Raw genomic sequence first — 57,671 nt, 5'->3', positions numbered from 1 at the left:
AAATAATCATTAAACAAATAACTATCCCAATCTTGATAAAAAGGAGAAATGATATTTTCTAACTTTTTTATAGTCCATTTTTCATTAAAGTATGTTTCTGAATAAACAAAGCCTATTTTATTTTTTATCTTAATAGGATTCGTTAACATACTGTCACCTAAAATTGAAATGCTTCCACTATCGTATTGTAATAAATCCATAATTAATCGTATGACTGTCGTTTTCCCTGCACCATTAGCACCAATAAATCCTGTAACAAATCCTTGAGGCACATTGAATGATACGTCCTTCAATTTAAAGTTCCGTCTAGAATAATTAACATGGTTCAATTCTATAGCATTCATTATTCTTCCTCCTCATAAATTAAGGAAAGAATTTCTTGTAGTTCTTCTAAAGACATGCCAATTGTCTTTGCTTCTTTCGTCATTGATTTTGCTAAATTTTCAATCACAAAGAACTGCTTTTCCTTTAGAATTGAGTTATCCTGTTCTTTCACAAACGTTCCCTTGCCTCTAATCGTAGTAACAAAACCATCTTTTTCCAAATCTTCATATGCGCGTTTGGTTGTAATTAAACTAACTTGTAAGTCTTTTGCTAATTCACGCATAGATGGTAAATGTTCACCAGAAGAAACGTATCCTTTCAAAATGTTCTCTTTAATTTGTTGTTTGATTTGTTCATAAATGGGATATTCACTGGTGTTCTTCAAAATAATTTTCATTGATGTCCCCCTTTTCTTCTGTATATAATCAATATACACACTATATACAAATTTGTAAAGTATATATATGATTCTCCTTTATACATATGGTTGGACGATAACAAATTATATATAAACAATATATACAGATTAAAAAAACAGCATGTAAACTACACACTGTTTCCAACAATTCATTTCTAAATTGATTACTTTTTATGATTATTTTTACGTCGATCATTATTTCTACTTATAAATGCGCATATTATGAACATAATAGCAGCAAGCAGTAATTTTATTCCTGAAGATTCATTTCCTGTAGCTTGCAAATAATAACCTATAATGAATAATATGATTGCTAACACTACAAATATTTTAGTCATATGCTTCATTGAATTCACCTCATTATTTTAAATTATATCAAACTATCAGTTTTTACTAAAATTCATTCAAACGTTATATTGATTGCGATATATATATCGCGATGTTACTATATAATTGTATCCACAAATTATACTACACAACCCCAAGTCCGGTACCAGCAGGCTTAGGGTATTTTGTGTATGGTCATCTATTTATCTTTCCAATTAATTTCTAACCAAACTCGAAAGATAACAAGTAGGCCACCTGTTAATAAAGTAATAATTCCATCTTGCCACCACGTCATTATACTACACCTCCCAAATGCAAAGTGTCATAAATGTCGATGACCTATACTTATCTTAACATAAAACAGAACACATGTTCGTATATTTTGCTGAATAATTAATATTAATTAAATCTTTAATAACAATACTTTATCTTTGGACAATTTCAAGATACTATAAGGATAATGACTTTAATTTAAAAAAGAGAGGTTATCCAATATGAACCCATTAGCCCAAAATTTAAACGAACAACTAAAACAGTCAAATCCTGAAATCTTTTCTATGCTTTCAGATTTAGGGCAAAATATGTTTTATCCAAAAGGTATTCTTTCTCAATCTGCTGAAGCAAAGAGCACAAAGTATAATGCAACAATTGGTATGGCAACCAATGACAACGGTAAAATGTATGCCAATGCTCTAAATCAAATGTTTAATGAACTGTCACCAGATGAAATCTTCCCATATGCACCACCTCAAGGTATTGAAGAATTGCGTGATTTATGGCAAGAAAAAATGTTAAAAGATAATCCTGATTTAACTAAAGAAGTCATGACAAGACCCATTGTTACCAATGCACTTACGCATGGACTTTCACTTGTAGCCGACCTATTCATCAATTCAGGTGATACTATTTTATTACCAGAGCATAACTGGGGAAACTATAAATTAGTATTTAACACACGACACAATGCAAACATCGACACATATCCAATCTTTGATGAAAATGGTCACTATACTACGAAATCATTAGTTAAATCTTTAGAAGCTTATAATAAAGATAAAGTCATAATGATTCTTAATTATCCGAATAACCCTACTGGTTACACACCTAATAATGAAGAGGTACAAACCATTGTCAATGCAATTAAATCATTAGCAGAAAAAGGAACACAGGTGGTAGCTGTGATTGACGATGCGTACTATGGATTGTTTTACGAAGATGTCTATACTCAATCTTTATTCACTGCATTAACAAATATTCAATCTAAAAATGTACTTCCAGTGAGATTAGATGGTGCAACTAAAGAATTCTTTGCATGGGGATTCCGTGTAGGATTTATTACATTTGGTGTAGAAGACGCATCTACTAAAGATGTATTAGAAGCCAAAACTAAAGGATTAATACGTAGCAATATTTCAAGTGGCCCACTACCATCTCAAAGTGCTGTTAAACATGTACTTAAAAATAATGTTCAATTTAATAAAGAAATTGAACAAAATATAACGACATTACGAGAACGATATGAAATAACAAAAACAGTCGTATATGCGGATCAATATCAATCTCATTGGCAAGCATATGATTTTAATTCTGGTTACTTTATGGCAATTAAAGTTAAAGATGTAAATCCTGAAACATTACGTCAGCATTTAATTGAGAAATATTCAATTGGTGTCATCGCATTAAATGAAACTGATATTAGAATCGCATTTAGTTGTGTAGAAAAAGATGATATTCCACATGTATTTGATTCAATCGCAAAAGCAATTGATGATTTGAGATAATATAACAAAAAGGTTAGACCAACTCAATTTGTGGTCTAACCTTTTTTCATCTTATTCAATAAATATATCTAAATAAAAATCAATAAAATAAATCCTACAATTGCTAATGAAAATGGTCCATAAGCTTTTAAGTTATCTTTAATTTTTAATCCTATAAAACCATCTATTAATTGGATTAAAGCCATTAAAAATGTCATAGCAAATAAAAATAGATGATTTATAAAGAATAGTGTTGCGACGCACAATAATGCAATTGAAAAACTTCTAGCAAACGCATAAAGTGCATTCACTTGTTTAGTTTTAATGCATGCATCGATTGCATAAAATAAACTTACTAACGAACTAATACTTGTAAAGATTGCGATAACAAAATACATAATAACTCCTCAAATTCTCTATTTTATAGTCAACATGTTATTAATATAATTTATTATATACTCTTTTAAGCTATAAGTCTTTTCTTTTCAATTTTAATTTACAAAGTATGAATCCCAATAGCAGTAAAACAATACTAGTGTTTCCTTTTTCATTCGTTTGTTTCTTTCCTGTATTTGGTAATTCTATTTTGTCTTTTTGTATCTCTTTCTTAATTACATAATGTGTTTTTACATTTTCAATTTCACTTTCATTAAGTAATTTTTCTTGTTTATTATTATACAAATCATACACTGTTCCTTTAAATTTCGGAATTATAAAATGAATACTTTCACTTTCATCACTATTACCAAATGTACTACTTACTAGCAATTCTTTATAATTTTGGACTATTTGATAATCAATGGTAACTATACCAGTTTCACTATCTATTTGAATCCCACTTATTTTGTGATTAAGGTTCCATTGATAATCAGCTTTTGTCGCAATAATTTCAATATTACTATTATGGGATGAACTTATAAATTGTATTCTCATTTTATCTGTTTTCCCATTTGGTTTAATAGAAATTGAACCTTTCTCTTTATCCCATATAATTATAGGTGGCATAGGTTTACTTTGTTTCACAGGAACATTAGCAACAATTTTTTCACTCGGATCACTGTTACCGAGGGTTTCACTTGCTACGACTTCACTGCCATTTTGAACACCTTGATAGCCTACTGTCACTGCCCCACTTGTATTATCTATACTAATACCTGTTGGTGTTTCATTTAATGTCCATTGCGTTCCGACTTTAGTTGCGACAACTTCTTTTACATCGCCATTCGGTGCGACATAGTGCACTGTCATCTTATCTGAATCACCTTGCGGTATAACTGTTACACTCGCATTTGTTGCAGAAACAAATTTTGTTCCTTGTGGTAACGTTACTCGATAAATGGTTTCATTTGAACTTGTGTGTCCTTTATTTTCAAGGATTACTGAAATTGTACCACGTGCATAATTAGAAGTTGATGAATCACTTGTAAAGTCGTAATTGATTTCAGTTACTCTAGATACAACATAAGCACCACTATTTACATTAACTCTACTAACAGCACCACCGTACATGTAATTTGGATTATCTCCAAAACCATAAGCACTATTTGTTTGGTTAGAGGTTAATGTGTACGAATTTGAAATTGGAATAAAGGATAACCTTACTCTATCAACATCACTTGGAACATTGACCATGAGATTCAGTTTTCCAGTTGGATATTTACCCATACCATTTATCTGTTTATCAAATAATACTCGATTACCGTCTGGTGTTGTTATTTTGGCTTTTACACCTGGCCAAGCATTAATTGTTGCTAAAGCTGAAGATATAAAATCTACGACTAATTCTGAATTAGGTGCAACATCAATATCTTGATAAATACCGGCTACTCTAGGGTCAGGCACACGTCTGTCAAATCTATCTGTTGTTCTGGCTAATACGACGCCATAAGGTGCTGAACTATCACTCATAAATGTTGGATAATTTCTTACTTTAGTAGTCATTACTATAGGAAATTCTTTATCTGGATCTGTAGATACACTCGTCCATCCAATGACATCTTTAACAACCGTTAGACTTGTTTTTTGATTTGGTAAATTTCCTCCAGAAACTTGATCAAAGTGTCCGTTAATCACACCGGTATTAGTTTCATTGTATTTTAAAGGGTCATTATTATTTTGATTTGGTACTGCCCTAAATGATGCACCTTCTGATTGTCGCACTACTTGAGAATGTTGATTATTACTTGATGGTTCTGTGTTTGTTGCAGGTATACCTTTATTACCATTTTGTTCTTTTGTAATTTGAACTTCATTGTTATTCTTTTTTCTTTTTAATTTAGCAGCACTGTTAATGAAATTTCTGTAATATCCATCAATTTCTGCTTGAGTAGATTCTTTTTGTAAAAATTTTTCAGCATTAGTAATATCATAGTTAAATTCTTTTATTGATTCATCTGTCTTATCATTTAAATTTATTTTTTTATATTGTTGAATTAATTGTTTTAATTGCTCATTATTTCCACTATTTGATTGTTCAGAAGTCACCTGCTTATTATCCATTACTGGCGTTGCTTCGTTGTTCGTATTATTTGGAGTTGTTTCGTTGTTTGTATTATTTGTAGTTGCGTTTAATATTTCAGTATTTTGGTTAAGTTTTTTCTCATCTTGCTTATCTTCAATCACTGTACTATTTGTATAGCTGTTATCTATTTCAGTAGGTTGATTGAATTCTGCTGCATTTGCCATGTTAGTATGTCCAAATATTAAATACAATGAAGCTACAGTAATACTAGTCACGCCATACCCTTTTAACTTTCTAATGGAAAAATAGTTTATTTTTTTATTTTCTTGGTTGTCTTTTCTAGGGTGTTTCAATTATGACTTCCTCCTTATTATTTAATTGTCAAAATGAATAATGCGTTAATTCAAATCAACATGTCGTTCCTGAATTAAAACATTTCTTTATAAAAATCATAATAAATAATATAACATTTGTGGATTGGTACCTCAACTATTTTATTCTATAAAATATTTTGCTATTTTAATTGAATAAGTTGTCATTATTTATGATAAATAGCTTAAAAACGCATCAATTTCAATAAATAAAAAACTTTCTAGCGAAATGGATCACTAGAAAGTTTTAATTATCTTTATGTCTAATTTATGAAGTTTTTATCAATTGTCCAATGCGATGGCGTGAACTTACATCATACCAGGCATTCTGTATATGCACAAACTACTATAAATACGTTAACAAAAGACTGTTAAATCAATGTTTTATAATTTCACATATGCCATTATTTTTAGTTTTTTCATTCTGTTATGACCAAATTATGACCACTGATCACAAACTACTATTGTACTTATAATATCAGTTTTAACATATAAAATTTTATTCACTCTTTTTTGTTCTGAAATTATAATAACAGTCTCTGCAAAATAATGAACGACCGAACTTTATGTAAATAAATATAAAAAATACAGGTATTAAAATTGCCATTACAAATGGCGCTATTAATTCAAAAGGTGACCTTGCAAAATCTCCCGACATAAACATTCCAAAGATTGACATAGCAGCGAACAATAAAGATATCAACGCTAGTTTAGATAAACATCCACTAGATCTTTGAACCACCCTACCGGAATTGCATCTTGGACAACGACGCCAACCACTCACTATGTATCACTCCTATTTCTAATCTCAAACTATATATAATAATTAGTGTTATTGTATCATTGTTTATATTAAGTTAGTATAGAAATTTAAAAAATGTTAAAATTGCAAAAACAACATAAATTTGTGCAATTTATTCATTTTCACATTTCTGTATGTTAATCATTATATAAATTCAACAACATATTTTTTTGAAATTAATATTATGGTATAATCATTACTAATTTGGAATTAAATCTATTAGTTTCATACATACGAATATACTCATTAAAAAGACAGGTGAATTAAATTGTCGGATCATGAAATGAAAATATTTCTTCCTATAGAAGAATTCAATAATCAATTTAAGCGAGATTTATATTTAGAGAATTGGAAAGAAATTACAATCATTACTGGGGATAAAGAAGTTGAATACATTTTAACCCCCGACTACATTAAAAAGTTAAATTTCATAGATACAATTAATAAATTATTTGTCACTATGACTTTAATAGTAGGTGTTATAGTCTTCTTTGCAATAGCTTTTTTAACTTATTTCGATATTGACAAAGTGTTGAATAAAAATTTCACTCTTAATGAAACTACTACAAGACTACTAATAGTTGCAATATTGACTTTCACATCAACTTTCTTTAATAATTTAGTTGTTTCCACTCAAGAATATACTTATACGAAATTTGTCTTCGGTATATTAGATGAGAAAGTTGAAGCTTTTATAAAAAATAGAAATGCAATATTAAAATCCATTTGTAACTTTATATCTATTATTATTATCGTTTTTTATGGTTCTACTTTAGTACTGCAGGGAATCTATACCACTATACCATTAGTAATTATTTTTATTTTTTCTTTCATATTCATTTTTTATCATTCACATTTATTAAAAAAATATAATATAAGTCAACATGTACCAATAAAACTCGAAGACGGAGTATACATAATCCAGTATAAAACCAAAAACTCAAAAATTTATATAAAAATATAGACACAATACTTTACGAAATTTTTACTTATCATTTTTTGATACAGCATGGCACTTTTTATAAAAAATCTGTTGCTTATTTTCAATTGCTAGTATACTTCAACAATGATTACTATTGAAGTTGTAAAATCCTATTCTTCATCCCTATATATTTATGTTTAACGGTCACTCTGACATTCACTCTGTGCTGCATCGGGAAATGAATTTACGTATCGTTGTTCGTTTATTGCAGTATTTATAATTAGAATTTATCTATAATAGATTAGAGCTTAAGAATATGATAATAAAAAAATTCACAATAAAGCATTAAAATACAACAGTTAGGCAAAATATTAATTAAAATATCTAAGTATGGTAATGTCATAATTAAAAGTATTTTGTGAGGTGCAAAATGTTAAATTCTATATTATCCATATCTGCTAGTGTTTTAACTATTATTAGTTTCTTTATTCCCATAATCAAAAAATTAAAGTCTAAACCTAACACTAAAAATGCTCAAGGCAATAACGGGTCTAATAATAATGTAAATAATCAAAACATATATTCTGAAAGTCATAATTACCAAAATATACATACCGAAAACTACAACCATAAAAATGTACAGGAAATAATAAAAAAAGAAAGTACCACTGAAGACGATTCGTATAGGATAATTTTATTTGGTTTAGGAATTTTATTAGCATTGACTATCTTTATAAAATTCAATTTTATAGTTATAGGAGTGTCCTGCACACTTGTATTTTTTATTGGTATACTAACTATTTATAGATTAAAAAAATACCAATTACCTATTAGAAGTTACTTTTATTATTCAGTAAAATATTCTTCATTCACATTAATATTACTTAGTGCTTTATTCATAAATCCTAAAATTATTTCAAATTTAGAAAATAAATTCGATACTTTATACTTCAGTAGTTTTTCAACTTTTTTTGAGTCTTTAATAGAAATGATAAAAACTACATTAATTTACTTTCATCACCTTAATTTCCCTAGTGTCCTTTCATTTGTTTTAATATTAAGATTTTTTGCGATAGTATTTATTTATGTGATACTTTTTAATGATTTAAGAAAAAATGTCATTTTAAACACTATAAATTCATTATTTAAAAATAAAACAAGTCATATACTTACTTATATAACTCTCTTAGTGCTTATTCTAGTTTTAATTTTCTTTATTCATTTTTATTACTTCCAAAATTTTGTAACGGAAATTCTAAATCCTATTAAAAACTGGTTACAAAACTAAATATATCTTACATTAGTAAAATGAAACCACTACGTTTATAAAAATTAGTGGTTTTATTTCATCTCCACAATATCTTTCAAATCTTGCTTAGTTATCCCCTTATCTTCATATAAATATAGTGTCTGTGTGTAAGGGTCTACTTTGTGGATGTAACCTTCTATAAATTTAATGTAACCATTCTTAAAATGTCTCACTTTAATATATGGTTCATTGACCATTTTAAAAACTTTTTTTCAAATAACATATTATATTCTGCTTAAATCAACATATACAGTTACAAAAATCTTGTTTCTCACTGCAACACAGGATGTTTCTCAGCGTCTTATGATACAAAAAAACGCCACTCAATAAGTGACGTTTAAAATCAAATATTTAACTTGTCCGTGTGCTAACTATTTAATTTGCCCTTATCATCAAAATTATGCCCTTTTTTTGCCCTCTGAATTTAAAGCTATTTATATCCATAATTAACGGTAAACAATATTATTTAACAATCACAATTTTCACAAACATAGTTTATTCCTTAATCTAGTTTATCAATAAAATTATAAAACTGATTAATATCTGTTAATTGTTTATTACAATGAATGCTATCTCGACATATATAGTCACCTTTTTTTACATATTGACCATCCGAATTGGTTTTTGACTTTTTCATGAATAATGAAACATTAGATTCTTTATTACAAATTGTGCAGAACCCCTTTACAACCTGATTAGAAATTTCTCCATAAAGTCCTTTTAATTGTTTTTTTTCATCGTAATATATTATATATTTCCGATTTGATGCAAGTTCATTCCATCCTACAAATGAACTTACCTTCAAATCATATTCTTCAAATTGAGGTATTTTTATTTTTTTAACTTTCTTAAATACTTTCTGAAGTTTTTGCGGACTAGGTAGTTCAAAAGGTACTACATATTCTAAAAATTTATTAAGTATTGCTTCAATTTCTTTGTTTGATAATCTGATGTTCATTAATACTTTTAAAGATTCTTCAATATCGTCATCTATATGACCAAAAATCTCATTAATATCATTATAGGTTTCCGATTGAATAACTTTGACGGTTTCTTTATCATTTACCGTTTTATATACATTTTTCAATCTTAAAATAACCGATCTGATATAATTATATTGGTGAGGATAAATCATTGTTTTCATTGTTTTCAACCTTTCACAAGTATATTTATTTTACTTATTAATAAATAAGATACTTTGTGATAATGTTGATTAAATTTAGCTACAAAGCATCTTATATTCAAGATCCAATAGCTTTAAATATGTTATATCTTTTAACATAACATCATCACCTCCCGAACTGTTAAATTCATTTATATCACTTCAATATTAATTAATTACTCATAATGTTACTCTTAGTAAAAAAAATAACATGGGTAAATCCAGAGTTAATCGTTTCACTCATCGAAACACAGAACGTTTCTCAACGTCTTATATTGTTAATAATTTCATACTCTTGTCCTTTATTTCAAAACTGTACCCTTTTTTGCCCTTTAAATTATCATTAAACAAATCATTTCATTTTTGCAAAAAGTATTGTAAGAAAAAGTTTCATTATGATATATTTTTTATAGTTTTTATATAGAATTAAACTTGCTAAACAGGAGTGTTTTTTTATGAAACTCTCAGCAAAAAAGCAAAAGCAGTTCCATCATTTTTGTAACTACTTTAAAAGTTTAGAAATTAAAACATTTTTGCAAAATGCTATCGGCGCTTTATTTTTAAGTCCTTTTACATTAATAACTTATGCATTTATTTTAGCATACAAGGTTACATTTATGAATAAATCATTAATTGAAGCTTTGTCAAGCGCTGTTTCTTTAATTCTTATATTTTGGGTAGTTGCATTGTATTTAATGATGTTTTATGTAGTTTACTTTAAAGGTAAAAATTCATTATTAAAATTTGTTAAAATAACTACTCTAATAATTATTATTTCTTATCATATATACATATTTATTAGAAAAGGTATAGAAAATCTTACTCATTTTGATAACTATATTATTATTATTACTTCAGTTCTTATTTCTTACTGGCTGATACAAACTTTGAGAAATATAATTACTTCTATTTACAATTGGATATTTAACGATGAAAGTCACCAACGAGATGAACTAATTAAATTTAAGCTTTCTTTCATAAAAAGCTTACTCTTAGGCTTTTTTTCTTTTATTGCCACTATATTAGGTATAGCATTAACGATTAAAAACTTATTCTTTACTTAAGACGAGTTAATTTTTATAGAGCACAATTAATAAAGGATGTTGTATCATACGACATCCTTTATTATATAACTTACCGTAGTTACAAAAGCTCCTTCCTCACTGCGACACAGGAAGTTTCTCAGCGTAAAAAAACACCACATGAGAGTGTGTGGAACGTAAAAGTTATTTTACTGGTACCGATGACTTTATTAAATCTACAGTAATGGGACTATTTTGTCCTAATTTATATGCTTTATCCCATGCTGTGTTTTTTTTGTGAGTTTTTTCAACCATGTCCCAAGCTGACACTCCATCATACTCATCAATAACATCTTTTATTAAACTACTAATATATTCAGAATCCTCTTCTCTGAATATTTTATATGTTATTGGAGTAGTAGCATTACTTATCACACTATATACAGACTGATCATCTTTTTCAGTAAGTACGTCACTTTGCCCCCTGTATACTGAATAAACTTCTTTAACTACAGGCCCATAATCAAAGGCTAAAAATCTCTCTTTAAATAACTCTATTTTTCTGTTTAAAAAATATCTTTCATATACTATATAAAGTAATTTTTGAAGTTTAAGTGGAGTAGTAGGTTTCAACATTAAAATATATCTCGCTATATCCATAGCATTTAATCCGTGAGGAGATTTAGCAACGTTTTTAAAGTCAAAATATTTTTCGAAAATGGTTACATTTTCAAAAAAACTATCTTTTTCCTTTATACTTTGAATTGTATCTTTTGATGTAGTAATCAAATGTGTATAAAAACCAATACCTAATTCTGTTAAATCTTCTTCATAAAGTTCTATTTTTTCAAGATCTTTTTTTTCAGTTATAGTCATATGGAATGCTAATCTTCCTTCATGGTCATATTCTTCCAAAATTATTAAATAATGTTTGTACATTTATCTCACCACCCTACTTTTTTTCTAATTCACTTTCATATTCTTCCCAATTTAAATAATCTTGCTTATATATTTTATGCGATTTTTTATTATTCTTATGATCTTTGTTTAGCCATATTTGAAGTTCACACGGAAAACAAAAATTATCAATCTTAAAATATAAGTGAATTGCTTTATAGTCATTTTTACTAGCGTCTACTATCTTTATTTTACCATTAAAATTCTCATAAACATACTCATTTAATATATTATATACATTATTTAAATCAATATCGCTTTGTAAAGTGAATCTATACCCTAACAAATCATTTAAACATTTAATAATAGGATACTTTCCTTTACCATTTTTTGCTTGATATTTTAAAAGTTTGTTATAAATAGACCTTTCATTTTTAATACGTTTATCTATTTCTAATTCTAACTCTTCATCAATCAATAAGATTCTATTTTCTTTCTTTACTATTTCTTTAAAAACCACTACATTATCTAACAACTCACTATCAATATACGTATTTTTATCATCCAAAAAATCACAAATACATTTCTTTTTAAAATTAATTTTATTATTTCTTAGTTCAACAAAGGTATCAGCGTAATTAGTCATTCTTTCATAGATTACAGAAATTATTTTTTTAAGAAAATTCAACTCATCATCATAAGACATATTTTACTCCTAATCAAATATAGTTCTGTTAAGTATAACTCTATATTTTCTTAGAAACAATCAAAATTACAACAATATATTATAATTTAAAAAATTAATCTTCTTTACTTCCCAAATCTCCTTATATCATCAATATGAAACTCTGTATTCGGGTATTGCTCTTACAACCCTTTTAAATCTCTTTTCTTTCATCATCTTCACCGATATTATCAATAAACACTGGTGTTGCTACATTCACTTATCTAACATTTACAAGTTACAATACATGGGTGAATATTTTGTTCATATCCTAGATCAAGTTACTTTGGGCGTCGTGTTACCCTACTCTCTTTATCGAATACTCGTGTAGCTAACGTCACAAATTGTTACATCAGCTCATGCGCTAAAACACTTCGAAATTGTATTTCTAACTACGCAAATATATAAATTAAACAAGCCATATTCAGCTTTTCAGAAATTAGAAAACGGATATTGTCGTTTTCTAATGCACTGACTTAGTGCGTCAGCATTTGTATTATTAATTAATACTCTCACATTTGAGCATATTGAATGTGTATAGCTGTTCAGTTCTATTACTGAACCCACATTTGGGCTGTGTATAAACTAATATTCTCACATTTGAGGGTATTAAGCTAAGTAGCTAATATGTCCACTTACGGACACATTTAACGAAGCCACATTTGGTTCGGTTATATACAAAAGGATACCCCAAATTAGGGGTATCCTTTTTGTCATATTAAACCACTTCCCTATTTTAAGGCACTGGGTACAAGCGTACTTTTAAGTCCGTTTGTTATTGAATGAGATGCAAAGTTTTGACAGGTTATAAATAAAAAAACTGCACCCAATGAATGCGTCACGTTTTTTAAGTTGTTTCTTTAACTCTCGTAATTCTCGAACTGTCATTTCGTCTGGCGTTTTAACTTCTCCTTTTGAAGTAGTATGTTCTTTGGTACGTTCAGGTTTTGGCAAACTAGCGATTTCATGTAGAACTGATATACCAATATTTCGTAACGTTGCGAAATTTGAATTATCAAATTCATCAAAAACCTTTATATATTTAGCTGAATAATCTTTAGATATGTTCACTTTTTCAAGCCACTTTCCAAACTCTCCATGTGCGATACATTTAAATGATAACTTTCTTCAATTTGCATCTCTATAGATCTAATTTTACGATTTATGATTAGTGGATTGTACTTTAGCAACAACCCATACTCTGAAATTTTTTCTTCTATATAATACAATATTGATTTATTTTGTTTTAATATCATGGTCAGCCTCCCTGATTTTAAAATAAAGGGAAGACGTTGACAATAAAGTCAACGCCTTTAAATACTATTTTTTGCTTGGTGCTAAATTTGGGTAATTAATCATCTTTTTACCTAATGTTTTTTTCTGCAATAAACCAGTTGCTTTTTGCCACATAAAATCGCTATAGAATCTTTTTGCATCATAGTACTTGAATTCGCCTTCTATAATTGGTTTAGCAACATCATTTAACGATTGTTGATTGATTATTTCACCGATATAATTATTGTTGCTTTCAATTTTAGCTTTAAGCTCATTGATTTGTTGGTTGATACTTTCATTTTCTTTCTCAACTGATTTAATAACCTTATTAGCATTATCTGTCTCACTATGTGTTACTTTTTGTAATTGATCTAGTGATTTAATATTACTCGGTAAATTGACTACAATTTGACCATTAACATTTGGATTAGTAGCTTTTTCTCGTCTTAAATTATCTATCTCATTTAAAATTAATTCATATTCTTGTGTACTCAAGTTGCCTTCTTCTAATTTGTTGTATAATACATTAATACTATCTTGATATGAGCCATTATTAGCAATATGTTTACTTTGCTTCAACATATCTTTTATTACTTCTAAATGCGTTGGAAAAATTTCATCAACCGTTGGTTTTGAGTTTGTTTTACTTCCCATAATATCTCTCCTTATTCTTTTTAAGTAAATTTTTAATTTTATTTACTGCACTATGTTCTTTTTGATAATCCATTAGTTCGTTTACCCAATTCTCAACTACACTTAATTCTCTAAGTACACTAGTAAGTTGTCGATTCTTCGCTTTATCAATGAAACTCTGTTGTTTCACACCATCAATTTCTTCACGAATTTCTTTTATCTTACTTTTTATATGGTTCCATTCAAACATATTGATATTACTCACTACACGACCTCCTTTGTTTTATTTAGATTTATCTTGTTAACTAAATTGATAAAGTCAGCGCAAGATATGTTGCTTTTATGCAGGGATAGGGGTTATACGTGGAACAAATTGAAAAGTTACGGAATCGAGCCCACCCGCCGTTCTCCCACTTGGGAAATAATCGGGAAATGTTTTGACCCGGGGCGTGATAATCCCCGCAATATTTACTTTTGTTTCATATCCAGATAATGTTTATAACTAATTCCTTTAAAGACTTTTTCAGATGTCTCACAATATAATAAATAACGTGCTATCAGTTTACTGTATCCCATAACGCAACATCTCCTAATGTAATAGTGTATTCATCGTCTCACTTAGCTTCAGTGTCACAGGCAACCAACGAGCATCTGAATAATCAAATGGATTTGTCATAACAGGCAGATCTAGATACATACCATGTCTTACATAAGTCGTTACATCTGTGCGTTCTAGCTCAAGTTGTTTAGATGATAGTAAGCTACCTACTATATTAATGACTTCCATACTCCATCCATGCCACAACACAATGTTCTCATTGTCTACATGTACAAATGTAAAATCACCTTGATAACCAATATGCAATGACTCAAACAATTCTTCTAAATCAACAAAGGTTACATGGGTTTGGTATTTAATATAGTTGATAATATATACTTTCAATTCATCTTTAGACATGTCATACTCCCTTACGCTTTGACCTTGTTCATATTGTTCTTCACATGTTTAATAGGAGATACATAACTTACTTCCCTCTCGATGTGCTGCATACGATTACCTATACGATACTGATACCAATATGCATTATTACTAATCATCACATTCAATTCATTGATAAGGAACTCTATTGTCTTTATGTCTGCTCGTAAGAAGATTGTCATATGTCCTACGCTTGTATAGTGGAGCTTAAGGTTGTATCCTCTTAACCATAAGAACAGTAGCTCCATATTCAGTTTAGATTGAAGATATGCCTGACCTTTACTTGATAAACACCAGTCACATGTGATGAAGTCTATTTCTAAATACTGATACTTTCCATGAGTTTTATAGATATGGCAGATAGGTTTATTGTTAGTCTTTAACTGATTGATATCCAGATGATTCAGTCTTTGTTTATTTAGTGCGAATGTTTGAGATAACCTTTTGTGTATCATAATCATCACCCTTTATTCTTTTTAATATATCCTAAATAGTTTTTAATTCGTGCCATTACCAACTCAAATCCACCATGCGCAATCACTTTATAACTGGTGCGCCTATTACTATTCGGCACATAACTTTCACGCCATGCAACCCATCTATTATCAATGTATTCAACATAAACTGCTGATACTCTACTGATTGTGCAAAAATACACTTCTTCTGGTATGCCAACAATTAATCCTATCTTTTCAGCTTGTTCATCTAAATCATAATCATATTTAACGGCTTGCACTTCTAACAGTCGCCTCCCATTCCTTTTCACTTATTACATCGCCGTTTTTATTATCTCCAATCAATATACGTAACGGCTCAATATCTATGTTACATTGATTTGCATAGCTTACTGCTTTATATAAATCATCGTTTCTGTATTCACTTTGACCGTCTATAATACGTTGATATGCACGTTTACCGTCTCCACCTTTGCCACCTCTTACATGATCAAAATTATAATTAGGTAACACTCTTTCTATTGAGTATGATTCTAACGTTTGTTGTGTATAATTACCGTGTTTTGAAAATATACGTTTTTCAAAATCACCTTGATACATTTTAGGTTTTATTCCGTTATGTTTATATTTGCCTTTAAATGTTTGACTACCTGCTAAAACAAAATAACTATTGTCATGTGCCTTAATATCTACACCAGGCAAATATCCTATTTTTTGACCATATGCAACACCTTCTCGCTTATTAAAAATAATGTGCCTGCCACCACTGGGCGTGGTCTGTACTAATGTATTACGTGCATTCGATACAATTTCCTCATAATATGGTGTATGTTCAATACTTTCAAATCCATTCTCACCGTCAACATGGTTAATATCAATGTCGATACACCATATACCTCGAGTCAATACACCTAGTACATTAGCCCTATGATATTGATAAGAATGATATTCAATAAACTCGTCAGTTACATCTTTATCTGCAAATGACACTGTTGGCTTTTTATGTTGATTTAGTGGTATCACTTCAATATTCTTTTTCAATAATTGTTTCGCTACATGATAACCTGTCATTGAATATCACTCCTTTATATTAATCATACACACCATCATCACCGTTATTTTGTGTATAGGAATAAAACAAAATTATTCAAAATTTTTGTATGGTAAATTGTTGGTGATAATGGTGAGTTGTTTATATATCAGCTTTTTTTAGGTGTGTATTACGGTGTGGGAAAGGTGTGTCACACCATTATTCGATTAATGAATGAGCCATATTAAATAATTCTTGATTTCCAATTTTAAAACCTTTGTAATTTTTACCTTCTATCCAAATATCTTGTCGTGTAAGTACACCTATCTTCTTCATATCTTGACGAGCTTTTTTATATTTCATATTTTTATAATCCTCTTCTATTAGTCTTTGCAATGTCTCATTACCAGCAAGAATAAATCCTTGTTTAGATAATGCCTTCAACAAGACAACTTGTGTCTCAGTCAATTCTTCTTCACTAAAATAATGTTTCAATGTTACATCTTTAAATCTAAAATCTCGCCCAATTTCTTTAAGATATTCTAAACTTGTGATTAAAAACGAGACTGACGCTATTTCAGAATCTTCGTCATTTGGTTGGACAAAATTCCAGTAAGGCTCAAAAATCTTGTATCTTTCATCGTCAGTTTCTCCTATCGGTCTATCTTTAAAAGCTATTTTTATTGTTCTAGTAGTATTAGCTGTAATTTCACCAGTATCCACACTTTCATTTGTATCTAGTATTAATACAGACTTATTTTTAAATGTGAATGCATTACGACCAATGCCACGTCCTGAAATTGTTTCACCAGTTGCTATTTTTCTTAGTATTCTCATCATAGGTTTGGTTATTTCACCTGTTTCATTAGCATGTGCTATATCTGCACCATAGAAATTCATCCATTCGTTAGCTGCTTCAAAACCACCTGAGACAAGTCCATCAAAGTTCACTTTATTAACGTGTAACAGTTTATTAAATGTAGTTATAAATAAACCTTTACCTGAACGCCCGAAATCTTTAAATAAGAACCATTTTTCGGCTTGAATAAGTTTCATTTTGCGATACATTGTATAAGCATGTACCAGTTTTAAATTATGTTTACTTTTCTCGTTATCAGTAACCAAATCATAAAAATCATTTGGCGTTTTGAAATCTAAATCGTTGTAGTTTACGTCATACTTAATAGCGTATAACTCATTATCTTGTGGCTTTTCTTTTGTGAGTTTTAATTTCTTACAGTTATATATGAAATCATTACCAGCAATACTATATGGGTAAATTTTATATTCATGTTCTAATTCAAGATAATCACGGTATAATTCAAGCATGATTTCAAGAAAATCATCTATTTGGTTTTTAGGTTCAATCGGATAACTTAACTTAAAATTAGTATCGTCAATCACTTCATATTGATTATTTTTGACAATAAGGAATTGGTCTAATTGTTTAGAATAGATGACATTATCAGAAATTAAATCTGCAATAAAACGAGCATAATTATTAAAAGGATCTGGTTTAAAATGTGCTTCTTTTTCGTCTTGATCGTTAGTTTTAACGAAAATTCTTCCATATACCAGTCCAATTTCTTTAGGTTTTATGGTATAATCTAAAGTAAGATTATTAATATAATCACCTGCAACATCGTCTTTCTTGCGATGATACGCATTACCTTTGTTATCAAAAATTTGTTTATCACTAGAGATAGAAGCGAAATTTATTCGCTTACTTATCTCCTTAATTCTTGATAAATTGTTAGTGATTATATAATCTAAATTTGAATGAAACTCAAAATGCTTTTTGTATAAATTAACTTCGTCCATGTTATCAACCTTTCATTTGTGTTATTATTTATTTTGTATTTATTAAATTAAATACTTCTTTGTTATGCGTTATCTTTACTTTGGTCGGTGGAAGATGACGCTTTTTCTATGTCTTCTAACACTGTATCTAGTTCTTTTAGATAAATATTTAATAAATCAATGTGTTGAGTAATGTAACAACGATGTTCGTGATAACTCGCGCCGTGTGTCAATATTTCATCTTTAGTTAACAAATGACCACTATCATGCGTAAAATACTTATCATCAAACCAACAAAATGTTGTAACTGCATCATTGATTTTTCTTTTAATAATATCTATATCTTCAATCAAACTTTTAGTTTCCCAATTCATTATTTGACTCCTTTTCTAAACTGAATGACATTATTATCTTTTAACGTTGGCACTGGGACGCCGTAATAAGTGCATACATTTTCAAATCTTTTATATTTCTGTTCCCAATTATTAAATTCTTCTTCAAATTGACCGTACACACTTTCAAATTCAAATTCGAGATCGTCTAATACAATTTGCTCAATAGCCTCAGCACCTTTAATATCTCTTTCTTCTCTATATTCTTTAGCCTTTTCAGTTAAATAACCTGTCAACTCTGAAAGTCTTTCTGTTTCACCTCTTAATTGAGATACTTTCATACCTGCAATTGCTACATCGTCATATGCTTTTAAAATTTCTGTTATCATTTCATTCATTCTCCCATTCAAAATTATTTTCAATTTGTTGTATAACCCACTCAATTATTGCTTGTAGATGTTGTTCACGATCAACTGTTTCAGTCCATTCATTATGACCTTCTTTAAAATGATGTTCATACTCTGTGGCTTTGTCATTAGCAACTGAACCTAATGTGCTATAAATATCTTCAATTACTTTTAACTGTTCTTCATTCATCTTTACTCAACCTCCAATAAATTCAATCCGTATGCGACGCCGACAATAAAAATCGCAAATGCAAGATAAATACCAATCGCATATACAAATAACAATGTGATAAGTGATACTAAAGTTACGTAGAATATTTGATTTTTCATTGCGTTTCCTCCAACAAACGTTTGATATCTACACGCTTTAAATCATTGTTCTGAATATCCATTTGAGCAGTGATTTGCTCCATAAATGCATCGACATCAGATTTCTTAAATCGGTATGTGCTTCCTACTCTGAAATAGCGCATGCCGTTTTTAATAAGTAATTCATCTATTGTCGGCTTGCTTAAATTCAGATACTCAGATAATTCTTTGAACGTCATAAAATACTTATCACGCGCTAATTCGTCCACACGTTCATTAATTGCTTGTTCTAATAACTCACGTGCTTCATCTTCATCAATGCCGATATTAAACATTAGTTATGCCTCCTTATGCCATTTGTTGCTTGTCATTGTATTTGTCGTAAATGTGCTTTTTCACAGATAAAGGAAGATTATATTTATCAACAAATACCATAAATTCTACTGTGTCACTTAATACTTGCTGTCTTAACTCCAGCATTTCCTGTGTCATATCTCCCTTTTGAACCATCTTAGGAAAGCCATATACGTTTGATACTGCTTTATTACTAATTGATTGAGCTTTGCAATAATCTTTTTTAGAAATAGCTTTAATACCATTTTTCAAGTTATCCATAGCTTCTTTTTGTTTTTCTTTGTCTAACATTCGGAATGCTTCATATCCTTTTAGCCCTGTTGATTGGCGTAACTCAATTAACACGTCACAAATCCAGTCTTGAAAGTCTAGTGCCTCCGTTTTGTTAGACCTCATTACAAGTCTATAGATGCCTTTTTCATTGATAACTGTGTAATCTTGGAATTTTCTTGATTTCTTTTTATCTGATGTGGTACGCCCTTTAAGAGTACCTCTTGTATGCTCGGGTAAATATCTTGTAGCAGTGTACGCATCTCTAAAACCTAATACCTTTGCCACATCGCTTGCTATAGCCCAATACTCACCGTCTTTTTCGATAAACCGTATTTCTTTGTCATTGAAAATTTGTTTAATCATTGGTTAAGCCTCCTTTTTAAACAACTGATCTAGTAACTGCTCTTTAGGAATTAAGATTTTGCCTTTAATTCGTACATTAGGAATGTCGTTGTTACTTACTAAGTTATACGCGTGTCTTTCACTAATTCTTAAAAGTTTCGATACTTCCTTGATTGTCAAAAACATGTTACTTCACCTCCATAACAACACAATATTTTTTGTTTGTGTTGTTCGTTATATTCTTATACTAACATCTTTTTTGGAATTTGCAACAATAAAAACAAAAAAATTCTAAAATGTGTTATAGTTGTTATAGTAAATTGTTATAGGAGGATAATATAATGTCGTTTAATGTATTGAAATATTGTAAGGACTTAAGAGAAGAAAAAGAGGTTTCCGTTAGAAAAATAGCTGAAAAAATAGGATATTCATATAGTTATATAAGTAGCATGGAAAATAAAGCTAGAAATAACCCATCGGATAAATTTATTAAAGATTATATTTTAGGTTTAGTCGAAAACAATCATTCTGAATTTAATTATCATTCGGAAAAAATTAAAGAATTATCTAATGGGGAGATTGATTTAGGTTTATATGTGGATAGTGCTACTTCAATTATGGACGCTGTAACAAATAAAAAAGTATCTTCTTATATTACTGATTCACATACACACGATGGCAGTTATTATGACTTTGCTGTGAATGACTTGAAATATCATCTTCAAGATGAAAAAAATTCAACATTTTATGGTCGTGTACCATTAGATGCTGATGACAGTCAACACGTACAATCATTAATATATAATTACTTAAATACAAAATATGATATTTTGAAATCACAATTAAATGCACTTTATAACAGTGATGCCATAGATAAAGATAAATACGATAAGATATTAGATGAGATAGAAACTATTAAGCGATATATTAAGTAGGTGACCTTATGGCAACATATGAAAAACGTGGTAACTCGTGGCGATATCGTATTTCTACTGGTAAGAATCCTACAACTGGCAAATATGAATATATCTCTAAATCTGGCTTTAAACGTAAATCAGATGCCAAACATCATGCTGAAATGGTTGAACGTCAATTAAGAAATGGTGAGTATATTGCACCTTCCACATCTACATTTAAACAAGTAGCTGACGATTGGCTTAAACAATATGCGAATGATGCTAAAATAAGTAGCGTGAGAGCACGTGAGAAAGCCATGTATCATGCCATAGAGCGCTTTAATACTTTTCCTATACAAACTATCAAGAAACATGATTTTCAACGCTTTGTGGACGATATGAGCTCACAGTATAGTAAGAATTATGTTGACAGTATTGTGGCATCTACGAATATGATTTTTAAATATGCTTACGATATGAAATTAATTAAAGTTTTACCTAGTGAGGGAATTAAGCGACCTAAAAAGATACGTACTGTTGAAGAATTAGAGGACACTGAGATACATAAAAAGTTTCTTGAAAAAGATGAATTATTTCAATTTCTAGAGGTTGCTAAAAATAACCATGCGCCACTTAATAGCTTTCAAGTTTTTACCACATTGGCATACACGGGCTTACGTGCAGGTGAATTATTGGCATTGAAGTGGTCTGATATTGATTTTGATAACAACACGATCAGTATTACTAAAACGTATTACAATCCAAATAACAATAAGAAAAAGTATCAGATACTTACACCTAAAACTGAAAGCTCTATCGGTAAAATCACTGTAGATGCGAATGTGATTAAGATGTTGCAAGACTATAAGATTAATGTACAGAACAATTGGAAAGATGAACTCTATGTCGATAATAATTTTGTGTTCACAGACAATAACGGATATCCACTTGTGATTAAGAAATTATCAATGTGGATTCAGTCTATTATGGCACGTACTGATATCAACAAAAACATCTCAACGCACTCGTTCAGATACACACATTGTGCATTACTCATTGAGGCTGGTGTACATATTAAGGAGATACAAGAAAGATTACGCCATAAGGATATCAATACCACAATGAATATCTACGCTAAAATTACAAATTCATACAAAAAAGACGCTTCCCAAAAGTTCAGTCAACTTATGGAAAACGTCTCAAAAGAATTATTTTAAAATTTATATGACCAAATTATGACCATTGAACATTACAAACGTTGATATAACGGGGTTCATTGGTCTTTTTACATCATACCAGGCATGCCGCCACCCATTCCAGCTTGTTCTGATTGATCTTTTTCTGGAATTGTTGCTACAACTGCCTCTGTTGTCAAGAACATTGCAGCTACACTTGCTGCATGTTGTAATGCTGAACGTGTTACTTTAGTAGGGTCTACAATACCTTCTTCAAGCATATTAACCCATTCATTTGTTGCAGCGTTGAATCCAACACCTGCATCTGCATTTTTAAGACGTTCTACAATAATAGAACCTTCCAATCCAGCATTTTCTGCAATTTGTCTAACTGGTGCTTGCAATGCTTTTAAGACAATATTAACGCCTGTTTCAACATCGCCAGTTGCTTCAATATCACTTACTTTTTTATAAATATTTACTAATGCTGTTCCACCACCAGCAACGATACCTTCTTCAACAGCTGCTCTAGTTGAGTTTAAAGCATCTTCAATACGTAATTTACGTTCTTTTAATTCAGTTTCACTAGCAGCACCTACTTTGATTACTGCAACACCTCCGGCTAATTTAGCAAGACGTTCTTGTAGTTTTTCTCTATCGAAGTCAGAATCAGTTTCTTCAATTTGTGCTTTGATTTGGCTAACTCGTGCATCGATATTATTTTCATCACCGTCTCCATCAACAACTGTTGTATTATCTTTAGTAACTTCAACCTTATTAGCACTACCTAACATATCAATAGAAGCATCTTTTAATTCTAATCCTAAATCATCTGTAATGACTTGTGCACCTGTTAAGATTGCTAAGTCTTCTAACATTGCTTTGCGACGATCACCAAATCCTGGTGCTTTAACTGTTACTGCTGTAAATGTACCTCTCATACGGTTTAATACAATATTAGTTAATGCATCGCCTTCCACTTCATCCGCTACAATTAAAATTGGACGATTAGATTGAACCACTTGTTCTAATAAAGGTAAAATATCTTGGAAAGAAGAAATTTTCTTATCGGTAACTAAAATGTATGGTCGTTCTAATTCTGCAATCATTTTATCTGAGTCAGTAACCATATATGGTGATTGGTATCCTCTATCAAATTGCATACCTTCTACAACTTCTAATTCAGTATTGAAACCATTAGATTCTTCTATAGTAATAACACCATCGTTGCCCACTTTTTCCATAGCTTCTGAAATATATTTACCAATTTCTTCATCCGCTGCAGAAATGGCACCTACTTGAGCAATTTCATTTTTATTTTCTACTTTTTGAGAAATTTCATGTAAAGCTTCAACTGCTACTTGAACTGCTTTATCAATACCTTGTCTTAAACCTACAGGGTTTGCACCGCTAGTCACATTTTTAAGTCCTTCTTGAATCATTGCTTGTGCTAGTACTGTTGCAGTGGTAGTACCATCACCAGCAATTTCATTTGTTTTGTTAGCTACTTCTTGAACTAATTTGGCACCCATATTTTCATATGGATCTTCTAACTCAATTTCTTTTGCAATTGTGACCCCATCATTTGTAATTAATGGCGCTGTATATTCTTTATCTAATACAACATTGCGTCCTTTTGGTCCAATTGTCACTTTCACGGCATTTGCCAATTTATCTACACCACGTAACATTGCTTGACGTGCGTCTTCTGAGAATTTTAAATCTTTAGCCATTATGTCTAACCTCCAGTATTGTCAATCTTCTTACTTTTTTATAATACGTTTATTTTATGCTTCAATAATTGCTAAAATGTCGTCTTCATTTAATACGATGTATGTTTCATCGCCACGTTTAACTTCTGTTCCTGCATATTGTTGGAATACAATTGTATCCCCTTCTTTTACTTCAGGAGCAACTCTAGAACCATCATCTAATAAGCGCCCTTTTCCGACTGCTTTAACGATGCCTTCATTTGATTTTTCTTTAGCACTATCTGTTAATACGATACCACTTTTAGTTGTTTGTTCTTGTTCTTTTCTTTCAATAATCACACGATTTCCTAATGGTTTAAGCATGATTGTTCCTCCTTGTTGAGTACGAATTTTAGCACTTAAACTTTTAGAGTGCTAAACTACTTTTATAATAATCAAATTTGGTCAATATTTCAAGCAGGACGTCTTTGAATTTATTTTGTACATAATGATTTTTTACGATAAAATAAACTATAAACAGAAAATCGGAGGTCCAATATGAAAAGATTTTGGGTGTCATTATTAACAGTATTAATTTATGCCTTAGCTCAATTTTTACCAGGCATGTTATTACGAAGTGGATTAATCCAACCAGAAAAAGGTATGGAAACAACTCAATTTATGATATATACACAAGTATCATTATTTATAGTCGCAGCTATATTAATCATATTAATTAACTTATATATTAAAAATCCTACTCGTCTCGAAGCAGGTGTTAAAGAATCCAAACGCTACATCATCAGTTGGGCATTACTTGGATTTTGTATCGTCATGGTATATCAAGTTGTTGTGAGTTTAATTTACACACTTGTTTTAGGACAACAACAACAAAGTCCTAATACTGAGCGATTAATGGCTATTGCTAAACAAATGCCAGTCTTTATTATATTAATTTCAGTTGTTGGTCCAATTTTAGAAGAGTTTGTATTTAGAAAGGTGTTATTTGGTGAATTATACAACGCCATCAAAGGTAATCGTATCGTTGCCTTTTTAATAGCTTCCATTGTGAGCTCACTTCTTTTTGCATTAGCACATAATGATATTAAATTTTTACCTATGTATTTCGGTATGGGAATGTTATTCTCATTAGCTTATACATATACACATAGAATCGCTATACCAATCGGCATTCACATGTTACAAAACGGTACTGTTGTCATTATGCAAGTCTTCGGTGGTGAAGCACTTAAAAAAGTACAAGAACAAGCCAACTTTATCATCCATCTTATATTGAATTAAATATAAATTAATAGAGCCAGTCACATTTTCAGTGATTGGCTCTATTTTTTAATATCATTTTATTGTGCACCTTCATCTTGCTTTCGTCGTTTTAACAGAAATGCAATGATTACACCAATGAAAATGGCAATAATACTTGTACCTAACGTCATTAATAAACGATTTGTTTTCTGCTCTTTTTGATAACTTTCTTTCTGTTGATTTGATGTACTTATTTTATCATCGCTATGATTTTCAAAAGAACTTTTATCACTCGATTCTTTATCTTCAGGTTTCTTTAAATCAGGCATTGATCCTATATCGCCTGTTATTAAAGCTAGAACTTGATCATCTAAGTTTTTATAGTACTTCTTTGAATCCAATGGGTTAAAATACTGAAATCTAAAATAATTAGATGATTGTTGTAATGAATTTAAATATTGATTTCCACTAAACGTTTCTTTTCTAAAAATATTGTAAATATCCCTATCTGAAATAACACCATTAGAATTATCAAGTTGATGAATTTGATTAATCACAAATGGGTTATATTTGTATGAACCTTCTGCTAAAGAATTAAACCTTCTTATTAGCGACTGCTGATTTGATGTACGCTCAAAGCCTTTTTGATTGTTGAAAATTGATTCCGGTCTTTGCCACATAAAACGATTACTATCATAATTAGATGTATTAGATTGTGACTGATCGTATGAATTTGATTTCCGCACTGGTCCTAAAACTTGATTTTGAGAGTCGTATCGAGGCATTAATTGCACAGAATTATGATTAGAATTCTGATATTGGCTATTGCTCACGTTATTGTTATTTGCATTTTGCCAATGATTGGGTCTTTGATTATTTGATTGACCATGATGAGTCGAACCTGTTCCATTGGCTTGATGATTTGAATTATTTTCACCGGGATATTGTGAGTTTCCATCTTGAGATGACTGCTGACCTTGATTTATAGGTGGTTGCTGATTGCTTGGTTTTTGATGTTGATGATGAGTTTGTCCTGAACCTGGTTGCGTGCTTGGTTTATCATTGTTTTGATTAGAATCTGGTTTGGCTTGATTGTTAGATCCATTGGGTTTGTCTTGACCATTTTGGTTAGACCCTGGTTTATCTGGATTGGTTTGTCCATTTTGATTGGAATTAGAACCATCATCTTTATCATTTGGCTTGTCATCTGGCTTAGTACTTGGATTATCTTGATTTGAGTTTGAATCTTGATTACTATCTGATCCATCATTTTGGTCATCATTTGGTTTATCTTGATTATTATCAGGATTATCATTATTATCTTGATTCCCAGGCTTATCATTATTATCAGAAGTACCATTGTTTGAATCAGTGTTATCATTTGAATTTGAACCATCATTTTGTCCCGAATTTGGGGTGTCGTCTTTACTACCATCAGATGTATTACTACTATTATCAGGATTAGTTTGATCTTGGTCAGATTGATTTGAGTCACTTTGATTAGAATCAGAAGATTGAGATGTATCCTTTTTATCATCAGTTGATGGTTCAGCATTATTTTTATCATTGTTGTTCTGATTTGAATCATTTGTTTGAGTTGTATCTGATTGAGGTGGCTTATTTGAATTTTCAGCCGCAAAAACCGGCGGACTTAGAAATGATGTGCTTAATATTAATGCAAATCCAGGTAACATTAATTTATGTTTTAACTTTTTCTGCATCAAAAGTCACCTCCTATTATTATTTCTTTACTAAATCAAGTATATATAAAGTAACCAAATAATGCATTGATATATGTTTATTGATAAAAAATATTAATATTTTTGAAATTTTCCAGTAATTATTAGTTTACTTTATCGAGTATAATATTTATACTAAAGATACAAATAGTTATTAACTATAACAAAGGAGATTGAATATGGGTTTATTTAATAAAAAGAACAATGACGTTTCATTTAACGATGCTATGGAGCAAAGACGTACAATATACAATTTAGAAAGTACTATTTCAATTGAAGATTCAGAGTTAGAAGAGTTAATTGCACATGCAGTTAAACATGTACCTTCAGCATTCAATTCTCAATCTACTCGTATCGTTTTATTATTAAATGATAAAAATGAAAAATTCTGGGAAAACACGAAAGCTATTTTAAAAGAAACAATGGGTCCAGATCGTGATTTTGAACCTACACGTCAAAAAATTGATAACTTCAAACATTCATATGGAACTATTCTTTACTATGAAGATCAAGATGTTATTACAGGATTACAAGAAAAAATGCCAAACTTCTATGACAATTTTGAAATTTGGTCTAATCAAACAAATGCAATGCATCAATATGCCATTTGGACTGCATTAGCTACTAAAGGTATTGGCGCTTCATTACAACATTATAATCCAATCGTTGACGAAGCAACTGCAAATGAATTTGGCATTCCAAAAACATGGAAATTAGTAGCTCAAATGCCTTTTGGTAATGTTCGTGAGCAAGCTGGTGAAAAAGATATTAAACCAGTTGAACCTCGTTTCCTTATTAAAAAATAATTGATTGAATTTAACACTGAGTGGGCGTAAATTTCTTACAGAAATTACCCCACTTTTTTGCTATCTAGATATAATTTTAGTATCTTATAATTAATCAATTAAGAGGAGTGATATATATGAAAGTTCAACTATTTCAAATATATATCGAATATGGTCAATCTGAGAAAAATATGGCAAAAATTGAACAATGGTTTGAAGATAAATTAGAAAACGACACAGACGTTGTAGTAATCCCTGAAATGTGGAACAACGGCTATGCATTAGAGAAATTAAATGATCTAGCGGATGTTAACTTAAAAATTAGTTTGCCATTTATTACAAATCTAGCACAAAGGTATCAAGTTGATATTGTTGCTGGCTCTGTATCAAATAAAGTTGATCAATCTATTTATAATACAGCATTTACAGTATTATCTAATGGTAATTGTATAAATGAATATAATAAAATCCATTTAGTTCCAATGTTAAGAGAACCCGATTTCATGTCACCAGGTGTGAATGTTCCTGAACCCTTTGCTTTATCTGATGGCACTTTGGCTACTCAAATTATATGCTATGATCTTAGATTTCCAGAATTACTGCGATACCCCGCTCGTAGTGGTGCAAAAGTAGCATTTTATGTTGCACAGTGGCCAACAGTAAGATTAAATCATTGGCTCGCTTTATTAAAAGCACGCGCAATTGAAAATGACATGTTCATTATCGGTACAAATAGTTGTGGCAATGATGGTCAAACAGATTATGCTGGGCATTCAATTGTCATCAATCCTAATGGCGAAATTATTGGAAGTTTAGATAGCGAAGAGGATTCTTTAAGTGTAAATATAGATATTAATGAAGCTATAGAACAACGACAATCAATTCCAGTGTTTGATAATCTTAAACTTGATTTATATAAATAGAAATTGAATCTTTCCCACTCGATGCAATTTAATTGAGTGGGTTTTGTTGTATATAAGAATAAGCCGTGAGCTTGGGAGGGGCTCACGGCTTTTGATAACTTATTATTAAGGGAATGTTTTTACAGTTATTTTTTCAATCTATTTTTTGGGGATGTTATTAATTATGAAAAAATTTTAGTGAATTTATCTCTTTTTATAATGATAAATTGAATGTTGTTTTACGATAGCTTACATGTTAGAAAAATACCTAGTTAAAGGTAGCTAAGAATAATACGTAACACTGAGTCCAAGGAAAACTACAGTCATATTAGTAAATGTTTGGTCACCTACTAATGTTGTAAGTTATTAAGTTGGGATGGCTTAATAACTCACCTATTATACGAAGAAAACAAAGTTACAATGAATTTCTACTATTATTTAGTGAATTTTTTTACTGTATCTAAAATCCATTTTACAAAATCACCAATTGTTGAAATGATATCTGCAGTCATTGAAATCACTCCTTCCATTTGAATTATTGTAAATCCTAAATACTCATCTTAACTAACTTGAAAAAATTATTTTTGGAATTTTTTCACAGTGTTAATGATTAATTTTACTAAATCACCGATTGTTGAAATGATATCTGCTGCCATTGAAATCACTCCTTCCTTCTAGTAATGGAACTAGAATTACTTTGACAAATAATTCTAATAAGTAGATTAAGCAAATTTTCAACTCTATTTCCATCACATCTCTGTGATATGAGTCTATTAAAACATGGTTATACCTCTTTGACTTAAAAAATTCCTAACTCGCAATATTTTATACTAAACTGTAAGCCTTTTTATGATAAAATACTTTTTAGAAAGTACATTATACAGTTAAGTATTTATTTTTGACAGTTAGGCATAAAACACAAAATAAGTTGCACAAAATTGTATAATGATACTTAAGGAGAGTAGTGAACAAGTGAAAATAATAGATACAAAAATTGATCAATTTGCCAACTACTTACAACGTAGAAATAACTTGGATCGCATACAATTTCTAAAAGTTCGTTTAGGTATGCAAGTTGTAGTAAGTAACATAGCGAAATTTATAGTAACATATGGGTTAGCGATAATATTTCATATTTTCTGGTATACGTTAACTATGCATTTAGCATATATGATTTTAAGGTTTTACGCGCATGGCGCACATGCTAAATCATCTTTACTATGTCATATTCAAAACATCATTATTTTTCTATTGATGCCATGGCTTATCGTATATTTATCAATTGGTAAATTTGAAATGCTTATCTTTGCATTAATTGGTTACTTAATAGTAATTATCTATGCACCTGCTGCAACAAAGAAACAACCTATACCTAAACGCTTAGTGAAAAAGAAAAGAATACTCTCCATTGCAGTTTACATGTTATTAGTCATAATATCGTTTATAATTAAAGAACCATATTCACAATTAATTCTATTTGGAATTATTGTTGAATCAATTACATTATTACCTATCTTTTTCCCTAAGGAGGATTAACATTATGGAATTTTTAGTCAATTTATTTTTTAAATTTTTCACTTCAATCATGGAATTCGTTGGTTTTGTAGCTGGAGCAAATCCATGTTCTGCTTATTTTGACGAGCCTGAAGTACCTAAGGAATTAACTCAACAATTCGAATAAATCTAAGGAAAGTGTGCTCTGTATGGATGCAATAAACTTTATACCTGCTGCAGCTTTGCAAGTCGCTTTACTATTTTTAGTATCTAAAATTATTATAAATATAAAATTTTATTTGAGGGATTATTTAATCATTATTGGGATTATAATCCCTTCAGTATTTATATACTACTTTTTTGACAGAGCTGGTTTAATTTTTATAGTGATTGCAATGATAGTTTTTTACTATTTTAAAGTGAAGTTATATTCAGTAATCATTGTTCTTATTAGTAATTTAATTATGTACTTAACTAACTTTATTTCTGTTAGCTTTTATTTAACTTTAGTTAAATATTATCCTGACAGTTATTTGCTAATCATTTTGCACTTTATATTATTCTATTCAATAGCACTGTTACTAGCTTTTTTCATAAAAGCATTACTAAAAAAACTAAAAGAATCATATTTATCTTTGAATAAAACGTATATAACTATAATATCAGTGGTATTATCTATTTCATTTATGTTCTTTTACATAATTTCTCAAACAGATATGAGTGCACCAAATAGTTTGAGATTATATGCTATTATTTTTGTTGGTTTAATTATCTTTTTAAGTATTATTGTTTTCATTCTTTCAATGTTCACTTTACGTGAAATGCGTTATAAACGTAATCTTCAAGAGATTGAAACGTATTACGAATATACTTTAAAAATTGAATCTATTAATAATGAAATGCGTAAGTTTCGACATGACTATGTCAATATTCTATCAACGATGTCTGAATTTATTCGTGAAGACGATATGCCAGGCTTACGTCAGTACTTCAACGAACAAATTGTACCGATGAAAGATAACTTAGAAACACGTTCACTTAAACTTAACGGTATTGAGAAGCTCAAGGTGCGTGAAATCAAAGGGCTTATTACGACGAAGATTCTTCAAGCTCAAGAAAAAGAAATCGCGATTAGTATTGAAGTCCCTGATGTGATTGAACGTATTGATATGAATACGATAGAACTAAGTCGTATTATTGGTATTACGTTGGATAATGCGATTGAAGCATCAGAATCATTAGAAGATGCCCTTATTCGTATCGCCTTTTTCAAAGAGGATGAATCTGTAACGCTTATTATCATGAATAAATGTAAAGATAGTATTCCTCGTGTTCATGAACTGTTTGAAGAAGGATTTTCTACAAAAGGTGATAATCGAGGTTTAGGGTTATCTACACTTAAAGAAATCACTGATAATAATGATAATGTATTATTAGATACAGTCATTGAAAATGGCTTTTTTGTTCAAAAAATTGAAATTATCGATAAAGAATCATAAGGATGTGAAATCATGAAAATATTCATTTGCGAAGATGATCCAAAACAACGAGAAAATATGGCTTCCATTATTAAAAATTACATTATGATTGAAGAGAAGCCTATGGAGCTTGCTCTCGCAACTGATGATCCTTATGAAGTGCTTGAGCAATCCAAAAATATGAATGACATCGGTTGTTATTTCTTAGATATACAACTTGAAGCAGATATAAATGGTATTAAATTAGGTAGTGAAATTCGAAAACATGATCCTGTAGGTAACATCATTTTTGTAACAAGCCATAGTGAATTAACGTATCTCACTTTCGTTTATAAAGTCGCTGCAATGGATTTTATATTCAAAGATGATCCTGCAGAACTGAAAACACGTATTATCGATTGTTTAGAAACAGCTCACACAAGACTCAAATTATTATCCAAAGAAAGTAATGTAGAAACAATTGAGTTGAAACGTGGTAGTAATTCAGTTTATGTACAATATGACGATATCATGTTTTTTGAATCATCTAGTAAATCACATCGTTTAATTGCACATTTAGATAATAGACAAATCGAATTTTATGGTAACCTCAAAGAATTAAGTCAATTAGATGACCGTTTCTTTAGATGTCATAATAGCTTTGTGATTAATCGGAGAAATATTGAATCCATTGATTCTAAAGAGCGTATTGTCTATTTTAAAAATAAAGAACACTGTTATGCATCTGTTCGTAATGTCAAAAAGATATAATTCCATTATTAATATAAATAAACAACCATCCGTTAGTCTTAAACGGATGGTTGTTCTATTATGCATGATCAATTTCATCTAAAGTAGGAATACTGTCAATGGCACCATATTTTATCGTTACTTTTGCTGCTACAAGATTACTGAAATGTAAGATTGCTTCACCTTGTTGTTTAAACAATCGCTCTATAGACATATCTTGATGAGTTAATATTTGACTTATCACGGCTCCTATAAAGGCGTCTCCAGCACCAGTCGTATCGATGGCTTTGACTTTAAAGCCTTCATGATGTTTTACTGTCCCATCTTTTAAATAAATTGAGGCACCTTTAGCACCTTGCGTATAAATTACCGCTTCAACATGACCTACAAATAGCGATGCAATCGCTTTAGATTCATCATGCTCTCCCGTAATAAATTCAAGCTCTTCATCTGAAACTTTTATAACATGTGCTTTAGGTATAAATGTCAGTATAGCGTTACGACAATCCTCTTCATTATCCCATAAAGGCAATCGGACATTAGGATCAAAAACAATAGTTCCTTGTTGCTGTTCAAATTTCTCAACCATTGCTAAATGTGCTTGTTTCATTGGGCTATCTACTAAATCAACAGAGCAAAAATGTAAAATATCACCCTTACCCATGTCTATATCTTCAATATTTTGAGCTTCATATAACATATCTGCAGATGGTTTTCGATAAAATGAAAAATCTCTTTGCCCATCTGCCTTTAAACTTACAAAAGCAAGTGCTGTATTCGCCTCATTTGTTCTTTTAATATAACCAGTACCAACACCAATATTTTGTAGTGTTTCAACGATAATATCTCCAAATGCATCATTGCCAAGTTGCGTAATCATTTCAGCTTGTGCACCTAACTTTTGTACTGTACAAGCAACGTTACAAGGTGCACCACCTACTTGACGTGAAAATTGTTCCACGTCTTTAAGTGCAGTATCAGTTACTGTTGGCATAAAATCGATTAGCGCTTCACCAATTGCGAATAAACGTCTCATGAAAGATCACCTTTCAAATTATATTTCGTAAATTGTAAATAAACTTGTCCTGATTCAGTAGAAGTTTTAATACCGGTTGCTTCTTCCGCAGGGAATATTCTTGAAGTTAATACACGTTCACCATCATTACAGAAAATTTCTATACTTGATGTATCTACAAATATGCGTAACTGAGTTAGTGTTGAATCCAATTTTGTACTACGTGTAGTACCTTCCACATTACCTGGTAACAAACCACTATCAGTTCGATCAAGCGTCATTTTATTGTCACGCTTATTATAAGAAATCATTGTCGATTGATATCTTGATGTTCTTAACTCAAAATAAACTTCAGAAGCATCATTTTCTAAAATATCAATGATTAATTCATACTGTTTACCCTCATAAGGATGTAACTTCGTTGTAAATTTATTAGCGTAACCTAAAGCAGTTTCTTTGTTATATCTTAATTTTTCTAGACTTTGAATAGGTCTTTGTTTCAACTTACCATTTTCAACAGTTAATACTCTTGGAATAGTTAAACAATGTGCCCAACCTTCTTCATCTGTAGGATATGTTGTTTCTGGTAATCCCATCCAACCAATTAAGATACGTTGACCATTTTTATCGAGAAATGTTTGTGGAGCATAAAAATCAAAACCTCTGTCTAATTCTAAAAATGATTGATGATCAAACTCTAAAGTATCTAGATTTAAATCACCCATGATATAGCCAGATTGATAAATATTACGATATTTATCTTCCTCACTATCAATGCCTTGTGGACAGAACATAATGATATCATGGCCATCCAGTTCAAAATAGTCAGGACACTCCCACATATAACCAAATTGGTTTAATGATGTTTTAATTTCTCCTTGGAAATGCCAATTCACAATATCTTTCGAACTATATAATAATAATCTACCAAATTCATCCATAGTTTGGGCACCCAAAATCGCATAATATTGGTCCTCAATTTGAAATACTTTTGGATCTCTAAAATGACTTGTATAGCCTTCAGGTTGTTGGCTAATAACAGGTTTAGGAAACTTCTCTACTGAACCGTCAGCTTTCATTCTAGCTATCATTTGTGATGAATGTCTTTGCCAATTATGATCACGGTGATTTCCAGTGTACATATAATATAAATGACCTTGAAATTCAAAAGCACTTCCACTATAAACACCATGACTATCAAATTTAGTATCTGGACTTAGTATGACTCCTTGAGGTTCGAAGTGAACCAAGTCGTCACTCGTATAATTAAACCAATATTTCAAACCATGTACTACGCCTAATGGGAACCATTGATGTGAGACATAATACTTTCCATTAAAATAAATTAAACCATTGGGATCATTTAATAAACCCGTTTCTGGTTGAATATGGAAAGTTTGTCTATACGGAGATAATTGTACTTGTTGTTTTAAATTTAATAATTTATCGCTATCAACCTCTTCTATTCGTTGATAACGTTCTTCTTTAGTCCATTCAGTCATTCATATCCCCCTATTTTATAATAATCGTTTAAGTAAATGGGGTTAAGTTTATAAATAATAAAGAACCCTTGATACATATACTTATGTTTAAGCATGATGTTTGCACCTAAGATCGAAACTTTATGCTATATCAAACACGTTCATGTAAATGTATGTCTTTATACTTGTTCTCCCCAACTTGCATTGTCTATAGAATTTGTTTTCTAAATTCTATAGACATGGGTCACTTGACCTAGTAAGTATGATGTTTATATTTTATCATTTATACTGGTATCGGTTCCATATAAATTGAATATATTCTTTATAATTTCACTGGTATCACGATGGATTCTTCAATAGATTCTCCCTTAATCAATTGTCTAACTTCAAGCATCGCACGTTGTCCCGCTTCATAATAATTAAACTGTATTGTTCGAATAATTGGAGAAACAATTTGTGTCATAGGATCTCCACCAAATCCATGAATTATTGTTGGTTTTAATAATTGATCTGAATTAAAACGATATTTATGAATTGCCAACGCAATGGCATCAGTCGCACCAATAATGACGTCAGCATCATTAATCTTTGTTAACGTTTGCTTAATATCTTTTAATGCTTCTTCATATTTAAATGAGGTTTCAAATATATCTGGTTTAATTTGATATTTTGATAAGCCATCGATTAAACCACTTTTCCTATGTACACCTACCGCAATATCTTTCTCAGTAACACTAAAAAATACAACACGTCGCGGTTGTCTTTGACCTACCCACTCACCCACTTTTAATCCTGCTTGATAATCATCATGCGTGATGCTATGTAAACCAGGATATGCTTGTCCAACAATAATGACAGGTACATTAGCTTTATCAATCACTTCCAAATGTTTATCAGTAATATCAGTTGCCATTAAAATAATTGCATCTACTTTACTACGAGATAACGTTTCAATGGCTTCAATTTCTGCTTCCATATGTAATCCAGTATAGTTAAGTAACAGTTGATAGTTATGTTGTTGACATTGATTTACGATACCCTTCACTGTTTCATCAACAGCATAAGAGTTCATCCTTGGAATGATAGCACCTATAATACGTGTTTGAGTTGCTCTTAAACTTTGCGCGAATTGATTCGGTTGGTAGTCATGTTCATTAATGATCCTACTTAGTTTCAAACGTGTCTTTGGACTGACAGATCCATTATTTAAATACCTAGAAACCGTACTCTTTGATACTCCTGCTAATTTTGCGATATCCGATATATTTTTCATAAAAGTTACTCACCCATCATATTTTGGAAAACTTATATCTATTCTATCATAAATGTAATCGCTTAAAATACTAATTTCTAGTTGAATAAATAGAAAAAGAGCACCCATGATGGATGCTCTATCTATATTTATCATTATTTTACGCCTTTTGTACAGTAATTGTCCAAGACGCATCACCAAGTTGTTCATAATTAGTAACAGGGTAACCATTTTCTGCCGCCCAATTAGGGATTGCCTCAGTCGCCTGTGTACAATCAAAATCAATTTTTAATTCATCACCAGAATCTAATTCAGTCATTTTCTTTTGAGCTTCTATTAAAGGGAAAGGACAAACCATCCCAACTGTGCCTAATTCATATACCATAATAACTCCTCCTTAAGTCGTTTGTGTTTGTTGTTTAACTGTTGTTTGTTGTTTTTTAGTCGATTGTTGTAGTTGTTTCATTGGCTTAATAAAAATAAAGTAACTCATAAACCATACACCTAGAATCATTGAACCTAGACCAATCCAGCCTTGCCAACTCATTGTCGCCGTTTCAACTAAGCCATTACCGATTGAACAACCACCTGCAACAGAGGCTCCAAAGCCCATTAAAATGCCACCAATTGCACTATTTCTAATTGTTTTCTTATCTGGTAAACGCCATTTAAATTCTTTTGATCCTTTAGCAGCAATGTAAGAACCTAGGAATATACCTATAACTAAAAATGCGCCCCAATCAATGAGTTGTGTATTTCCAGTAATTAAGAAATTAACAATATTTGCTGAAGGTGTCGTAATTCCTAATCCATAATCTCTACCAGTAGAACTACTCATTGGCCAAGCTAATAAAGCGATTAAACCAACTGCAATAGCCGCTACAAACGGATGATATCTTCTTTCAAATAAATAATGTCTTACGCCTGAATACTTCTGTTTTAATTTAGGGACTGCTACTTTAGGCTTTTTAAGTGTTTTTGTCACTAATATTAAAGTAATTAACGTTATTAGTATTACTAAAATCCAATTGGGAATATGCAATGTATCTGCCATACTTGCATTGACATTTGTAGGTTGATTAATTACTTTTAGGACTGGTGACAAAACACCTGTCTTAGTAATTGCACTTGTTAATGCATATAAAATGAGTGCAACCCAACTACCTATTAAACCTTCTCCTGCTCTATAATATGTTCCAGTAGCACAACCACCTGCTAATACAATACCTATGCCAAAGACAAAAGAACCAATGATTGTACCAACAATTGGAAATGTGTGTGCTGGAACATTTACTATACCTAAACTTGTTAATATTAATAAACCAATACTTTGAACTGTAATAGCAACAAGCAATGCATAGAACATTTTATTACTTTTTTGAACATACATATCTCTAAAACCGCCTGCTAAGCAAAAGCGTGTTCGTTGCATTACAAATCCTAATAGTACGCCGACGATCAAACCGCTTATAATCATCCAAACCACGTTATCACCCTTTTCCGATATAAATACTAAGTTATTTTACAGGATAAAGTGTTATATTTCAAGTTCACTATCATAATATGTTTCTTAATTCTACACATTTATCAATGAAATGCTTTATTTAAAATAAAAAAAGAGTACATCTCGATAAGATGTACTCTTGCTCATCACTTTTTTAATGTGCTTGTATTTCATCGATATAATGAACTAATGCTTGCAATTCATTTGCTTTAAAATGACTAAATTTATACCAAGTTTGGTTATAGTAAATCAATAATTTATGTCCCAGTAACCCCTTACGTATTTGGTAACGAATAATTTTTTTAACATCAATTTCTAAATTTAGAGGATTATGATTTGTATAATAGGACTTGAACACTAATGTATGACCGTTCAATACCAATTGTCCTGGAATGTATATTAATGTAGGTAAATGTGCTTTATACATACACCCTATTTGAATCAATACTTTATCATTCATAAAAAGTCCCTCCAAATGATCAATATGCTATTTCATTGATTCATCATAATTTCTCATAAAGAAAAGTAAGGACTGTAATTCAATACCTAAATCAATATGATGTACTTGTACATCAGTTGGCGTACTCACTCTCGCTGGTGTAAAATTCATAATACCTTTAATACCAGATTCAACCAGCTCATCTGTAACACTTTGGGCAACCTGTTCAGGTGTTGTAAGAATGACTACATCAATATCTTGATTTGATAACGTATGTTTTAAAGTCTTGCTATCTTTTACAACAACACGGCCTACTCGTTCGCCGATGACATCTTGATTTACATCAAATGCTTCTGTAATGGTCATTTCATCGTGAATTGAGAAGTTATATGTTAATAATGCTCGACCTAAGTTACCCACACCAACAATTGCAATTTTAATATCATTGCTACCACTAATTTCAGCTTTGAAAAATTCAATTAAACTATCTATATTATAGCCATATCCTTTTTTACCTAATTCGCCAAAATATGAAAAATCTCTACGAATCGTAGCTGAATCTATTTGTAATGCTTCGCTAATAGCTTTAGAATTAACACGGTCAATACCTTTAGATTTTAGATTACTCACAAATCTATAATATAACGGTAAACGTTTTAAAGTTGCTCGAGGAATTTTAACGTTACTTGCCATTTTATTTGTCTCCCTTCGACGCTAAACGGTTTTAATTTTATGTATATATTTGCAACAATAAAAATCCAAATAATTGTTCACAATGAATACTTGCTAATTATACATTAATAAAATTTAAAAATAAATATCCTAGTTTCAAGACACAGCTTAATACTGTAAAATAAATATTAATATGATAAACAAAAAATTTAAACATATCAAACTATATGTATAGTTTATAATGATATCGCATATTTAGAAAGGTGAAGTCGGATGATACTTTTACAACTTAATGACATCTCTAAATCGTTCGATGGTGAAGATATCTTTACTAACGTTGATTTTGAAGTGAAAACAGGTGAACGAATAGGCGTTGTTGGACGAAATGGTGCCGGTAAATCAACACTTATGAAAATCATTGCTGGCGTTGAAGATTATGATAGTGGTCACATTTCAAAGATTAAAAATCTTAAGATGGGCTATTTAACACAACAAATGACGTTGGACTCTAACGCCACTGTGTTCGAGGAAATGTCAAAACCATTTGAACATATTAAAAATATGGAACTATTAATCAAACGTGAAACAGATTGGTTAGCTGCCCATGCAAATGAGTATGATACACCTACTTATCAATCACATATGGAAAAATATGAATCTTTATCAAATCAATTTGAGCAATTAGAAGGTTATCAATATGACAGTAAAATTAAAACAGTTCTTCATGGATTGAATTTTAATGAAGATGACTTTAATAAGCCCATTAATGACTTTAGTGGTGGTCAAAAAACACGATTATCACTTGCACAAATGTTGTTAAATGAACCAGATCTATTATTACTTGATGAACCTACCAACCATCTCGATTTAGAAACTACAAAATGGTTAGAAGATTATTTGCGTTACTTTAAAGGGGCAATTGTCATTATAAGTCATGATAGATATTTCTTAGACAAAATCGTTACACAAGTTTATGACGTCGCTTTAGGTAGTGTTAAACGATATATTGGTAATTATGAACAATTTATTCAACAGCGAGATAAATATTATGAAAAACGTATGCAAGAATATGAAAAACAACAAGAAGAAATTAAACGGTTAGAAACATTTGTAGAAAAAAATATCACAAGAGCTTCTACAAGTGGAATGGCAAAGAGCCGTCGTAAAACATTAGAAAAAATTCAGCGTATTGATAAACCAATGATTGATGCAAGAAGTGCTAACATTCAATTTGGATTTGATAGAAATACCGGAAATGACGTCATGCATATCAAACAATTAGAAATTGGTTATGATGATACACCTATTACTAAACCTATTAATTTGGAAGTATCCAAAGGTGATCACATCGCTATTATTGGGCCAAATGGTGTCGGTAAAACCACTTTAATTAAAACCATTGCTCAAAGACAACGTCCACTCGGTGGCGAAGTCACATTTGGTGCTAATTTACAAATAGGTTACTATGACCAAAAACAAGCTGAATTCAAATCAAATAAAACCATTTTAGATTATGTTTGGGACCAGTATCCAAATATGAACGAAAAAGATATTCGAGCAGTATTAGGCCGTTTTTTATTCGTACAAGACGACGTCAAAAAAATTATCAATGATTTATCTGGTGGCGAAAAGGCAAGATTACAATTAGCCTTGTTAATGTTGCAACGTGATAATGTACTTATTTTAGATGAACCTACCAATCACCTCGATATAGATTCGAAAGAAATGTTAGAACAAGCTTTAGAACATTTTGCAGGTACTATTATCTTTGTATCCCATGATAGATACTTCATCAATCAATTAGCCAATAAAGTATTTGACCTAGATCATGATGGTGGAAAAATGTATCTTGGTGATTATCAATATTATATTGAAAAAACAGAAGAAGCTGCAGCCTTAAAAGCTAAAGCAGAGAGTGAAATTGAGTCTGCAAATCACTCAAATACTAAACAGACTACAGCGTCATCATATGAAAACCAAAAGCAGCGTCGTCGCGAACAACGCAAAATAGAACGTGAAATCGAGCAACGTGAAGCCCTCATCGAATCATGTGAAGCAAAGATCGAAGACATTGATCATCAACTTACACAACCCGACGTTTATAGCGATCCTGTAAAATCCAATGAACTAGCTGAATTAAAATCGAATACCGAACAAGAATTAGAACAAGCAATGCTTGAATGGGAAGAATTACAAGAAAAATTATAAATAACTATTATTTTTCCAGACACTAGAAAGTAGATTTTCTACTTTTTAGTGTCTTTTTTCTGATTTTTAATTGATTATTATTAACATTCATTTTCGCCTATCTGATAGCTATCCACAGAGTTATCCTAGTTATCCACAGGTAATATGTAACTAAATTTTAGAGTTATTCAGATAAAAATTTGCTATATCCACAAAAATTAACACCACTTATCCACAAGTTGTGCACTTATTGTTGATAAGTACGCATGTTCCCTATTGACATATCTTCTGACTTCTCATTTTTATCATTGATTGTTTCAAATTAAATGATATGAAATAATTAAAAAAACAATACATTAAGGAGTTTTTAAATGAATGACCCACAGTTATTTTTATTATTTGTTTTAGGCGTTATTATATTAACCACAGTCGTTAGTATCATTACTTCTATCATTAATAGACGACAGTTCATTAATAAAATTAACGGCTTATGGTCTAATCAAGAAAAGTTAGAAAAATTTATCAGGCCAAATGCGAAATATGATTATCAATTTCAAACCTATTTTGATAACTATGATGATCGTCAACTAATTGATAACAAGACATGGTCTGACTTAAATATGGATGCATTATTTCAAAGTATGAATTTCAATTTCACAGCACTTGGGGAGATGCGTTTATATGCAACATTACGTAGAATGTTTAAAATGAACAATAAAATATTACTCAATCGTTTTAAAGAAGATACTTCTTTTAGGAATCAGGTTTCATTACGGTTAGGTCTAGTTGGTAAAAGTGTCTATCCACATTTTCCCGATCAACTCACACCTATTAAATGTCAAAAAATATTTATGCTAGCCCCCTTATTACCAATAATCGCTTTAATTTATACGTGCTTTGATGCGTCAAATGGTATTCTGTTATTCATCATGGCATGTGTGATTAATATCATTTTATCGGTCAGTTTAAAACGAACTTATGAACAAGATTTAAAAACCATTTTTTATACTGCTAATATTTTAAAGCAGTGTAAAAATCTTACTGATATAGAGGGAACACCGCAAATAGACGTTAATTTCAATCACTTTAAAACTGCAAGATATTTAAGTGGCATATTAGCTAAAGTCGAAAGCGTTGACTTTGCATCAGCCTTTGTTTTATTAATTAAAACTATATTTATGTTAGATTATCTTATTTTTCACACGATTCAACATAGTTACTATAAATATTTAGATGAAGTATTAAAATGCTACGATTATATTGGCCAATTAGATAATCATTATGCAATTGCCTTATACCAAGAGACATTAGAAGCATACTGCGAACCTGAAATAATTCAAAATAGTAATACTCAACAGCAATTATGTGAGTTTAATCAACTTGTACATCCATTAATTAACAATGCTGTTCCAAATGATTTAAATCTCAATCGAAATATTTTATTAACCGGTTCGAATGCATCTGGTAAATCAACCTTCATGAAGACTGTTGCGCTTAATCTTATCTTGGCTCAAACAATTAACACTGCAACAGCCACTCAATTTAAATATGTACCTGGATTAGTCTACACGTCTATGGCTAATGCAGATGATGTCTTATCAGGAGATAGCTATTTTATGGCTGAATTGAAATCCATTCGCCGTTTATTCAATATTTCAACGGATAATCAAGTATACTGTTTCATTGATGAAATCTTTAAAGGAACCAATACTACAGAACGTATTGCCGCTTCTGAATCAGTATTAACTTATTTATCTCACTTGCCAAATTACTATGTATTAGCTGCAACACATGATATTGAATTATCAAATTTATTAAATATATCTTATACAAATTATCACTTTAATGAATCAATTAAAGATGATTCCATTGCGTTTGACTTTAAAATCAAACCAGGTAAAGCAAATACAAGAAATGCAATCGAATTGCTAAGATTGACACAATTCCCTACTGATATTTATGAACGTGCCAAACAACAAGTTAAGGATATATAATAAAAAGTCAGTAGTGTGAGATTCTATTTAATCTCGCATTACTGACTTTATAATTATGATAAAGATTCAATTGAAAAATCTTCAATATCGATATTATTTTGTCCATTCATTGCCATATCCCCACGAATGCCTGCTAAATACAAGAAATGACCTGCTGCACCAATCATCGCTGCATTGTCAGTACATAATTTTGGTGTAGGAATGGTTAATTGGATTTGATTATTTTCACACTGTTTAGAAATACTTTCTCTTAGTCCACGATTACTTGCTACACCACCAGCAACAATTAATCGCTTAACGTTATACGCTTTGCAAGCATGTATCGCTTTAGTTGTTAACACTTCAACAACACTATTTTGGAAGCTAGTTGCCACATTTTCTGGCACAATGTCTTGCCCTTTTTGACGTTGATTATGCAATTGATTAATAACTGCACTTTTTAGTCCACTAAAACTGAAATCATAACTTTCTTTTTCTAACCAAACTCTAGGAAATTGATACGTATCTTCACCTATAGCTGCTAATTGATCTATTTGAGGTCCACCTGGATATGGCAAGTCAATTGTACGTGCTACTTTATCATATGCTTCACCTACAGCATCATCTCTTGTTTCACCTATCACTTTAAAATGGAGATGATCTTTCATATAAACCAATTCTGTATGACCTCCTGAAACGATTAATGCCATTAATGGAAATGTTAAAGGCGTTTCTAAATGATTCGCATAGATATGTCCTGCAATATGGTGAACGGGTATTAATGGTATATCATATGCAAATGCAAGTGCTTTCGCTGCATTAATACCTATGAGTAACGCACCTATAAGTCCAGGTCCTTGCGTTACAGCGATAGCATTAATATCATTCATAGTCACATTTGCAGTTTGTAAAGCAGTGTCTATAGTCGTTGTGATTCCTTCGACATGATGACGACTAGCAATTTCAGGTACAACACCACCAAAGCGCTTATGACTTTCAATTTGGCTTAACACTGTATTGGACAATATTTCCGTACCATTTTTAATAATACTTACACTTGTTTCATCACAACTTGTCTCTATTGCTAAAATTAATGTCTGTTGATTATTCACGTAAATTCACCCACATGACTAATGCATCCTGCCCTTCTCCATAATAATTTTTTCGTTTTCCACCATATTGAAAACCTAAATTTTGATAAACATGTTGAGCCACTGTATTATTCACTCTAACTTCTAAACTCATCACTTCACATCGATGTCTCGCATAATTCATGACATATTTTAATAATAATTGTCCTAAACCATATCCTCTAAATTGCTCTGCAATCGCAACTGTGGTTATTTGTGCTTGATCAATGACAACCCATAATCCTAAATATCCAATAATCGTATGGTTAAATTCTATGACGAAATAATTAGCAAACTCATTCTTTTCAATTTCATGATAAAATGCATCGATTGACCATGAACTATCATTAAAACTAGATCTTTCAATGTCAAAGACTGCTGGAACATCATCTTTACTCATTTTTCTAATATTTAATTGTTCTTCTGTTGGTCTATCCAATTTCTTTCCGCCTCAGTTATTTTATGATATTTAGGAACAAAACTATGGATTTCAGTTGGCTGGCTAATTAAATTTTTCATGACTGATGCTTGTGGTAATTGATTAATGCCCTTAGCATCTAGCAAATGTTCTAATTTAACCGTATCTTCACCTATAAATACATGTGGTTGATCAAGTTCATGTAATTTCAGTTTCAAGTCGTTAATTGAAATATATTGATCGTCTAATACAGTTTCTAATATTCCATTTTTTCTTTGGTAAATTCCTGCATAAACCGCTTCACGTCGGGCGTCAAAAATGGGTACTAAAAGTTTGTTTTTTTCGCTAACAGTTGCTGCCAAAGCTTTTAATGAAGAAACGCCATACAATTTACAATTTAATGCATAGGCAAGTGTTTTAGCAGTCGTCACACCAATTCTTAATCCAGTATATGAACCTGGGCCTTCAGCAACTACGATGCCATCGAGATCATTTTTTGAGATACTACTTTCTTTAAATAAACGTTCAATCTCAGGCATTAATTGTACTGAATGATTCGTCTTTGAATTATTGGTTATTTCAGCTAAAACATCATTGCCATCTGTTAATGCGACAGATAAAGGCTGATTGGACGTATCTATCAATAATAATTTCATTGTTCTAACGCCTCCTTCATTGCTTCATAATGTTCGCCTTTAGCTTCTATCGTAATGTGTCGACTCATTTCATCAATAACTTCAATATTTATTGTCAGTGATTCATCAGGTAGTAAATCCTCAATAAATTGGCTCCATTCAATCACTGTTAAGCCATTATCTTCAAAGTATTCATCAAATCCTAAATCTTCTTCTGAATCTTCTAGTCTATAGCAATCCATATGATGTAACTTTAAATGTGTACCTTTGTAAGATTTAATAATATTAAATGTTGGTGAATTGATTGTTCTCTTAACACCTAAAGCTTCACCTATAAATTGCGTGAATGTTGTTTTACCTGCACCTAAATCTCCATTCAGTAAAACTAAATCCCCAGCTTGGACTAATGCCACTAATCTAGCCGCAAATTGTTTCATCTCGTTTTTATCTTTAATACTAATCATAGGTCATTCTCCTATTTACTTTTTAACTACACAATAAATATATTAACTTAATAAGTGTAACAAATTTTGTCTTATATTTCTTCGTAAATATTTTCAACAAAATAGATTTGTAATTGTTAGAAAATTCTAAAATATTATTGACATCATTTTCACCTTATAGTAAATTAGGTTTATAAATTTTAAAACAATTCAAACTATTTAGAATAAATAACCATTCAACGAAGGGAGTATAAATAAAATGAGACATTATACAACACAACATTCAACGACAACTTCAAATATTATTATTTTATTATACTCTCAAGGGCTCGAACTTTAGTAATTTTTTCATTTACTAAATGTTTAAGTCCTATTTGTAATTGAATGGGACTTATTGAACGTCCCAATAACCATTGGGACGTTTTTTATTTTCTTATAGTAAAAAATACGGGGGAATTTATTATGCGAAGCGACATGATCAAAAAAGGAGATCAACAAGCTCCAGCAAGAAGTCTTTTACATGCTACGGGCGCACTTCAAAATCCAACAGATATGAACAAACCTTTCGTAGCTATTTGTAATTCATATATTGATATTGTTCCTGGACATGTTCATTTAAGAGAATTAGCTGATATAGCAAAAGAAGCGATTCGTGAGGCAGGTGCCATTCCATTTGAGTTTAATACAATTGGTGTAGATGACGGTATTGCGATGGGTCATATTGGAATGAGATATTCTTTACCTTCTAGAGAAATTATTGCTGATGCTGCAGAAACTGTAATTAATGCCCACTGGTTTGACGGTGTATTTTATATTCCAAACTGCGACAAGATTACACCAGGCATGTTACTAGCAGCTGTTAGAACTAATGTACCTGCAATTTTTTGTTCAGGTGGTCCGATGAAAGCTGGATTATCTGCTCAAGGTAAAGCTTTAACATTATCTTCTATGTTTGAAGCCGTTGGTGCTTTTAAAGAAGGTTCTATTTCTAAAGAAGAATTCTTAGATATGGAACAAAATGCCTGCCCTACTTGTGGTTCATGTGCAGGTATGTTCACTGCCAATTCAATGAACTGTCTCATGGAAGTACTTGGTTTAGCATTACCATACAATGGTACAGCATTAGCAGTTAGTGACCAACGTCGTGAAATGATTCGTCAAGCTGCCTTTAGATTAGTAGAAAATATCAAAAATGATATTAAACCTAGAGATATTGTTACCAAAGAAGCGATTGATGATGCCTTTGCACTGGATATGGCTATGGGAGGTTCTACAAATACAGTATTACACACATTAGCAATTGCTAACGAAGCTGGTATTGAATATGATTTGGAACGTATTAATGAAGTCGCTAAAAAAACACCTTACTTATCTAAAATTGCTCCAAGTTCTTCATACTCAATGCATGATGTTCACGAAGCAGGTGGCGTTCCAGCAATTATCAATGAATTAATGAAAAAAGAAGGTACCTTACATCCAGATAGAATCACAGTCACTGGAAAAACTTTACGAGAAAATAATGAAGGTAAAGAAATTAAAAACTTTGATGTTATCCATTCGCTAGAGAAGCCATATGATAAAGAAGGCGGTTTATCTATCTTATTTGGTAACCTGGCTCCTAAAGGTGCAGTTATCAAAGTTGGTGGTGTAGATCCTTCAATTAAAACATTCACTGGTAAAGCGATTTGCTTTAATTCACATGATGAAGCAGTTGAAGCCATTGATAATCATACAGTACGAGAAGGACATGTGGTCGTTATCAGATATGAAGGACCTAAAGGCGGCCCAGGTATGCCTGAAATGTTAGCCCCTACTTCTTCTATTGTCGGTAGAGGATTAGGTAAAGATGTAGCATTAATTACAGATGGTCGTTTTTCAGGTGCAACACGAGGCATTGCAGTAGGACATATTTCTCCTGAAGCAGCATCTGGTGGGCCAATCGGACTTATTCGAGACGGTGATGAAATCACCATCGATTTAACAAATCGTACACTTAATGTTGATCAACCTGAAGAGGAATTATATCGTCGTAGAGAACAATTAGAACCATTTAAAGCAAAGGTTAAGACTGGTTATCTTGCACGTTATACATCATTAGTCACAAGTGCCAATACTGGTGGCATCATGCAAGTACCTGAGAATCTTATCTAAATAATAGGAGTTGATTTTAATGACTAAACTTAGTGATATGTCAGAACATAATACAGCAACGTCGAACCAACCTGTAGATACCATGAAAGTTGCTGAATCTAGCAAACCTGAATATATGAAGAGTCAGACTATAAATGAGATGCGTCCTGGTTCTGAAATATTAGTTGAAGCACTTCAAAATGAAGATGTCGATTTTATCTTTGGTTATCCAGGTGGTGCCGTATTACCTCTATATGACACATTTTATGATGGTAAAATTAAACATATTTTAGCAAGACATGAGCAAGGTGCAACACACGCTGCTGAAGGATATGCACGAATTTCTGGTAAAACTGGTGTGGTTGTTGTAACAAGTGGTCCTGGAGCTACAAATGCTATTACAGGTATTACTGACGCTCATAGTGATTCATTACCATTAGTAGTCTTTACAGGACAAGTAGCGACACCAGGTATCGGTAAAGATGCTTTCCAAGAAGCAGATTTATTATCAATGACCGCTCCTATTACTAAACAAAATTATCAAGTAAAAAAAGTTGAAGATATTCCTAGAATCGTTCACGAAGCTTTCCACGTAGCTAATTCTGGTAGAAAAGGTCCGGTAGTCGTAGACTTCCCTAAGGATATGGGCGTATTATCTACCAATGTGGGTCTATCTGACCATATCGATTTACCAGGTTATCAAGTTAATACTGTAGCTAAATCAAATGATATTAACACGTTAGTTAAATATTTAAATCATTCTAAAAAGCCTTTAATTTTAGCAGGTGCTGGTGTCAATCATTCAAAATCTAATGAATTACTGACTCAATTTGTTACTCAACATCAAATTCCAACTGTCACAACACTGTTAGGGCTCGGGGCTATTCCATACGAACATCCCCTATTCTTAGGTATGGGAGGTATGCATGGTTCATACGCAAGTAATATGGCATTAACCGAGTGTGATTTATTAATTAACTTAGGTAGTCGTTTTGATGATCGACTCGCCAGTAAACCAGATGATTTTGCACCTAATGCTAAAGTGGTTCATGTAGATATTGATCCATCAGAAATCAATAAAATCATAGCCACTGATTTAGGTATCGTTGCAGATTGTAAAAATGTATTAGAACAACTTGAAGCTTCTCAAATTAATGTTCCATCACACGATGAATGGTTACAATACTGTCAATCAAACAAATCCAATCACCCATTTAAATATGAAAAAGATGATAAAGACATCTTTTGTAAGCCACAAGAGGCTATTGAATATATTTGTAAAATCACAAATGGTGATGCTATTGTCACAACAGATGTGGGTCAACATCAAATGTGGGCAGCTCAATTCTATCCATTCAAAAGTCACAGTCAATGGGTTACTAGTGGAGGTCTTGGTACGATGGGATTCGGTATTCCATCTGCGATTGGTGCACAACTCGCTTCACCAGATAAAACAGTTGTTTGTTTTGTCGGAGATGGCGGATTCCAAATGACGAATCAAGAGATGGCACTTTTACCAGAATATGGCTTAAACATTAAAATTGTCCTCATTAATAACGGTACATTAGGCATGGTTAAACAGTGGCAAGATAAGTTCTTTAATCAACGTTTTTCACATTCAGTATTTAATGATCAACCCGATTTCATAAAAATGGCTGAAGCATATGGCGTCAAAGGATTCTTAATTGATCAACCAAATCAACTTAAATCTAAACTTGATGAAGCATTTAATTATGAAGGACCTGCCCTTATTGAAGTTCGTATCTCTCCAATTGAGCCAGTTAATCCAATGATTCCTAGTGGCAAAGCTAATAACGAGATGGAGGGATATTAATGAAAAGACATTTAAAATTTGAAGTTATGAATCAAGTAAGTACTCTAAATAGAATTACAAGTGCATTCGTCAGATTGCAATATAATATTGAAGAATTACATATCAAAAAACGTGACGATAATCCTAATATTTCATATATGGAACTTATTGTTAATATTGAAGATGAAGACGTATTAAATATTTTATTAAATAAATTACAACAACAAATAAACGTTTTAAATGTAGAACAATACTCTGCTTAATATAAATTATGATTAAAACATCGATGCGCTAGTGTTCTATAAAAGCATACTTACCGAACAGCTATCATCCTTTGTTTATCACACACTTTAATTTTCGGAATATTGCTAATTTTTAATTATTTTGGAGGAATGTATTATGACAACAGTTTATTATGATGAATCAGTAAAAACAGACGCTTTAGAAGGTAAAAAAATTGCTGTGATTGGATATGGTTCACAAGGCCATGCTCACGCACAAAACTTAAAAGATAACGGATATGATGTTGTTATCGGTATCCGTCCAGGACGCTCTTTTGATAAAGCTAAGGAAAATGGTTTCGATGTATATCCTGTGGCAGAAGCAACGAAACAAGCTGACGTTATCATGGTTTTAATTCCAGATGAAATCCAAGGTGATGTATATAAAAATGAAATTGAACCTAATTTAGAAGCTGGTAACGCACTTGCATTTGCTCATGGTTTCAATATTCACTTTGGTGTTATTCAACCCCCTGCAGATGTCGATGTTTTCTTAGTTGCACCAAAAGGACCAGGTCACTTAGTTAGACGTACATTTGAAGAAGGTAGTGCAGTGCCATCTTTATTTGGTGTTCAACAAGATGCTACAGGTCATGCAAGAGATATTGCATTAAGTTATGCAAAAGGTATCGGATCTACAAGAGCTGGTGTAATTGAAACAACATTTAAAGAAGAAACAGAAACGGATTTATTTGGTGAACAAGCTGTACTATGTGGCGGTATCCATAAATTAATTCAAAGTGGATTTGAAACATTAGTTGAAGCTGGTTACCAACCAGAATTAGCCTATTTTGAAGTATTACATGAAATGAAATTAATCGTTGATTTAATGTATGAAGGCGGTATGGATAATGTCCGTTATTCAATTTCTAATACTGCAGAGTATGGTGACTATGTATCTGGACGTCGTATCATCACTCCAGATGTCAAAGACAATATGAAAGCTGTATTAACAGATATTCAAAACGGTAAATTTGCTAATAGTTTTGTTGAAGATAATAAAAATGGATTTAAAGAATTCTATAAAATGCGTGAAGAACAAGCTGGTCATCCAATTGAAAAAGTGGGCCGTAAATTACGTGATATGATGCCATTTATTAAATCAAAAAGCATTGAAAAGTAATAGTAATGGATTAAGGAGTTGATTAAAATGAGTAGCCATATTCAAATATTTGATACCACTCTTAGAGATGGTGAACAAACACCAGGCGTGAATTTTACATTCGATGAACGTTTAAAAATAGCACAACAACTTGAAAGATGGGGTGTAGATGTTATCGAAGCTGGCTTCCCTGCTTCTAGTACAGGGAGTTTCAAATCAGTGGAAGCTATTTCTAAAGCCTTAACAACAACTGCTGTTTGTGGTTTAGCTAGATGTATTAAGTCTGATATAGATGCAGTTTACGAAGCAACAAAGCATGCAGCTAAGCCTCTAGTACATGTTTTTATTGCGACATCCCCTATTCATCTAGAACATAAATTGAAAATGTCTCAAGAAGAAGTTTTAGATTCTATAAAAGAACATGTTACTTATGCTAAACAATTGTTTGATATCGTTCAGTTCTCACCTGAAGATGCAACACGTACAGATATGGACTTTTTAATAAAAAGTGTACAAACAGCTGTTGATGCTGGTGCAACTATTATTAATATTCCTGACACTGTAGGCTTTAGTTACCCAAATGAATATGGACAAATTTTTAAAACTTTAACTGAATCCGTGCAATCTGATAATGAAATTATATATAGTTCACATTGTCACGATGACCTAGGAATGGCGGTTGCAAATAGTCTAGCTGCTATTGAAGGTGGTGTGAGACGAATAGAAGGTACTGTTAACGGTATAGGCGAGCGAGCTGGTAATGCAGCACTAGAAGAAGTCGCTTTGGCACTGTATGTTCGTAAAGATCATTATGGCATAGAGTCACAAATTGATTTAAAAGAAACTAAGAAGACTTCTGCCTTAATTTCTCGCTATGCAGGTATTCGTGTACCAAGAAATAAAGCGATCGTAGGACAAAATGCATTCAGTCATGAATCTGGTATACATCAAGATGGTATTCTTAAACACCGTGAAACATATGAAATTATTACCCCTCAATTAGTTGGTGTTAGTACTACTGAATTACCTTTAGGAAAACTTTCAGGTAAACATGCCTTTGCTGAAAAATTAAAAGCACTGGGCTATGACATTTCTCCTGATGATCAAATTAATTTATTTAAACAATTTAAATCTATTGCTGATAAGAAAAAATCAGTCTCTGATCGCGATATCCATGCTTTAATTCAAGGATCAGAACATGAACAAAGTGCGATTTATCAACTAGAAGCATTACAACTTCAATTCGTTTCTAATGGTCTTCAAAGTGCAGTCGTTGTGATTAAAGATAAAGATGGCAATATTTATCAAGACTCAAGTATTGGTACAGGATCCATTGTTGCAATTTATAATGCTGTTGACCGTATCTTTAAACGTGAAACAGAATTAATCGATTATCGTATTGATTCTGTTACAGAAGGTACAGATGCTCAAGCAGAAGTACATGTTAATCTTGTTATAGATAATAAAGAAGTTAATGGTATTGGTATTGATCACGATATTTTAAAAGCTTCTTGTAAAGCTTATATTGAAGCACATGCAAAATACGTTGCAGACGCTAAAGAGAAAGAAGGTATCCAATCATGACCTATAACATCGTCGCTTTACCTGGAGATGGCATAGGCCCAGAAATACTAAATGGGAGTTTAGAAGTTTTAGAAAAAATCAGTGAGAAATATCATTTTGAGTATCAAGTAGATACACATCATTTTGGAGGAGCTGCCATAGATGCCTATGGCACGCCTCTAACTGATGAAACATTAAAGGCTTGTCAAAATGCTGATGCGATATTGCTAGGTGCTATTGGAGGTCCGAAATGGACAGATCCTAAAGTACGTCCAGAACAAGGTTTATTAAAATTAAGAAAATCACTTAATTTATATGCTAATATTCGCCCTACTATAGTGACTGATGGTACAAGTCATCTTTCACCTCTTAAACAAGATAGAGTTGAAGGTACAGATTTAGTCATAGTTAGAGAATTAACAGGAGGTTTGTATTTTGGTGAACCACGTGAGTTAACTGATCATCATGCATTAGATTCTTTAACTTACACGCGTGCTGAAATTGAACAAATTGTTAGAGTCGCATTTGAAATAGCACAACAACGACATAAAAAGTTAACGTCTGTCGATAAAGAAAATGTACTTGCTTCAAGTAAACTTTGGAGAAAAACGGTTGAGGAAGTCAGTCATGACTATCCAGATGTAGAAGTAGAATATTTACTCGTTGATGCCTGCAGTATGCATTTGATAACACGTCCAACACAATTCGACGTCATCGTCACTGCAAATTTATTTGGAGACATCTTAAGTGATGAAGCTTCTGTCATTCCAGGTTCTTTAGGATTATCTCCATCAGCTAGCTTTGGCAAAGATGGAACAAGATTATATGAACCTATTCATGGCTCAGCACCTGATATTGCGGGCCAAGATAAAGCCAATCCTTTTGGAATGATATTATCATTAGCAATGTGTTTACGTGAAAGTTTCAAAGAAATTGAGGCAGCTAATGAATTAGAGAACAATGTTTATCAACTCATTAGAGATGGAAAATGTACAGCTGATTTAGGCGGAACGTATACTACATCACAAATTATTAAATTTTTAAAAGAATTTTATACTTAAGGGAGGCGTCATCTTATGGGACAAACACTATTTGACAAAGTATGGGATAAACATGTCTTACATGGAAATGTAGGTGACCCTCAATTATTATATATAGATTTACATTTGATACATGAAGTAACATCACCGCAAGCGTTTGAAGGATTGAGAATTCAAAATAGACGCTTACGTCGTCCCGATTTAACATTTGCTACATTAGATCATAATGTCCCAACAATAGATATATTTAATATCAAAGATGAAATAGCAAATAAGCAAATTACAACGTTACAAAAGAATGCAAAAGACTTCGGTATACACATATTTGATATGGGATCAGATGAACAAGGTATCGTGCATATGGTTGGTCCTGAGACTGGATTAACACAACCAGGAAAGACCATTGTATGTGGCGATTCTCATACTGCTACACATGGGGCATTTGGTGCCATTGCTTTTGGTATCGGAACTAGTGAAGTAGAACATGTCTTTGCTACACAAACACTTTGGCAAACTAAACCAAAAAATTTGAAGATAGATATCAATGGAAACTTACCTAAAGGTGTTTATGCCAAAGATATTATTCTTTATCTTATTAACCAATTCGGTGTAGACTTTGGTACTGGTTATGCTTTAGAGTTCACTGGTGAAACAATCAAAAAGCTTTCAATGGAAGCTAGAATGACCATATGTAATATGGCTATTGAAGCAGGTGCTAAATATGGAATCATGCAACCAGATGAAACTACATTTGAATATGTAAAAGATAGACCATATGCTAACAATTTCGACCAATCCATATCTGAATGGAAACAACTATATTCTGATGAGGATGCTATTTTTGACAAAGTCATTGAAGTAGATGTTTCTGATTTGGAACCTCAAGTAACTTGGGGTACTAATCCAGAAATGGGCGTTAATTTTAATACTCCCTTCCCTACAATTAAAGATTCTAATGACGAACGTGCTTATCAATATATGGGACTCGAACCAGGACAAAAAGCTGAAGATATCGAATTAGGATATGTCTTTTTAGGATCATGTACTAATGCTAGAATTACTGATTTAATCGAAGCTAGTCATATTGTGAAGGGCAATCATGTACATCCTAATATTACAGCTATTGTTGTACCCGGATCTCGAACAGTTAAAAAAGAAGCAGAATCAATGGGACTCGATAAAATATTTAAAGAAGCGGGCTTTGAATGGCGAGAACCAGGTTGTGCAATGTGTCTGGGTATGAATCCAGACCAAGTACCTGAAGGCGTCCATTGTGCGTCTACAAGCAATCGTAACTTTGAGGGCAGACAAGGTAAGGGAGCAAGAACTCATCTCGTTTCCCCTGCTATGGCCGCTGCAGCAGCAATTAATGGGCGATTTGTTGATGTTAGAAAGGTGGTCGTATAGATGGATATCAAACCAATCACAACATATACAGGGAAAATTGTCCCTCTCTTTTACGATAATATTGATACAGATCAAATTATACCTAAAGTTCATTTAAAACGTATTTCAAAAACTGGTTTTGGTCCATTTGCGTTTGATGAATGGCGCTATTTACCAGATGGAAGAGATAATCCAGACTTCAATCCAAACAAACCCGAATATCAAGGAGCTAGTATTTTAATCACTGGCGATAATTTCGGTTGCGGTTCAAGTAGAGAACACGCTGCTTGGGCATTGAAAGACTATGGTTTTAGTATCATCATTGCTGGAAGTTATAGCGATATCTTTTATATGAATTGTACTAAGAATGCGATGCTCCCTATCGTATTAGATAAACCTTCACGTGAACATCTTGCAACATTCAACGAAATCACAATTGATTTACCAAATCAAACTGTATCATCACCAGAACAAACCTTCCACTTTGATATTGATGAAACTTGGAAGAATAAACTGATCAATGGTCTTGATGATATTGATATTACTTTACAATATGAAGATTTAATTGAAAAATATGAAAAAGCACATTAAGGTGGGAATATTATGACAGTAAAAACAACAGTTTCAACCAAAGATATTGACGAAGCTTATTTACGTCTTAAGAATATAGTTAAAGAAACGCCTTTACAATTAGATCACTATTTATCTCAAAAGTATGATTGTAAGGTATATTTAAAAAGAGAGGACTTGCAATGGGTACGTTCCTTTAAATTACGTGGTGCTTATAATGCTATTTCAGTCCTTTCTGATGATATTCAAAGTAAAGGGATTACATGTGCTAGTGCTGGAAACCATGCTCAAGGTGTCGCCTACACAGCTAAAAAACTTAATCTAAAAGCTGTCATTTTTATGCCCGTCACTACGCCTTTACAAAAAATTAATCAAGTTCAATTCTTTGGAAATGGCAATGTTGAAATTAAATTAACTGGTGACACATTTGACCATTGTTTAGCAGAAGCGCTTGAATATACTAAACAAAATAATATGACATTTATTGATCCATTTAATAATGTTTATACTATTGCAGGTCAAGGTACTTTAGCTAAAGAAATGATTACACAATCTCGCGAGGAAAATATCAATTTTGATTATTTATTTGCAGCTATTGGCGGTGGTGGTTTAATTTCAGGTATTAGTACTTATTTTCATGATTATTCTCCACAAACTAAAATCATTGGAGTAGAACCTGCTGGAGCTAGTAGTATGTATGAATCTGTAGTAGTTAATAACAAAATTGTAACATTAGAAAACATTGATAAATTTGTTGACGGTGCATCAGTCGCTAGAGTCGGTGATATTACATTTGAAATTGCTAAATCTTTCGTACATGACTATGTGCAAGTGGATGAAGGTGCAGTTTGTTCAACAATTCTAGATATGTATTCTAAACAAGCAATTATTGCCGAACCAGCTGGAGCATTAAGTGTAGCAGCATTAGAAGACTATCGTGAATCAATCAAAGGAAAAACAGTAGTTTGTATCGTAAGTGGTGGTAATAATGATATTAACCGTATGAAAGAAATTGAAGAACGTTCATTATTATACGAAGAAATGAAGCATTATTTCATTCTTAACTTTCCACAAAGACCTGGTGCACTTAGAGAATTCGTTAATGATGTACTAGGACCACAAGATGATATTACTAAATTTGAATATCTAAAAAAATCATCTCAAAATACTGGTACTGTTATTATAGGCATTCAACTAAAAGATCACACAGATTTACAACAATTAAAAGAAAATGTAAATCAATTTGATTCTTCAAACATTTACATTAATGAAAATAAAATGCTATATTCATTATTAATTTAAAACGGACGAAGCTATGTAAACGTGCATGGCTTCGTTTTAGTTTATACTTTGAACTATTAGCTCGACTAAGCTCGTTGCACTCATTCTTCAATTCATCATCTAAACGCATTTGCTCTGCGTTGACTTTCTTTTTTGAATATAAAAAAAAGAGACCTTACGGTCTCAATTATATTTGCGCGGCATGAGCTATTAAGTAAGTAAAACATGTGATTTTCAATCACTGTTTTGCTTTAGAACGTTAGTCTGCTACCTTCGGCGCTAAGGAGCTTTTTCAACTTGAGAGAAATACGCTTATACTTCTTCATTTTCATCTCTCCCTTACTCACTTAGCTCGACTAAGCTCGTTGCACTCATTCTTCAATTCATCATCTAAACGCATTTGCTCTGCGTTGACTTTCTTTTTTGGGCATAAAAAAAGAGACCTTACGGTCTCAATGCGGCTCATCGCATCCTATTATTTGCCTGGCAACGTCCTACTCTAGCGGAACGTTAGTC

66 protein-coding genes (1 of these 66 running past the window's edge) are annotated in these 57,671 nt (G+C 31.5%); 24 read left to right on the top strand and 42 right to left on the bottom strand.

The annotated features are described in order from the left end of the window. The 4 genes from pmtA to ACJQQZ_RS10760 form a co-directional block, all read right to left on the bottom strand. Positions 1-344: the beginning of a phenol-soluble modulin export ABC transporter ATP-binding protein PmtA gene (pmtA, locus tag ACJQQZ_RS10775; RefSeq protein ID WP_124227765.1), read on the bottom strand. It extends 556 nt beyond the left edge of the window; only the first 344 of its 900 coding nucleotides appear in the window; it begins with the start codon at positions 342-344; its stop codon lies off the left edge, out of view. Next, a complete protein-coding gene (gene pmtR / locus ACJQQZ_RS10770) occupies positions 344-721 on the bottom strand; it encodes a PSM export ABC transporter transcriptional regulator PmtR (RefSeq protein ID WP_002452230.1) in 378 nt (125 codons plus the stop codon). Before pmtR ends, pmtA begins: the two co-directional genes overlap by 1 nt. A gap of 185 nt (positions 722-906) precedes the next feature. Then, positions 907-1,089 (bottom strand): SE1626 family protein, encoded by a 183-nt coding sequence (locus ACJQQZ_RS10765; RefSeq protein ID WP_002452229.1) that lies wholly within the window; start codon positions 1,087-1,089, stop codon positions 907-909. 179 nt (positions 1,090-1,268) lie between these two features. Beyond that, entirely contained in the window at positions 1,269-1,364 is a 96-nt protein-coding gene (locus ACJQQZ_RS10760; protein WP_100066986.1) for a Trp-rich small protein, read from the bottom strand. A gap of 199 nt (positions 1,365-1,563) precedes the next feature. Here ACJQQZ_RS10760 and ACJQQZ_RS10755 point away from each other — a divergent pair, with 199 nt between their 5' ends. Then, entirely contained in the window at positions 1,564-2,850 is a 1,287-nt protein-coding gene (locus ACJQQZ_RS10755; protein ID WP_124227766.1) for an aminotransferase class I/II-fold pyridoxal phosphate-dependent enzyme, read from the top strand. 68 nt (positions 2,851-2,918) lie between these two features. Here ACJQQZ_RS10755 and ACJQQZ_RS10750 read toward each other — a convergent pair whose 3' ends face one another. Then, positions 2,919-3,227, bottom strand: coding sequence for a hypothetical protein (locus ACJQQZ_RS10750; RefSeq protein WP_124227767.1), 309 nt, complete (start codon positions 3,225-3,227; stop codon positions 2,919-2,921). Positions 3,228-3,297: 70 nt separating this feature from the next. Further along, a complete protein-coding gene (locus ACJQQZ_RS10745; protein ID WP_145506683.1) occupies positions 3,298-5,643 on the bottom strand; it encodes a SasC/FmtB family protein in 2,346 nt (781 codons plus the stop codon). 1,088 nt (positions 5,644-6,731) lie between these two features. Here ACJQQZ_RS10745 and ACJQQZ_RS10740 point away from each other — a divergent pair. Together ACJQQZ_RS10740 and ACJQQZ_RS10735 are read left to right on the top strand one after the other, a co-directional pair. Continuing rightward, the gene (locus tag ACJQQZ_RS10740) at positions 6,732-7,427 is read left to right on the top strand and encodes a hypothetical protein (protein WP_408023152.1); all 696 of its coding nucleotides are present in this window, start codon (positions 6,732-6,734) and stop codon (positions 7,425-7,427) included. Between the two features lie 388 nt (positions 7,428-7,815). Beyond that, positions 7,816-8,673, top strand: coding sequence for a hypothetical protein (locus ACJQQZ_RS10735; protein WP_408023151.1), 858 nt, complete (start codon positions 7,816-7,818; stop codon positions 8,671-8,673). Positions 8,674-8,726: 53 nt separating this feature from the next. Here the strand turns inward: ACJQQZ_RS10735 and ACJQQZ_RS10730 are convergent, their stop codons facing one another. Together ACJQQZ_RS10730 and ACJQQZ_RS10725 are read right to left on the bottom strand one after the other, a co-directional pair. Continuing rightward, positions 8,727-8,891: a YolD-like family protein gene (locus ACJQQZ_RS10730; protein ID WP_408023150.1), complete on the bottom strand. Its 165-nt coding sequence runs from the start codon at positions 8,889-8,891 to the stop codon at positions 8,727-8,729. A 305-nt stretch (positions 8,892-9,196) separates the two neighbouring features. Next, entirely contained in the window at positions 9,197-9,838 is a 642-nt protein-coding gene (locus ACJQQZ_RS10725; RefSeq protein ID WP_000855537.1) for a fusidic acid resistance EF-G-binding protein FusB, read from the bottom strand. A 473-nt stretch (positions 9,839-10,311) separates the two neighbouring features. Here ACJQQZ_RS10725 and ACJQQZ_RS10720 point away from each other — a divergent pair, with 473 nt between their 5' ends. Continuing rightward, positions 10,312-10,920 carry a hypothetical protein gene (locus tag ACJQQZ_RS10720; protein WP_047511747.1) on the top strand — a complete coding sequence of 203 codons (609 nt, stop codon included), beginning with the start codon at positions 10,312-10,314 and terminating at the stop codon, positions 10,918-10,920. Between the two features lie 162 nt (positions 10,921-11,082). Here the strand turns inward: ACJQQZ_RS10720 and ACJQQZ_RS10715 are convergent, their stop codons facing one another. The 18 genes from ACJQQZ_RS10715 to ACJQQZ_RS10630 form a co-directional block, all read right to left on the bottom strand. Further along, positions 11,083-11,817 carry a Panacea domain-containing protein gene (locus ACJQQZ_RS10715; RefSeq protein ID WP_012104246.1) on the bottom strand — a complete coding sequence of 245 codons (735 nt, stop codon included), beginning with the start codon at positions 11,815-11,817 and terminating at the stop codon, positions 11,083-11,085. A 13-nt stretch (positions 11,818-11,830) separates the two neighbouring features. Then, on the bottom strand, positions 11,831-12,481 hold the full coding sequence (locus tag ACJQQZ_RS10710) for a nucleotidyltransferase family protein (protein ID WP_408023149.1): 651 nt from the start codon (positions 12,479-12,481) through the stop codon (positions 11,831-11,833). A gap of 780 nt (positions 12,482-13,261) precedes the next feature. Then, complete coding sequence (locus tag ACJQQZ_RS10705; RefSeq protein ID WP_408023148.1) at positions 13,262-13,570, bottom strand: pathogenicity island protein; 309 nt, start codon at positions 13,568-13,570, stop codon at positions 13,262-13,264. After that, positions 13,567-13,755 carry a hypothetical protein gene (locus tag ACJQQZ_RS10700; RefSeq protein WP_408023147.1) on the bottom strand — a complete coding sequence of 63 codons (189 nt, stop codon included), beginning with the start codon at positions 13,753-13,755 and terminating at the stop codon, positions 13,567-13,569. The genes ACJQQZ_RS10705 and ACJQQZ_RS10700 overlap by 4 nt, the downstream gene beginning before the upstream one ends. 64 nt (positions 13,756-13,819) lie before the next feature. Beyond that, a complete protein-coding gene (locus tag ACJQQZ_RS10695) occupies positions 13,820-14,428 on the bottom strand; it encodes a hypothetical protein (protein WP_408023146.1) in 609 nt (202 codons plus the stop codon). After that, positions 14,418-14,672 carry a hypothetical protein gene (locus tag ACJQQZ_RS10690; RefSeq protein WP_105965605.1) on the bottom strand — a complete coding sequence of 85 codons (255 nt, stop codon included), beginning with the start codon at positions 14,670-14,672 and terminating at the stop codon, positions 14,418-14,420. The genes ACJQQZ_RS10695 and ACJQQZ_RS10690 overlap by 11 nt, the downstream gene beginning before the upstream one ends. Before the next feature lie 324 nt (positions 14,673-14,996). Next, positions 14,997-15,365, bottom strand: coding sequence for a hypothetical protein (locus ACJQQZ_RS10685; protein WP_408023145.1), 369 nt, complete (start codon positions 15,363-15,365; stop codon positions 14,997-14,999). Between the two features lie 11 nt (positions 15,366-15,376). After that, the gene (locus ACJQQZ_RS10680; protein WP_408023144.1) at positions 15,377-15,841 is read right to left on the bottom strand and encodes a hypothetical protein; all 465 of its coding nucleotides are present in this window, start codon (positions 15,839-15,841) and stop codon (positions 15,377-15,379) included. 5 nt (positions 15,842-15,846) lie between these two features. Next, entirely contained in the window at positions 15,847-16,122 is a 276-nt protein-coding gene (locus ACJQQZ_RS10675; protein ID WP_408023143.1) for a pathogenicity island protein, read from the bottom strand. Beyond that, positions 16,109-16,912: a bifunctional DNA primase/polymerase gene (locus ACJQQZ_RS10670; protein ID WP_408023142.1), complete on the bottom strand. Its 804-nt coding sequence runs from the start codon at positions 16,910-16,912 to the stop codon at positions 16,109-16,111. Before ACJQQZ_RS10670 ends, ACJQQZ_RS10675 begins: the two co-directional genes overlap by 14 nt. A gap of 178 nt (positions 16,913-17,090) precedes the next feature. Next, positions 17,091-18,692, bottom strand: a complete 1,602-nt coding sequence (locus tag ACJQQZ_RS10665; protein ID WP_408023141.1) for a phage resistance protein — start codon at positions 18,690-18,692, stop codon at positions 17,091-17,093. 62 nt (positions 18,693-18,754) lie between these two features. After that, complete coding sequence (gene tscT, locus ACJQQZ_RS10660; protein WP_408023140.1) at positions 18,755-19,045, bottom strand: type II toxin-antitoxin system toxin TscT; 291 nt, start codon at positions 19,043-19,045, stop codon at positions 18,755-18,757. Then, entirely contained in the window at positions 19,045-19,392 is a 348-nt protein-coding gene (locus tag ACJQQZ_RS10655) for a hypothetical protein (RefSeq protein WP_031464168.1), read from the bottom strand. The genes tscT and ACJQQZ_RS10655 overlap by 1 nt, the downstream gene beginning before the upstream one ends. Position 19,393: 1 nt before the next feature. Further along, complete coding sequence (gene tscA, locus ACJQQZ_RS10650; RefSeq protein WP_031464167.1) at positions 19,394-19,600, bottom strand: type II toxin-antitoxin system antitoxin TscA; 207 nt, start codon at positions 19,598-19,600, stop codon at positions 19,394-19,396. A gap of 2 nt (positions 19,601-19,602) precedes the next feature. Beyond that, positions 19,603-19,740 carry a hypothetical protein gene (locus ACJQQZ_RS10645; protein ID WP_155399935.1) on the bottom strand — a complete coding sequence of 46 codons (138 nt, stop codon included), beginning with the start codon at positions 19,738-19,740 and terminating at the stop codon, positions 19,603-19,605. Next, positions 19,737-20,054, bottom strand: a complete 318-nt coding sequence (locus ACJQQZ_RS10640; RefSeq protein ID WP_031464166.1) for a helix-turn-helix domain-containing protein — start codon at positions 20,052-20,054, stop codon at positions 19,737-19,739. Before ACJQQZ_RS10640 ends, ACJQQZ_RS10645 begins: the two co-directional genes overlap by 4 nt. Before the next feature lie 13 nt (positions 20,055-20,067). Beyond that, positions 20,068-20,709, bottom strand: coding sequence for a BRO-N domain-containing protein (locus ACJQQZ_RS10635; protein ID WP_408023139.1), 642 nt, complete (start codon positions 20,707-20,709; stop codon positions 20,068-20,070). 3 nt (positions 20,710-20,712) lie between these two features. Beyond that, positions 20,713-20,874: a helix-turn-helix domain-containing protein gene (locus ACJQQZ_RS10630; RefSeq protein ID WP_031464165.1), complete on the bottom strand. Its 162-nt coding sequence runs from the start codon at positions 20,872-20,874 to the stop codon at positions 20,713-20,715. 155 nt (positions 20,875-21,029) lie between these two features. Between ACJQQZ_RS10630 and ACJQQZ_RS10625 the strand changes: the two genes are divergently transcribed. Together ACJQQZ_RS10625 and ACJQQZ_RS10620 are read left to right on the top strand one after the other, a co-directional pair. Further along, positions 21,030-21,623 carry a helix-turn-helix domain-containing protein gene (locus tag ACJQQZ_RS10625; protein WP_031464164.1) on the top strand — a complete coding sequence of 198 codons (594 nt, stop codon included), beginning with the start codon at positions 21,030-21,032 and terminating at the stop codon, positions 21,621-21,623. 8 nt (positions 21,624-21,631) lie between these two features. Then, positions 21,632-22,801, top strand: coding sequence for a tyrosine-type recombinase/integrase (locus ACJQQZ_RS10620; protein ID WP_408023138.1), 1,170 nt, complete (start codon positions 21,632-21,634; stop codon positions 22,799-22,801). A gap of 68 nt (positions 22,802-22,869) precedes the next feature. Here the strand turns inward: ACJQQZ_RS10620 and groL are convergent, their stop codons facing one another. Next, complete coding sequence (groL, locus tag ACJQQZ_RS10615; RefSeq protein WP_145506681.1) at positions 22,870-24,492, bottom strand: chaperonin GroEL; 1,623 nt, start codon at positions 24,490-24,492, stop codon at positions 22,870-22,872. A gap of 54 nt (positions 24,493-24,546) precedes the next feature. Beyond that, a complete protein-coding gene (gene groES, locus ACJQQZ_RS10610; RefSeq protein WP_002451577.1) occupies positions 24,547-24,834 on the bottom strand; it encodes a co-chaperone GroES in 288 nt (95 codons plus the stop codon). 174 nt (positions 24,835-25,008) lie between these two features. Here groES and mroQ point away from each other — a divergent pair, with 174 nt between their 5' ends. Next, on the top strand, positions 25,009-25,752 hold the full coding sequence (gene mroQ / locus ACJQQZ_RS10605; RefSeq protein ID WP_124227769.1) for an intramembrane glutamic endopeptidase MroQ: 744 nt from the start codon (positions 25,009-25,011) through the stop codon (positions 25,750-25,752). 59 nt (positions 25,753-25,811) lie between these two features. Here mroQ and ACJQQZ_RS10600 read toward each other — a convergent pair whose 3' ends face one another. Then, positions 25,812-27,434, bottom strand: coding sequence for an SdrH family protein (locus ACJQQZ_RS10600; protein ID WP_408023137.1), 1,623 nt, complete (start codon positions 27,432-27,434; stop codon positions 25,812-25,814). A gap of 197 nt (positions 27,435-27,631) precedes the next feature. Here ACJQQZ_RS10600 and ACJQQZ_RS10595 point away from each other — a divergent pair, with 197 nt between their 5' ends. Together ACJQQZ_RS10595 and ACJQQZ_RS10590 are read left to right on the top strand one after the other, a co-directional pair. After that, positions 27,632-28,258 (top strand): nitroreductase family protein, encoded by a 627-nt coding sequence (locus tag ACJQQZ_RS10595; protein WP_002451574.1) that lies wholly within the window; start codon positions 27,632-27,634, stop codon positions 28,256-28,258. A 116-nt stretch (positions 28,259-28,374) separates the two neighbouring features. Continuing rightward, complete coding sequence (locus ACJQQZ_RS10590) at positions 28,375-29,160, top strand: carbon-nitrogen family hydrolase (RefSeq protein ID WP_002451573.1); 786 nt, start codon at positions 28,375-28,377, stop codon at positions 29,158-29,160. 413 nt (positions 29,161-29,573) lie between these two features. Here the strand turns inward: ACJQQZ_RS10590 and ACJQQZ_RS10585 are convergent, their stop codons facing one another. Beyond that, on the bottom strand, positions 29,574-29,651 hold the full coding sequence (locus tag ACJQQZ_RS10585) for a delta-lysin family phenol-soluble modulin (protein WP_015364841.1): 78 nt from the start codon (positions 29,649-29,651) through the stop codon (positions 29,574-29,576). A 66-nt stretch (positions 29,652-29,717) separates the two neighbouring features. Then, positions 29,718-29,795 carry a delta-lysin family phenol-soluble modulin gene (locus ACJQQZ_RS10580; protein ID WP_015364840.1) on the bottom strand — a complete coding sequence of 26 codons (78 nt, stop codon included), beginning with the start codon at positions 29,793-29,795 and terminating at the stop codon, positions 29,718-29,720. 316 nt (positions 29,796-30,111) lie between these two features. Between ACJQQZ_RS10580 and ACJQQZ_RS10575 the strand changes: the two genes are divergently transcribed. The 4 genes from ACJQQZ_RS10575 to agrA are packed head-to-tail and all read left to right on the top strand — an operon-like array spanning position 30,112 to position 32,861. Continuing rightward, complete coding sequence (locus ACJQQZ_RS10575; RefSeq protein WP_002451572.1) at positions 30,112-30,675, top strand: accessory gene regulator AgrB; 564 nt, start codon at positions 30,112-30,114, stop codon at positions 30,673-30,675. Positions 30,676-30,679: 4 nt separating this feature from the next. Beyond that, entirely contained in the window at positions 30,680-30,820 is a 141-nt protein-coding gene (gene agrD / locus ACJQQZ_RS10570) for a cyclic lactone autoinducer peptide AgrD (protein WP_124227772.1), read from the top strand. A 22-nt stretch (positions 30,821-30,842) separates the two neighbouring features. Beyond that, a complete protein-coding gene (gene agrC, locus ACJQQZ_RS10565; RefSeq protein ID WP_145506672.1) occupies positions 30,843-32,132 on the top strand; it encodes a quorum-sensing sensor histidine kinase AgrC in 1,290 nt (429 codons plus the stop codon). 12 nt (positions 32,133-32,144) lie between these two features. Further along, positions 32,145-32,861, top strand: a complete 717-nt coding sequence (gene agrA / locus ACJQQZ_RS10560) for a quorum-sensing response regulator AgrA (protein ID WP_002466277.1) — start codon at positions 32,145-32,147, stop codon at positions 32,859-32,861. A gap of 58 nt (positions 32,862-32,919) precedes the next feature. Here agrA and ACJQQZ_RS10555 read toward each other — a convergent pair whose 3' ends face one another. The 7 genes from ACJQQZ_RS10555 to ACJQQZ_RS10525 all read right to left on the bottom strand — a co-directional run bounded on the left by ACJQQZ_RS10555 (position 32,920) and on the right by ACJQQZ_RS10525 (position 39,224). Next, positions 32,920-33,876 carry a carbohydrate kinase family protein gene (locus tag ACJQQZ_RS10555; RefSeq protein ID WP_124227774.1) on the bottom strand — a complete coding sequence of 319 codons (957 nt, stop codon included), beginning with the start codon at positions 33,874-33,876 and terminating at the stop codon, positions 32,920-32,922. Continuing rightward, positions 33,873-35,357, bottom strand: coding sequence for a sucrose-6-phosphate hydrolase (locus ACJQQZ_RS10550; RefSeq protein WP_124227775.1), 1,485 nt, complete (start codon positions 35,355-35,357; stop codon positions 33,873-33,875). Before ACJQQZ_RS10550 ends, ACJQQZ_RS10555 begins: the two co-directional genes overlap by 4 nt. A gap of 301 nt (positions 35,358-35,658) precedes the next feature. Continuing rightward, the gene (locus ACJQQZ_RS10545) at positions 35,659-36,609 is read right to left on the bottom strand and encodes a LacI family DNA-binding transcriptional regulator (protein ID WP_075777908.1); all 951 of its coding nucleotides are present in this window, start codon (positions 36,607-36,609) and stop codon (positions 35,659-35,661) included. Between the two features lie 139 nt (positions 36,610-36,748). After that, positions 36,749-36,973, bottom strand: coding sequence for a sulfurtransferase TusA family protein (locus ACJQQZ_RS10540; RefSeq protein WP_002452012.1), 225 nt, complete (start codon positions 36,971-36,973; stop codon positions 36,749-36,751). 12 nt (positions 36,974-36,985) lie between these two features. Continuing rightward, the gene (locus ACJQQZ_RS10535) at positions 36,986-38,074 is read right to left on the bottom strand and encodes a YeeE/YedE family protein (protein WP_002452013.1); all 1,089 of its coding nucleotides are present in this window, start codon (positions 38,072-38,074) and stop codon (positions 36,986-36,988) included. Between the two features lie 172 nt (positions 38,075-38,246). Continuing rightward, positions 38,247-38,552, bottom strand: a complete 306-nt coding sequence (locus ACJQQZ_RS10530) for a hypothetical protein (RefSeq protein WP_002452014.1) — start codon at positions 38,550-38,552, stop codon at positions 38,247-38,249. Between the two features lie 27 nt (positions 38,553-38,579). Beyond that, positions 38,580-39,224 (bottom strand): redox-sensing transcriptional repressor Rex, encoded by a 645-nt coding sequence (locus ACJQQZ_RS10525; RefSeq protein ID WP_002452015.1) that lies wholly within the window; start codon positions 39,222-39,224, stop codon positions 38,580-38,582. A gap of 252 nt (positions 39,225-39,476) precedes the next feature. Between ACJQQZ_RS10525 and ACJQQZ_RS10520 the strand changes: the two genes are divergently transcribed. Together ACJQQZ_RS10520 and ACJQQZ_RS10515 are read left to right on the top strand one after the other, a co-directional pair. Further along, the gene (locus tag ACJQQZ_RS10520; protein ID WP_145506669.1) at positions 39,477-41,411 is read left to right on the top strand and encodes an ABC-F family ATP-binding cassette domain-containing protein; all 1,935 of its coding nucleotides are present in this window, start codon (positions 39,477-39,479) and stop codon (positions 41,409-41,411) included. 350 nt (positions 41,412-41,761) lie between these two features. After that, positions 41,762-43,384, top strand: a complete 1,623-nt coding sequence (locus ACJQQZ_RS10515; protein ID WP_075777905.1) for a MutS-related protein — start codon at positions 41,762-41,764, stop codon at positions 43,382-43,384. A 53-nt stretch (positions 43,385-43,437) separates the two neighbouring features. Here the strand turns inward: ACJQQZ_RS10515 and tsaD are convergent, their stop codons facing one another. The 4 genes from tsaD to tsaE are packed head-to-tail and all read right to left on the bottom strand — an operon-like array spanning position 43,438 to position 46,010. Beyond that, a complete protein-coding gene (tsaD, locus tag ACJQQZ_RS10510) occupies positions 43,438-44,475 on the bottom strand; it encodes a tRNA (adenosine(37)-N6)-threonylcarbamoyltransferase complex transferase subunit TsaD (RefSeq protein ID WP_075777904.1) in 1,038 nt (345 codons plus the stop codon). Then, positions 44,468-44,932, bottom strand: a complete 465-nt coding sequence (gene rimI, locus ACJQQZ_RS10505) for a ribosomal protein S18-alanine N-acetyltransferase (RefSeq protein WP_124227778.1) — start codon at positions 44,930-44,932, stop codon at positions 44,468-44,470. Before rimI ends, tsaD begins: the two co-directional genes overlap by 8 nt. After that, complete coding sequence (gene tsaB, locus ACJQQZ_RS10500; protein WP_002452020.1) at positions 44,905-45,567, bottom strand: tRNA (adenosine(37)-N6)-threonylcarbamoyltransferase complex dimerization subunit type 1 TsaB; 663 nt, start codon at positions 45,565-45,567, stop codon at positions 44,905-44,907. Before tsaB ends, rimI begins: the two co-directional genes overlap by 28 nt. Beyond that, positions 45,564-46,010, bottom strand: coding sequence for a tRNA (adenosine(37)-N6)-threonylcarbamoyltransferase complex ATPase subunit type 1 TsaE (gene tsaE / locus ACJQQZ_RS10495; RefSeq protein WP_075777903.1), 447 nt, complete (start codon positions 46,008-46,010; stop codon positions 45,564-45,566). Before tsaE ends, tsaB begins: the two co-directional genes overlap by 4 nt. A gap of 441 nt (positions 46,011-46,451) precedes the next feature. Between tsaE and ilvD the strand changes: the two genes are divergently transcribed. The 9 genes from ilvD to ilvA all read left to right on the top strand — a co-directional run bounded on the left by ilvD (position 46,452) and on the right by ilvA (position 57,176). Then, the gene (gene ilvD / locus ACJQQZ_RS10490; protein WP_107532916.1) at positions 46,452-48,140 is read left to right on the top strand and encodes a dihydroxy-acid dehydratase; all 1,689 of its coding nucleotides are present in this window, start codon (positions 46,452-46,454) and stop codon (positions 48,138-48,140) included. A gap of 82 nt (positions 48,141-48,222) precedes the next feature. Further along, positions 48,223-49,953 (top strand): biosynthetic-type acetolactate synthase large subunit, encoded by a 1,731-nt coding sequence (ilvB, locus tag ACJQQZ_RS10485; protein ID WP_398575055.1) that lies wholly within the window; start codon positions 48,223-48,225, stop codon positions 49,951-49,953. Then, positions 49,953-50,195 carry an ACT domain-containing protein gene (locus ACJQQZ_RS10480; protein WP_124227782.1) on the top strand — a complete coding sequence of 81 codons (243 nt, stop codon included), beginning with the start codon at positions 49,953-49,955 and terminating at the stop codon, positions 50,193-50,195. The genes ilvB and ACJQQZ_RS10480 overlap by 1 nt, the downstream gene beginning before the upstream one ends. A gap of 136 nt (positions 50,196-50,331) precedes the next feature. Then, on the top strand, positions 50,332-51,336 hold the full coding sequence (gene ilvC, locus ACJQQZ_RS10475) for a ketol-acid reductoisomerase (RefSeq protein WP_002452025.1): 1,005 nt from the start codon (positions 50,332-50,334) through the stop codon (positions 51,334-51,336). A gap of 27 nt (positions 51,337-51,363) precedes the next feature. Next, positions 51,364-52,899, top strand: coding sequence for a 2-isopropylmalate synthase (locus tag ACJQQZ_RS10470; protein WP_145506666.1), 1,536 nt, complete (start codon positions 51,364-51,366; stop codon positions 52,897-52,899). After that, complete coding sequence (gene leuB / locus ACJQQZ_RS10465; RefSeq protein WP_124227784.1) at positions 52,896-53,939, top strand: 3-isopropylmalate dehydrogenase; 1,044 nt, start codon at positions 52,896-52,898, stop codon at positions 53,937-53,939. The genes ACJQQZ_RS10470 and leuB overlap by 4 nt, the downstream gene beginning before the upstream one ends. 15 nt (positions 53,940-53,954) lie before the next feature. Then, the gene (leuC, locus tag ACJQQZ_RS10460; protein WP_145506663.1) at positions 53,955-55,325 is read left to right on the top strand and encodes a 3-isopropylmalate dehydratase large subunit; all 1,371 of its coding nucleotides are present in this window, start codon (positions 53,955-53,957) and stop codon (positions 55,323-55,325) included. Next, a complete protein-coding gene (gene leuD, locus ACJQQZ_RS10455) occupies positions 55,326-55,895 on the top strand; it encodes a 3-isopropylmalate dehydratase small subunit (protein ID WP_145506660.1) in 570 nt (189 codons plus the stop codon). Between the two features lie 12 nt (positions 55,896-55,907). After that, complete coding sequence (gene ilvA, locus ACJQQZ_RS10450) at positions 55,908-57,176, top strand: threonine ammonia-lyase IlvA (protein WP_124227786.1); 1,269 nt, start codon at positions 55,908-55,910, stop codon at positions 57,174-57,176. The last annotated feature ends 495 nt before the right edge of the window (positions 57,177-57,671 follow it).

Origin of the sequence: Staphylococcus sp. KUGN1, assembly GCF_045984185.1 — a bacterium.
Classification (GTDB): Bacteria; Bacillota; Bacilli; order Staphylococcales; family Staphylococcaceae; genus Staphylococcus; species Staphylococcus warneri_A.
This window is presented reverse-complemented; position numbering and strand designations above follow the sequence as displayed.

What these genes read in the sequence shown, in the direction of transcription:
- ACJQQZ_RS10645 (WP_155399935.1), bottom strand. Translation starts at nt 19,740, where the DNA reads ATGAAAAATCAAATATTCTACGTAACTTTAGTATCACTTATCACATTG.
- ACJQQZ_RS10640 (WP_031464166.1), bottom strand. Translation starts at nt 20,054, where the DNA reads ATGTTTAATATCGGCATTGATGAAGATGAAGCACGTGAGTTATTAGAA.
- leuD (WP_145506660.1), top strand. Translation starts at nt 55,326, where the DNA reads ATGGATATCAAACCAATCACAACATATACAGGGAAAATTGTCCCTCTC.
- ACJQQZ_RS10665 (WP_408023141.1), bottom strand. Translation starts at nt 18,692, where the DNA reads ATGGACGAAGTTAATTTATACAAAAAGCATTTTGAGTTTCATTCAAAT.
- pmtR (WP_002452230.1), bottom strand. Translation starts at nt 721, where the DNA reads ATGAAAATTATTTTGAAGAACACCAGTGAATATCCCATTTATGAACAA.
- tsaB (WP_002452020.1), bottom strand. Translation starts at nt 45,567, where the DNA reads ATGAAATTATTATTGATAGATACGTCCAATCAGCCTTTATCTGTCGCA.
- ilvD (WP_107532916.1), top strand. Translation starts at nt 46,452, where the DNA reads ATGCGAAGCGACATGATCAAAAAAGGAGATCAACAAGCTCCAGCAAGA.
- ACJQQZ_RS10590 (WP_002451573.1), top strand. Translation starts at nt 28,375, where the DNA reads ATGAAAGTTCAACTATTTCAAATATATATCGAATATGGTCAATCTGAG.
- ACJQQZ_RS10530 (WP_002452014.1), bottom strand. Translation starts at nt 38,552, where the DNA reads ATGAATGATAAAGTATTGATTCAAATAGGGTGTATGTATAAAGCACAT.
- ACJQQZ_RS10470 (WP_145506666.1), top strand. Translation starts at nt 51,364, where the DNA reads ATGAGTAGCCATATTCAAATATTTGATACCACTCTTAGAGATGGTGAA.
- leuB (WP_124227784.1), top strand. Translation starts at nt 52,896, where the DNA reads ATGACCTATAACATCGTCGCTTTACCTGGAGATGGCATAGGCCCAGAA.
- ACJQQZ_RS10730 (WP_408023150.1), bottom strand. Translation starts at nt 8,891, where the DNA reads ATGGTCAATGAACCATATATTAAAGTGAGACATTTTAAGAATGGTTAC.
- agrD (WP_124227772.1), top strand. Translation starts at nt 30,680, where the DNA reads ATGGAATTTTTAGTCAATTTATTTTTTAAATTTTTCACTTCAATCATG.
- ACJQQZ_RS10680 (WP_408023144.1), bottom strand. Translation starts at nt 15,841, where the DNA reads ATGATACACAAAAGGTTATCTCAAACATTCGCACTAAATAAACAAAGA.
- ACJQQZ_RS10755 (WP_124227766.1), top strand. Translation starts at nt 1,564, where the DNA reads ATGAACCCATTAGCCCAAAATTTAAACGAACAACTAAAACAGTCAAAT.
- ACJQQZ_RS10725 (WP_000855537.1), bottom strand. Translation starts at nt 9,838, where the DNA reads ATGAAAACAATGATTTATCCTCACCAATATAATTATATCAGATCGGTT.
- ACJQQZ_RS10520 (WP_145506669.1), top strand. Translation starts at nt 39,477, where the DNA reads ATGATACTTTTACAACTTAATGACATCTCTAAATCGTTCGATGGTGAA.
- ilvC (WP_002452025.1), top strand. Translation starts at nt 50,332, where the DNA reads ATGACAACAGTTTATTATGATGAATCAGTAAAAACAGACGCTTTAGAA.
- ACJQQZ_RS10655 (WP_031464168.1), bottom strand. Translation starts at nt 19,392, where the DNA reads ATGATAACAGAAATTTTAAAAGCATATGACGATGTAGCAATTGCAGGT.
- groES (WP_002451577.1), bottom strand. Translation starts at nt 24,834, where the DNA reads ATGCTTAAACCATTAGGAAATCGTGTGATTATTGAAAGAAAAGAACAA.
- groL (WP_145506681.1), bottom strand. Translation starts at nt 24,492, where the DNA reads ATGGCTAAAGATTTAAAATTCTCAGAAGACGCACGTCAAGCAATGTTA.
- ACJQQZ_RS10480 (WP_124227782.1), top strand. Translation starts at nt 49,953, where the DNA reads ATGAAAAGACATTTAAAATTTGAAGTTATGAATCAAGTAAGTACTCTA.
- ACJQQZ_RS10600 (WP_408023137.1), bottom strand. Translation starts at nt 27,434, where the DNA reads ATGCAGAAAAAGTTAAAACATAAATTAATGTTACCTGGATTTGCATTA.
- ACJQQZ_RS10515 (WP_075777905.1), top strand. Translation starts at nt 41,762, where the DNA reads ATGAATGACCCACAGTTATTTTTATTATTTGTTTTAGGCGTTATTATA.
- ACJQQZ_RS10635 (WP_408023139.1), bottom strand. Translation starts at nt 20,709, where the DNA reads ATGATTAAACAAATTTTCAATGACAAAGAAATACGGTTTATCGAAAAA.
- ACJQQZ_RS10620 (WP_408023138.1), top strand. Translation starts at nt 21,632, where the DNA reads ATGGCAACATATGAAAAACGTGGTAACTCGTGGCGATATCGTATTTCT.
- ACJQQZ_RS10595 (WP_002451574.1), top strand. Translation starts at nt 27,632, where the DNA reads ATGGGTTTATTTAATAAAAAGAACAATGACGTTTCATTTAACGATGCT.
- ACJQQZ_RS10685 (WP_408023145.1), bottom strand. Translation starts at nt 15,365, where the DNA reads ATGTCTAAAGATGAATTGAAAGTATATATTATCAACTATATTAAATAC.
- ACJQQZ_RS10555 (WP_124227774.1), bottom strand. Translation starts at nt 33,876, where the DNA reads ATGAGACGTTTATTCGCAATTGGTGAAGCGCTAATCGATTTTATGCCA.
- ACJQQZ_RS10735 (WP_408023151.1), top strand. Translation starts at nt 7,816, where the DNA reads ATGTTAAATTCTATATTATCCATATCTGCTAGTGTTTTAACTATTATT.
- ACJQQZ_RS10540 (WP_002452012.1), bottom strand. Translation starts at nt 36,973, where the DNA reads ATGGTATATGAATTAGGCACAGTTGGGATGGTTTGTCCTTTCCCTTTA.
- tscA (WP_031464167.1), bottom strand. Translation starts at nt 19,600, where the DNA reads ATGAATGAAGAACAGTTAAAAGTAATTGAAGATATTTATAGCACATTA.
- ACJQQZ_RS10710 (WP_408023149.1), bottom strand. Translation starts at nt 12,481, where the DNA reads ATGTCTTATGATGATGAGTTGAATTTTCTTAAAAAAATAATTTCTGTA.
- leuC (WP_145506663.1), top strand. Translation starts at nt 53,955, where the DNA reads ATGGGACAAACACTATTTGACAAAGTATGGGATAAACATGTCTTACAT.
- ilvB (WP_398575055.1), top strand. Translation starts at nt 48,223, where the DNA reads ATGAAAGTTGCTGAATCTAGCAAACCTGAATATATGAAGAGTCAGACT.
- ACJQQZ_RS10720 (WP_047511747.1), top strand. Translation starts at nt 10,312, where the DNA reads ATGAAACTCTCAGCAAAAAAGCAAAAGCAGTTCCATCATTTTTGTAAC.
- ACJQQZ_RS10760 (WP_100066986.1), bottom strand. Translation starts at nt 1,364, where the DNA reads ATGACGTGGTGGCAAGATGGAATTATTACTTTATTAACAGGTGGCCTA.
- tsaE (WP_075777903.1), bottom strand. Translation starts at nt 46,010, where the DNA reads ATGATTAGTATTAAAGATAAAAACGAGATGAAACAATTTGCGGCTAGA.
- ACJQQZ_RS10625 (WP_031464164.1), top strand. Translation starts at nt 21,030, where the DNA reads ATGTCGTTTAATGTATTGAAATATTGTAAGGACTTAAGAGAAGAAAAA.
- ACJQQZ_RS10695 (WP_408023146.1), bottom strand. Translation starts at nt 14,428, where the DNA reads ATGGGAAGTAAAACAAACTCAAAACCAACGGTTGATGAAATTTTTCCA.
- ilvA (WP_124227786.1), top strand. Translation starts at nt 55,908, where the DNA reads ATGACAGTAAAAACAACAGTTTCAACCAAAGATATTGACGAAGCTTAT.
- ACJQQZ_RS10585 (WP_015364841.1), bottom strand. Translation starts at nt 29,651, where the DNA reads ATGACTGCAGATATCATTTCAACAATTGGTGATTTTGTAAAATGGATT.
- ACJQQZ_RS10525 (WP_002452015.1), bottom strand. Translation starts at nt 39,224, where the DNA reads ATGGCAAGTAACGTTAAAATTCCTCGAGCAACTTTAAAACGTTTACCG.
- agrA (WP_002466277.1), top strand. Translation starts at nt 32,145, where the DNA reads ATGAAAATATTCATTTGCGAAGATGATCCAAAACAACGAGAAAATATG.
- ACJQQZ_RS10580 (WP_015364840.1), bottom strand. Translation starts at nt 29,795, where the DNA reads ATGGCAGCAGATATCATTTCAACAATCGGTGATTTAGTAAAATTAATC.
- ACJQQZ_RS10700 (WP_408023147.1), bottom strand. Translation starts at nt 13,755, where the DNA reads ATGATATTAAAACAAAATAAATCAATATTGTATTATATAGAAGAAAAA.
- ACJQQZ_RS10670 (WP_408023142.1), bottom strand. Translation starts at nt 16,912, where the DNA reads ATGACAGGTTATCATGTAGCGAAACAATTATTGAAAAAGAATATTGAA.
- ACJQQZ_RS10750 (WP_124227767.1), bottom strand. Translation starts at nt 3,227, where the DNA reads ATGTATTTTGTTATCGCAATCTTTACAAGTATTAGTTCGTTAGTAAGT.
- ACJQQZ_RS10715 (WP_012104246.1), bottom strand. Translation starts at nt 11,817, where the DNA reads ATGTACAAACATTATTTAATAATTTTGGAAGAATATGACCATGAAGGA.
- ACJQQZ_RS10630 (WP_031464165.1), bottom strand. Translation starts at nt 20,874, where the DNA reads ATGTTTTTGACAATCAAGGAAGTATCGAAACTTTTAAGAATTAGTGAA.
- agrC (WP_145506672.1), top strand. Translation starts at nt 30,843, where the DNA reads ATGGATGCAATAAACTTTATACCTGCTGCAGCTTTGCAAGTCGCTTTA.
- ACJQQZ_RS10545 (WP_075777908.1), bottom strand. Translation starts at nt 36,609, where the DNA reads ATGAAAAATATATCGGATATCGCAAAATTAGCAGGAGTATCAAAGAGT.
- ACJQQZ_RS10765 (WP_002452229.1), bottom strand. Translation starts at nt 1,089, where the DNA reads ATGAAGCATATGACTAAAATATTTGTAGTGTTAGCAATCATATTATTC.
- mroQ (WP_124227769.1), top strand. Translation starts at nt 25,009, where the DNA reads ATGAAAAGATTTTGGGTGTCATTATTAACAGTATTAATTTATGCCTTA.
- tscT (WP_408023140.1), bottom strand. Translation starts at nt 19,045, where the DNA reads ATGAATTGGGAAACTAAAAGTTTGATTGAAGATATAGATATTATTAAA.
- ACJQQZ_RS10550 (WP_124227775.1), bottom strand. Translation starts at nt 35,357, where the DNA reads ATGACTGAATGGACTAAAGAAGAACGTTATCAACGAATAGAAGAGGTT.